Below are 57,450 nucleotides of genomic sequence, written 5' to 3' on the forward strand. Positions count from 1 at the left end.
CATCGACTGGGAGGCGCTTCGTCGTCTGGTGAACTTCCATCTCGAAAATGGCACCGATGCCATTGTCGCTGCTGGCACGACGGGCGAACCCACTACCATGTCTTTTGCCGAGCACTTTGATGTGATCCGCAGCGTGGTAGAAGAGGTCAATGGCCGTATTCCCGTGATTGCGGGCACCGGCGCCAATGCGACGTCGGAAGCGGTTGAATTAGCCCGCTACGCCAGTGAGGTGGGTGCCGACTACTGTTTGTCAGTATGTCCTTATTACAACAAACCCACTCAGGAAGGCCTCTACCAGCACTTTAAAGCGGTCGCCGAGGGCAGCAAGCTGCCGGTGATTCTGTATAACGTACCGGGCCGTACCTGCTCTGATCTCTATAACGAGACCGTCTTACGCTTGGCCGAGGTGGATAATATTATTGGTTTAAAAGACGCGACAGGGAACCTGGAGCGTGCGGAAGATCTAATCACTCGCCTGAAGGGTAGTGGCTTTATGCTCTACTCCGGCGACGATGCGACCGCATGTGATTTCATGCTGATGGGCGGGCATGGGGATATCTCGGTAACCGCAAACGTTGCTCCCCAGGCAATGCATGACTTATGTACAGCCGCCGTGGCGGGTGATTCTGACAAGGCCCATCAGATCAATACTCGGTTGATGCCGTTGCATACCAATCTGGGGATAGAATCGAACCCAATTCCCGTAAAATGGGCATTGCATCGTATGGGCTATGCAGACGCAGGGATTCGTCTACCGCTGACGTGGTTGTCCGAAAAATACCATGCGACGGTGAGCGAGGCGCTGCAGCTGGCGGGCGTTGTCGAGGAGTAATATCCGGCGCTAACCCCTTTGCTACCCAGCTCGCTTTTCGCTGAGCTGGGTACCTGATTTGTTGACTTAAGGTGGCTTGATGAGCTCTGTGCTTGAAAAACGTGCGCTTAAATGGGTTCCGCTGGTGCTCGCAGCGGCTGTCACACTGACTGGCTGCGCGCGGGATGGTTTTTACCATGACCGTAACCTGGACTATACCGAGGCCGCGCCTGCGCCCCCTCTGGTACTGCCGGAAACCCGCAATACCCAACGTTACCGTGACGCGCTGCCGGTTCCTCAAGCCGCCACCCAAGGGACACGGCTTGACGAAGCGGCAGAAATTCGTCCGCCCCAATCACTGGCCATTGGCAGTGGTCTAGAGCCTGAGTACGTTGAACGCCGCGAAGTGGGTGATCAAACCTGGTTAGTGGTGGCCGCCGATACCGGCACGGTATGGCCCCAGTTGGAAGAGTTTGTACGTAGCCGACAGTTAGCGGTGCAGGAAAGCGATGCCTCCCAGGGTGTGATTGTGACTTCCCAGGCGGTAATACGGCTACAAAGTGCATTGCGCGAGGGCAGCAGTGAAGTGCGCTGCGAAAGCGGTGGGCGAACCATGGCTAGCTGCCTGGACGCTTTGGAGAGCCATTTAAATGCCCGCAGCGCATCGGCCAGCCTGTCGTCTTCCTGGACTGCCCAGCGCCTCAATGATGAGCAAACGATGCAAGTTCGCCAGCAAGGTGACGAGTGGGAAGTGGTCATCCCACAGCCCGTCGATCGCGTATGGGCTGAGTTGAATCATTACCTGGAACTGGATTTTGCTCAGGAAGGACAGCGTGACTTACTGGCTTCAGATCCCAATAGCCACGAGTTCCTGGTTGAATATATGACCGAAACCGAGCGCAATCGTAACCCGTTGCAAATCGTGTTCAGCGCGGACGTGCGTAAGATGTCTCAAGAGATCCGTCTTGTCCTGCAGCCTAACGGCGACCAGACGATTTTACGGGCTATCAATGCCAGCGAACGGGCATTCAGCGCCGATGACCAGCGTGAGCTGCTTGAGCGTGTTTCCGGTTACTTACGTTAATTTATTGATCTTTGTTTCCTGACGGAGCCCCCATGGAAAAGCGCCAAGAACTATACGCCGGTAAGGCGAAATCTGTGTATACCACCGACGATCCAGATTTGTTGGTGCTTAATTTTCGGGATGATACTAGCGCCTTCGATGGCAAAAAAATGGAGTCGCTAGCCCGTAAAGGCATGGTCAATAATATTTTTAACGCCTTCATTATGGAGCGATTGCAGGAAGCGGGTATTCCTACTCACTTTGAAAAGCAGCTTTCCAACACCGAGAGTCTGGTCAAAAAGATGCAGATGATTCCGGTGGAGTGTGTGGTGCGTAATATCGCCGCGGGTGGCTTGGTGAAACGCCTCGGGGTGGAAGAGGGCATCGCACTGACGCCGCCTACTTTCGAGCTGTTCTTAAAAAATGACGAGAAGGGCGACCCGATGATTAACGAGTCGCTGGCGGAGACCTTCGGCTGGGCAACGCCTGAGCAGTTAGCCAAGATGAAGGTGCTGACCTTCAAGGTTAATCATATCCTCAAGGCGCTGTTTGCCGAGGGCGATATGCTGTTGGTGGACTACAAGCTCGAGTTCGGTGTCTTCAAAGGGGAGGTCATCCTGGGGGATGAGTTTTCGCCGGATGGTTGTCGCCTGTGGGACGCCAATACCCGCGAAAAGCTGGATAAGGATCGCTTCCGCCAAGGGCTGGGTGGAGTGATTGAGGCGTACGAAGAAGTCGGGCGCCGCCTGGGGATCACTTTTCCGGCTTAAACGCGTTTATTGCGCGGCGTAAGTGTCGATAGCCATCACCTCCAAGGTGGTGGCTTCGCCTTTTTGGTGCTGGCGAAACTTAACGTCCACGTCGCGTAATCGAACGCCGTAAAGACGCTCAGAATCGCTCCCTTTTTGTTTATAGGCGGGCCGTGGGTCTTGGCTTAGCACCTGCTCGATGAGAGCGTACAGCGAGGCGCTATCGTCACGCTGGGCGAGTGTATCCAGAGCCGACGGGTGGAAAGAGACTGCCAGCAGTGGGGGTGCCTGCGGCGCAAAGCCGGCTTGCGCATCCGGCTGAGACTCAGCCCAGGGCAAGTAGGGTTTGATATCGACCACCGGGGTGCCACTCACCAAGTCACCGCCCTGTAGCTGTAATACGACACCTTGCTGCGTGTCGATGCCGACGAGCCTTACCAGTGATAGCCCTAAGCGATTAGGGCGGTGGGTGCTGCGACTGGCAAATACGCCTACTTTTTTATTACCGCCCAAGCGGGGTGGCCTAACGAGAGGCGACCAGCGCTGAGGGCTTTGATGAAAGATGAAGGTTAGCCATAGGTGACTGAAGTCTTCTAAGCCGCGCACCGCAAGTGGATCATTATAGGGGGTGACGAGAACAAGTTTTGCGTTAGCTGCGGGCGCTAGCCCCGGCTGGCGCGGAATGCCGAATTTGTCGGGGTAGTCACTGACCAAGTGACCAATGGGCGAAAGCGTAAAGTGCTCGCTGTTAGGGACATTGTCCATCACACTGCCTTTTACTAGGATGAATCGGCGTCGGGTCGGGCCGTGAAGGGCTGAGCAGAAGCTTAATCAGCAACGTCGTTAGAAATTTAGCCAGAAGCCCAGTATAAAGCAGCTCGAAGGCTTGAACATGACCCAGTAGAGCATGACCGAAAAGGTCTTGCTTGATAGACCGTGATCAATGGTTAGCTGAACAGCGCAGAGGTGACACATGAGTAATAGCGATGAGCAGCAAGCCCCAACGAGTGCGCGGGTGATGTATCGCGCCGCACTGGCGCGTGATGCCGCTGATCAGGCGGAAGTGTTTTATCATGCTGTGATGCAAGGGGCGGCCACCCACTATACGCTGGATGAACGCCGGGCGTGGGCCCAGGCGCTACCCCGAGAAGGCAGCGCCTGGGCAGTGCGCCAAGCACTGTATACCACGTTAATTGCTACCTGCGATGGGCGCTGTGTGGGGTTTCTGGAAGTAGACCTAGACGCTGGGCGAATTGAAACGCTCTACGTCTGGCCCTCCCTTACCGGTCGTGGCATTGGTACCACGCTGCTGGTTCACGCTGAGCGAATGCTGCTTGAACAGGGCAAGGGCAAAGTGGAGATCGAGGCCAGTTCGATGCTTTATGAGCGTCTCATGCGCCGCGGCTGGCAAAACCACGGCGAGCAGTGGGTTGAGCGCAGCGGAGAGCGGCTAAAGCGCTATAAGCTCTCCAAACCGCTAAATGCTGTTGAAACTTGATCCTTACACGCGATAGCTGCGGGTAATACGCATTGAAAGATCGATGGAGGCGATGTCTTTGGTCAGTGCGCCGCTAGAGATGCAATCAACGCCCGTATCGGCAATGGCGCGCAGGGTGGCGGCATTCACATTGCCCGAAGCCTCCAAGGTTGCCCTACCGCCGTTAATTTCCACGGCGACATGTAGATCTTCAATGGCGAAGTTGTCGAGCATGACGATATCGGCACCCGCTGCTAGGGCTTGGTCGAGTTCCTCAAAGGTTTCTACCTCCACTTCCACCGGCAGGTCTCGGGCTAGCTGGCGGGCCTGTGTAATCGCCGCCTGAATACCGCCGCAGGCAGCAATGTGGTTCTCTTTGATCAGAAACGCGTCCCACAGACCAATACGATGGTTGTGCCCACCGCCGCAAGTGACGGCGTATTTTTGCGCCAAACGCATACCGGGCAGCGTTTTGCGGGTATCGAGCAAACGGACGCCCGTGCCTTCGATCAGGTCGACATAAGCGCGGGTGGCGGTGGCAGTGGCTGATAGTGTTTGCAGCACGTTAAGTGCCGCACGCTCGCCGGTTAGCAGCACACGAGCAGGGCCTTCCAAGGTTAAAAAACACTGACCAGCTTCAAGTTTATCGCCGTCAGCGGCTAGCCACGTCACGCTTACCCGACTATCCAGGCGGCGAAATAATTCTTCTACCCAGGCCGCGCCACACAGCACTGCGGCGTCTCTGGTAATAACCTCAGCAGTGGCCCACTGGTGTTCAGGGATCAATTGCGCGGTAATATCACCCGGGCCAACGTCTTCAGCTAGCAGGCGAGCAGCGCTGGCGCGGATTTCTTCTGCAAGAGCGGATTGATAATGCATGGCAGTGAATTCTCTGAACGTCGTCAAGTGTAAGCGGCAGTATAGTGAAATCGTGTCGTAAAAGTGAGCGCTAACGAAAAGGAGAGTTTGCGCATGGAAGAGCAACAACCGAGAAGAGGCTGGTGGAAAAGCGCCCGGCATGTCGTCTCCCCCAATTGCGATGCTCGACCCAGCGATGAGGTCTCGCTGCTGCTTCTGCATGCGATCAGTTTGCCCCCTGGCGTGTTTAACGGTGATGCCATTGAGGCGCTATTTACTAATCAGTTGGCGACAGAGGTACACCCTTTTTTCGCCGAAATAGCCCATCTGAGGGTCTCTGCGCACCTGCTCATTCGCCGCGACGGCGAGTGCGTTCAATTTGTTGACACTGGCCAACGGGCCTGGCATGCCGGGCGCTCCTGCTGGTGGGATAACCAGCAGCGAAAGTGGCGCATGGCGCTCAATGATTTCTCTGTTGGGATCGAGCTTGAAGGGGACGATATCACCCCTTACACGCTTGCCCAGTACAACGCCTTGATAGAAGCCACGATGTGGCTAATGAAGCGCTACCCTCAGCTCGATAGCACGCGCATTACCAGCCATGCCCACGTGGCGCCACTGCGTAAAACAGACCCAGGGCCAGCCTTCGATTGGGCTTATTTTCATCAGCGGCTGAACGCTAGAACAAAAGTTTAAAGGGCTAATTAAGTGATTATCCTGTAAAGAAATAAAACGGTAGTTTAATTACAATTGCTGGCCTCGCTAATGCCCTAGAGTAAGCGCCATAATTTGCTTATGTTGCAGTGCAATAGTTTGTTTTCGATAGGCTTTTCCGCCGTCACAGAATTGGCAGCGTGGCGACTTTGCGGTATCTTCACCTATACAAAAGGCTAACTTTTACGACATTTGTGTAGCTTTACTACATCAGTGTGTACGTAGCTTGTTGAATGTAGAGCTAAAACACCTATCCGGCGTTTATTCACCGGCTGAATGTTGGCGCGTGGTGGGCTTCCACACCGCCGCCCCAGGCCCTTGAGGGTAGCGGGGCTAATTGTCATTTATCGTCATTCGGAGAGACCTCTATGAGTCTGGAGACAAGAGAAGATCTCGATCCGATCGAAACTACGGAATGGATTGATTCCCTAGAATCGGTATTGGATCGTGAGGGCGAGGATCGTGCCCGCTACCTGATGACCCGCTTGGCGGATCGCCTACGCCGGGACGGGATGAAGGTACCCTTCTCGGTGACAACCCCGCACCGTAATACGATCCCGGTTCACCGCGAAGCACCGATGCCTGGCGATTTGTTCATGGAGCGTCGTATTCGCTCTTTGATCCGTTATAACGCGATTGCTCAGGTCATTCGCAATAACCGCGCCAAGCCGGGCCTGGGTGGCCACATTGCCAGCTTCATGTCATCTGCCACGCTGTATGACGTAGGCTTTAACCACTTCTTCCGCGCCCCCCAAGGGGATTTCGCTGGTGACTTGGTGTATATCCAGGGCCATGTGGCGCCGGGTATTTACGCGCGTTCCTATTTGGAAGGACGCCTTTCTGAAGAGCAGATGGACAAGTTCCGCCAGGAAGTCGATGGCGATGGTCTCTCTTCCTACCCGCACCCGTGGTTGATGCCGGACTACTGGCAGTTCCCCACGGTATCGATGGGTCTTGGCCCCATTCAGGCCATTTATCAAGCGCACGTGATGAAGTATCTGCATCACCGTGAGCTGAAAGACATGTATGACCGTAAGATCTGGTGCTTCATGGGCGACGGCGAGTGCGACGAGCCGGAGTCCCTGGGCGCCATTTCACTGGCGGGCCGTGAAAACCTCGACAACCTTATCTTCGTGATCAACTGTAACCTGCAGCGCCTTGATGGCCCTGTGCGCGGTAACTCGCGGGTGATGGACGAGTTCGAAGGCGTCTTCCGTGGCGCTGGTTGGAACGTGATCAAGGTCGTCTGGGGCCGCCATTGGGATCCGCTGTTCGAGAAGGACAAGAAAGGCATCCTTCAAAAACGTATGGACGAAGCGGTCGACGGCGAGTACCAGAACTACAAAGCCAACGGCGGTGCTTACACTCGTGAGCACTTCTTTGGCAAATATCCAGAAACCGAAGCGATGGTTAAAGACCTCTCTGACGAAGATATCTGGAAGCTCAACCGCGGTGGTCACGACCCGTTCAAGGTTTACGCGGCCTATCACGAAGCCGTGAATACCTCTAACGGCAAGCCCACGGTGATTCTGGCGCATACCGTTAAAGGCTACGGTATGGGTAGCGGCGATGGCGAAGCGGCCAACGAAGCGCACCAGGTCAAGAGCATGGAGTACGAAGCGCTCAAAACCTTCCGTGATCGCTTCGGTATTCCCATCACCGATGAGCAGTTGAAAGACGTTCCCTATTACAAGCCGGAAGAGGACTCTCCCGAGCTTAAGTACATGCACCTGCAGCGCGAGCGCCTGGGCGGTTACTTGCCCAGCCGTCAAAGCGACTTTGAGGCACTGGAGATTCCTAGCCTCGAAGATAAAACCTTTGCCTCACAAATGGGTGGCTCGAAAGGGCGCGAAGTCTCCACCACCATGGCGTTTGTGCGTGTTCTGAATGGCTTGGTGAAAGATAAGAAACTTGGTAAGCACGTGGTGCCGATCATCCCTGATGAAGCGCGTACTTTCGGTATGGAAGGTATGTTCCGCCAATTGGGTATCTACACCTCGGAAGGCCAAAAGTACGAGCCGGTCGATAAAGGCCAGATCATGTTCTACCGCGAGGATCAGAAAGGTCAGATTCTCGAAGAGGGCATTACTGAAGCCGGTGCAATGTCCGCTTGGATCGCTGCCGCGACTTCCTACAGCAACAACAACGTCACGCTGCTGCCGTTCTACATCTACTACTCGATGTTCGGCTTTCAGCGCATCGGCGATTTGGCTTGGGCAGCAGGTGACCTGCAGGCGCGCGGCTTTATGGTCGGCGGCACGGCTGGGCGTACCACGCTCAACGGCGAAGGTTTGCAGCACCAGGATGGCCACAGCCTGATCCAGGCCTCCACCATTCCCAACTGCCGTAGCTACGACCCCACCTATGGTCATGAAGTCGCGGTCATTGTGCAGGATGGTTTGAAGCGCATGTTCACCGATAAGGAGAACTGCTTCTACTATCTGACCGTGATGAACGAGAACTACGAGCATCCAGCACTGGAAAACGTACCGGCTGACGATATCGTCAAAGGTATGTACCTACTGCGGGAAACCAAGGGTGATAAAGGCCGCGTCCAACTGCTGGGCTCTGGCACGATCCTTCGCGAAGTCGAAGAGGCCGCCACGCTGCTTGAGAACGATTGGGGCATCGGCGCCGACATCTGGAGCGTGACCAGCTTTAACGAGCTACGTCGCGAGGCACTGTTACTCGATCGTGAAGCGTTCCTAAGCCCGGATGCTGAGGCCAATAAGCCCCACGTCACTAAGTGCTTGGAAGGGCGCGATGGGCCGATTATCGCGTCAACCGATTACATGAAACTGTACGCGGATCAAGTGCGCGCTTGGGTGCCCGGTGACTACACTGTACTGGGTACCGATGGCTTCGGCCGTTCAGATACCCGCGAGAAGCTGCGCTACTTCTTCGAAGTGGATCGCTACTTCGTGACGGTAGCAGCGCTGCGTGCGCTGGCTGATCGCGGCGATATTGATCGCAAGCATGTCGGTGAAGCGCTTAAGAAGTATGGCATTGACGCCAATAAGCCTAACCCGCTGACTAGCTAAACGCTGCCCGGTGGGCGGATGCCCACCGGCTCGATCCGATTTGGAAGGAGCGCGACCTTGAGTAGCGAAATCATCAAAGTTCCCGATATCGGTGGCGATACCGATGTCGAAATCATCGAGATTGCGGTGTCAGTAGGCGACGTCATTGAAGCGGAAGACACCCTGATCACTCTGGAATCCGACAAAGCCAGCATGGATGTCCCTGCGCCGAAAGGCGGCAAGGTCATCAAGGTGCTGGTCAAAGAAGGCGATAGCGTTTCCGAAGGGGACGATATCGTCGAGCTGGAAGTGGAAGGCGGCGGCGACAGCAGTAGCGAAGAGAGCAGCAGCGACGCCGATCCAGAAGCTGCCCCAGCCAAAGAAGACACGCCTCAAGAGTCGGCTAAAGAGCAGCCGCAGGCTGAAAAGCCCGCGGCTAAAAAGTCGTCCGGTGGCAAGCAGACCGTTGATATCAAAGTGCCCGACCTTGGCGGTTCCGATAATGTTGAAATTATCGAAGTTGCCGTAGGCGAAGGCGATGAAGTCGACGCTGAAGATACGCTGATTACCCTGGAATCTGATAAAGCCTCCATGGACGTGCCCAGCCCCCATGGCGGTAAGATCGTCAGTCTTACCGTTAAAGAGGGCGACACGGTTTCTGAAGGGGACGTGATCGGCCAAATGGAGATCGCGGGCGAAGGCAGTGACGACAGCGAAGATGCGCCGGAAGAGAGCGCTTCTTCAGAGCCGCCCTCTAGCCAAGCCAGCAGCGAGTCAGAAGAGTCGACCGAAGAAGATGATGAGGAAGAGGCCGGCAGTGGCGAACCCGAGCGTAAAGAGATTCGCGTACCGGATCTTTCTGGCGCTTCTGACGTACCCATTATCGAGATTGGCGTGGCGGCCGGTGATGAGGTTAACGAAGAAGATCCGTTGATCACGCTAGAGTCCGACAAGGCCTCCATGGATGTGCCAAGCCCTTATAAAGGCAAGCTCATTGAGCTCACCGTTAAAGAGGGTGACACCGTCTCTGAAGGCGACGTGATCGGCTATATGGAAGTCGCGGGTGCCAAGAAAGCGGCACCGAAAAAAGCCGCGCCTGAAAAAGCTGATGCTAAGCAGGACAAGCCTAACCAGGAGAAACCGAGTAAGCCCGCTGAATCTCAGGCGGGTACGCCCAGCCCGGAAGCGCAGATGGCGGCTCATAAGCCGCGTGATGGCAAGCTGGTTCACGCTGGCCCTGCGGTGCGTATGCTGGCTCGTGAGCTGGGTGTCGATTTGGGGCTGGTTAAGCCCAGTGGGCCGAAAGACCGCGTGCTTAAAGAGGACGTACAGTCCTACGTTAAGCAGGCGATTGCCAATCAAGGCAAAGCGCAGCCAGGCGCTACCGCTGCTGCAACCGGTGGTGCGGGTATTCCGCCAATTCCGGAAGTCGACTTCAGCCAGTTTGGTGAAGTGGAAGAGAAGCCGATGGGGCGCCTGCTTAAGATGGGTGCAACCAATTTGCATCGCAGCTGGCTCAATGTCCCTCACGTCACGCAGTTCGACGAAGCGGACATTACCGAGCTGGAAGCCTTCCGTAAGGCGATGAAGGCCGAAGTAGAAGCGCAGGGCGCCAAGCTAACGCCACTGCCCTTTATGGTCAAAGCCTGTGCGTTTGCGCTGCGTAAATTCCCGCAGTTCAACGTCAGCCTGAAAGGCGACGGCGACACGCTGGTATGGAAGAATTACGTCCATATCGGTATCGCGGTCGATACACCCGATGGTCTGATGGTGCCGGTCGTTCGTGATGCCGACAAAAAGTCTTTGATCGAGATTGCCAAGGAAATGGCCGAGCTGGGTAAGAAAGCGCAAACCAAAAAGCTCAAGCGTGATGAAATGACCGGTGGCTGTTTCACTATTTCGAGCCTCGGCTCGATCGGTGGCACGGCGTTCACGCCGATCGTCAACGCGCCGGAAGTGGCTATTCTGGGTGTGTCCAAAGCGCAGATGAAGCCGGTTTGGGATGGCAGCGCCTTCCAGCCGCGCTTAATGATGCCGCTATCGCTCTCGTATGATCACCGCGCGATCAATGGCGCTGATGCCGCTCGCTTTACCGCCTTCCTGGCAGATGTGTTGACCGATATCCGTCGCTTACTGCTGTAATCGGTAGCGATAGAGCCTTGCAAGCGGCGCCCCTCGGGGCGCCGCTTGTGTTTGTTCAATGGCAAGCAGGGCGACCAAAGTGGTAATTTTAAGGCACTTGGCTGTTTTAATTTTAAAAAATTGAAATAAAAGCATGTCTCTCAGGCTTTTGGGGAGTTGTGTCGCCTGAGAGGCGCGGTTATTGTCGGTTAACAGATTTTCCATACTCATTTGTCATACCCATTTTACATACTAAGAATTTCAAGGAGCGGAGCCATGCGTTTAATCCTGTTGGGTGCCCCCGGCGCGGGGAAGGGGACTCAAGCTCAGTTTATTTGCGAGCAGTTTAAGATCCCTCAGATTTCCACCGGGGACATGCTGCGTACGGCCATTAAAGATGGCACCGAGCTAGGCCTCAAAGTAAAAGAAATCATGAACAGCGGTGGTCTGGTGTCAGACGACATCATCATTGATCTGGTTAAAGAGCGTATCAGCCAGCCAGACTGTGAAAACGGCTTTCTGTTCGACGGCTTCCCACGCACGATTCCCCAGGCTGACGCCATGAAAGAGGGCGGTGTCAAATTGGATCATGTGGTGGAAATTGCGGTCCCCGATGAAGAGATCGTCAGCCGCTTGGCGGGGCGTCGTGTTCACCAAGCGTCGGGCCGGGTCTACCACGTTGATCACAACCCGCCTAAAGAGCCGGGTAAAGATGACGTCACGGGTGAAACCCTTATTCAGCGCGAGGATGACCTGGAGTCCACGGTGCGTAATCGTCTGTCGGTCTATCACGATCAAACTGCACCGCTGGTCGATTATTACCAGCAGTGGGCTGCGCAGGACCCGCAAAGCGCTCCTCAATATCACCGCATTGAAGGCGTGGGCAGCGTGACCGACATCACCCGTCAGGTGAAAGAAGCGCTCAGTTAATAAACCCACGCTATGGATTAATAGCATCGGTTTTACACCTTTAGAATGGCCCGCTTAGGCGGGCCATCGTCGTGATGGCGTGACAAAGGTATAATGCCGCCATCTTTCTCTCGAGTGGCCATTTGTTATGCCGTTACACTTGCTTGCCCTTGACGCCTCTTCTAGCGCCTGTTCGGCAGCCCTGCTGCGCGAAGACGAGGCGGGGGTTACGTGCTTGGCGCGTTTTGAGATGACGCCCCGTGCCCATACCCGTCGGTTACTGCCGATGGTGGATGAAGTGCTTGCTGAAGCGCAGGTAACGCCTTCCCAGCTAGATGCTGTCGCGTTTGGTCGTGGCCCGGGTTCGTTTACCGGACTGCGTATCGCGGCGGGAGCCGCCCAAGGGTTAGCGTTTGGCCTCGACCGCCCCCTCCTAGGCGTATCAACGCTCGAAGCGTTGGCGCTTCAGGCCCATCGCCGCTATCACCTACGCCATGTGGTAACTGCCCTGGATGCCCGCATGGGTGAAATCTACGCCGCGACCTGGCACTGCCTGAAAGACACTATAACGCCGATGAGCACCGAGGCCGTGCTGGCCCCTGAGGCTCTGCGACTGCCCAGCGGCGAAACCGATTGGGTAGGCGTGGGCAGTGGCTTTTCGCTGTGGGAGCACTTTAAAGTCGATGTGCAGCTAAGTATGCCCCAACATTTGGTTGATTTAGAGCCCCGTGCAGAAGAGATGGTGTGGTTGGCGGCGCGTGATTTTGCTGCTGGGCTGGGGCAGGCCGCACACTTGGTTCAGCCGGTTTATCTGCGCAACGATGTTGCCTGGAAAAAGCCCGCATGATCTCAGTCCAGAGTTCGGTTGAGATCGACCTTGAAGACATAGCGTTACCTGACGGGTTGCGTTTGGAACGTGGTGATGAGGGGTTGACGCTGGTCGGTGATGAAAAGCGCTACGGCAAATCACTCAGCGTTGATTTTATAGGGGGCAAGTCGGCCCATCGGCGGCGCTTTGGCGGTGGGCGAGGCCAGCTTGTTGCCAAGGCTTGTGGGCTGACCAAAGGTGTGTCACCGAGCATTGTGGATGCCACCGCAGGGCTAGGGCGCGATGCGTTTGTGTTGGCAAGCCTGGGCGCCCAGGTGCTGCTAATTGAGCGGGTGGCGGCGATTGCAGCGCTGTTGGACGATGGTCTGAAGCGTGCTTCAAAGCATAGCGACACGGCGGACATTGCCGCTCGCATGACGCTGCGCCATGGCGATGCCGCCCAATCTCTAGCGGAGCTAGTCGCCAGCGTTAACTTTGCGCCGCAGGTGATCCACCTGGACCCGATGTTCCCACACCGCGAAAAATCCGCGCTGGTGAAAAAAGAGATGCGCCTGTTTCGCGCATTAGCCGGGGATGATGACGATGCGCCGCGCCTGCTGGAAGCAGCGCTGGATGTTGCTACCCATCGTGTGGTCGTCAAGCGGCCCATCAAGGCCCCGCCTATTGCTGGCCCTGCCCCACAGCATACGCTGGAGGGTAAAACCAGCCGCTATGATATGTATGTCCATCGCTCATTAGTGCGCTAATCGGTTCACTTATCGGCGCTAATGCAAGGAGCACCCATGCAAAATGTGTGGCGAGAAGGTAATCAATTTACTCTGCTGCCAGAGGCCTCGCGCTTTCTGCCAGCCATGTTTGAAGCCGTACACGCCGCCCAGCACTATATTTTGGTTGAGCTCTACCTGATGGAGTCAGGCGAGCTAGCCGAACAGGTAAGCGATACCCTGATTAATGCTGCTCAGCGCGGGGTCGATGTCTGTCTGCTGCTTGATGGGTATGGCTCGATGGGGCTCGCCAGTGAGGAACGTCAGCGGTTGAGGCAAGGCGGTGTAAAACTACGCTTTTTTAACCCGCTAGGCTTCCACTCTTTGGCGCTTAATTTAAGCCGTGATCACCGCAAAATAGTCGTGATTGATGGTGAGCTGGCGTTTACCGGTGGTTTTGGCGCGGTGGATGAGTTTTTGAACGCCTGGTATGAAATTGCCCTGCGTATCGATGGTCCCGTGGTCGCTGATTGGGAGCAGCTATTTCGGCGGCTGTGGAGTTCGCGGCTCACCCGTGCCGAGAAAGGTGACGACAGTGCAGGCACATTGCCCGCACGGCGTGAACCACGGCTGCATGCCAATGGCCTGCCGGGGCGGGCGATGTCTGCGCGTGGCTATCGCTATCAAGCGATACGCTATTCATTGCACGACCGCGTTAATCGGGCGGAAACACGGTTATGGCTATGCACGCCCTATTTCGTACCGACGTTTGCGTTGCGGCGGCGTCTGGTGCGGGCCGCTCGGCGCGGCATTGATGTGCGTCTGCTGCTGCCTGGGGCAAAGCATGATCACCCTGGGGTGCGCTTTGCCGGTCAACGCTTCTACCAATCACTGTTGAAAGCGGGGGTGCGCATCTTTGAGTTTCAGCCCACCTTTATCCACGCCAAGTTCGTACTCGTCGATGATTGGGTAAGCATTGGTTCGTGTAACTTTGATCACTGGAATTTGCACTGGAACTTAGAGGCCAATCAAGAGGCGTTAGACCCCCAGTTGGCGGAGAGTGTACGCGAGCTTTTTGAACGTAATTTTGCCGCCAGCCAAGAAGTAGATGCCAAGGCTTGGGCGGCGCGCCCCTGGGGGCAGCGCGCCCGTGAGTGGATCTATGGGTTATTGGATGGGGTCATCATGCGGCTTAAATAAGCGCCGGGGATAGCGCTAGCGCTTTTTGCCCTTGGCAGGCGTCTTCTTGCGCGGTTTAGGTTTAGCGGTTTCTGGCGGTACGCGGTAATGCAGGTAAAGGTCTAAAACGAGCTCAGGCAACTGCACCACCAATGACTCCTGGCGCGCTTGATCCTTTGCCAGCTCGGCCATGTCGGGTTCATCATCGAATAAACCGGAGAGGAGCATAAACGGCAACAGTAGCGTGGCTGCCGCTTCTTCATCGTCCTGAAACCAAGCGCTTTCATCGCTGAAGACGCCTTCCATGAAGCCTGCACACCAGTCGCCAATCGGCGTTTCTTCGGCAGGCTCGCCGCCCAGCGTGAGTTCAAAGGGGAGTTCGGGTAAGCCACCTTGTTCTAGTACTGCCACTGCATTGTCACGCAGAAGAGTCAGCAGGGTGATAATCTCATCGCGCTCGGCATCGTCGGCATAGCGCGGCTCGCCTTGGAAAAGCTCAGCCAGCCACTGGGTGGGTGGCACTTCGCTAGGGGCGACGGCAAGCGCCACCAAAAAACCGTGAGCGGAGATCAGGTCCAGGGCGTCTTCATCGACTTGCTCAGAGTCGAGGAAGTCATCCAATCTGTCCAGTTGCTCATCCTCGAGCAGTGGCTGCGGGGGCGTGTTCGTGTCGGACGTGTCGCTGCGCTCTGCCATGGGTAAAGCCTCGTTAATGCGAATCGGTAGTCATCAGTCACTAGGAATCTATAACGGCTAGTTTATCACTAATGCGTATTAAACCACTGCCCCCCTGGCCAGCTGCTGAGCTGGCGGTCATGACGGAAACCGAGTTACACAGCGCCGCGCGCGTGCGCGTTGAACAAGCGTGGCAGCGCTGCTGTGAAGTATGCCCGACGTTACCAGCGCCAAACGTAATGTTTAACCTGCGCGGTGCTTCGGCCGGGCAGGCGCATTTGGGGCGCGGTGGCTTGCGCTTTAACCCGGTGTTGTTGCGTGAAAACCGCACGGCCTTTTTTGAAGAGATCATCCCTCATGAAATGGCTCACTGGCTGGTGTTTCATTTAGATAATGGGCCACGCTTGAAACCTCATGGACGCGAATGGAAAACGGTGATGCGGGATTTGTTCGGTTTAGCGCCCAATGTGACTCATCAGTTCGATATCCAGCAGGCCCAGCCAGCCCCTCACCGTTATCAGTGTGATTGCCAATTTCATCGATTCACTTCCCGGCGTCATGCTTTAGTGGTAAACGGGCGTCGCTATCGCTGCCGCCACTGCGCTAAGACCTTGGTCTACCGCCCAGAAACTAACCTATGAATCGTTTATAAATAGCTGTTTTTTAAATAAAAATTGTTAATACCAATGTCTAAAGGGAAGCCTGCGCGAGTAGGTTTATGCTAGGGGGACATTAATAGCAGTCGATACGCTCGATAATGGCCAACAAGCCCTATAAAACATCCTATCGACTACAATTCTTAGAGAGTGCATTTTCACGTAAAGAGGCAATTTTATGAGCGATCAACAGAACGTCTATCCGGTGCGCGATGATTTCGCCGCCAATGCCTGGGCCGATAAAACCAAGTATGAGGCCATGTATCAGCAGTCGATGGACGATCCGGAAGGCTTCTGGGCCGAACAGGCCAAACGCCTGGACTGGATTAAAGTGCCCAGCAAAATTAAAAGTACCTCTTTCGCACGTGACAATGTCGATATTCGCTGGTTTGAGGACGGCTTGCTCAACGTCAGCGCCAACTGTTTGGATCGTCATTTAGACAAGCGTGGCGATCAAACGGCGATCATTTGGGAAGGCGATAACCCCGATGAATCCAAGCACATCAGCTATCGCGAACTGTATGCACGTACGAATCAGCTAGCCAACGCGCTGAAAGAGTTGGGTATCGGTAAAGGCGATACCGTCACGCTGTATATGCCGATGATTCCCGAAGCCGCCATGGCGATGCTCGCCTGCGCGCGCATCGGTGCCGTGCACTCGGTCGTGTTTGGTGGCTTCTCACCGGACGCCGTTGCCCAGCGGGTGGTTGGCGCTGACTCCAAACTGGTGATTACCGCGGATGAGTCGGTGCGCGGTGGCAAACATGTGCCCTTGAAGGAGAACGTAGACGCCGCGCTAACCCGAGAAGGTACCGACGTATGCAAGAACGTTCTGGTCGTGAAGCGCACCGGCGGTGACATCGAGTGGAAAGATGGCCGCGATGTCTGGTTTGACGAACTCGTCGATAAGCAGTCCAGCGAGTGTGAGCCGGAAGCCATGGGTGCCGAAGACCCGCTATTTATTCTCTACACCTCGGGTTCTACCGGTGCGCCTAAAGGCTTGAAGCACACCACCGGCGGTTACCTCACCTACGCGGCCATGACCCACCAGTACGTGTTTGACTATCAAGAAGGTGAAATTTACTGGTGTACCGCTGATGTGGGCTGGGTCACCGGGCATAGCTATATCGTTTATGGGCCTTTGGCTAACGGTGCTACGACCCTGATGTTCGAGGGTGTGCCCAGCTACCCCACCCATGGCCGCATGGGCGATATCGTTGATAAGCACAACGTTAACATTCTCTATACTGCGCCCACCGCGGTGCGCGCACTCATGGCCCATGGCGACAACGTGATGGAGTCCAGCAAGCGCGACAGCCTGCGTCTATTGGGTTCTGTGGGCGAACCGATTAACCCGGAAGCCTGGGAGTGGTTCTACCGCGTGATCGGTAACGAAAAGTGCCCCATCGTCGATACCTGGTGGCAAACCGAAACCGGCGGTATCATGATTGCGCCGCTGCCTGGCGCGACACCGCTTAAACCGGGCTCTGCGACCGTGCCTTTCTTTGGTGTGAAGCCAGCGCTGGTGGATAATGAAGGTAATATTCTGGAGGGCGCCACCGACGGCAACCTGGTCATTCTGGATTCGTGGCCAGGTCAGGCGCGCTCTATCTGGGGCGACCACGAGCGCTATATCCAGACCTACTTCTCCACCTACGACGGTATGTACTTTACCGGTGACGGCTGTCGTCGCGATGAGGAGGGTTACTATTGGATTACCGGACGCGTAGATGACGTACTGAACGTTTCCGGCCACCGCATGGGTACTGCCGAGATCGAGTCATCGCTGGTGGCGCACAGCGCCGTTGCCGAGGCCGCCGTCGTTGGCTTCCCGCATAATATTAAAGGGCAGGGCATCTATATTTATGTCACCCTGAACGACGGCATTGAAGAGTCTGACGAGCTTAAGAAAGAGCTGACCCAGTGGGTGCGCAAAGATATTGGCCCGATTGCCTCGCCAGATGTCATTCAATGGGCTCCAGGCCTACCGAAAACCCGCTCGGGTAAAATCATGCGTCGTATCTTGCGCAAGATTGCCGCCAATGAGTGCGATGGCTTAGGTGATACCAGTACGCTAGCCGACCCGTCGGTGGTCGATGAGCTGATTGAGCATCGCGCCAATCAATAACGGCAACACCGCTGCAGGCTGCTTAGCCTACGATGTACAGTGCCGGCCGGGTAGGTCGGCACTGTTGTTTTGGTTGGTACGACCTTTCTATTACAAATTGTGCATGTGATGCTTGGGCATGATGAAGCCCATGGGGTACCATGCTTCACAACCGTAAGAGCCTAGCGTCGCGGCGGCAGACAACCCCGCTGCTCGAGGAACCGGAGGAATATCCATGGCAGTAGCTCATAAGTTTATCGTCGCTGACGACCACCCGCTGTTTCGTGCAGCGCTGACCCAAGCGTTACGCCAGTTGGCCCCCCAGGCGGAAATTGTCGAAGCGGATACCATGGAAGCCACCACCGATGTGGTGAATCGCCACCCAGATGCCGATTTGATTCTCCTGGACTTACACATGCCGGGAGCCCATGGCTTCTCTGGTTTGATCCAACTGCGTGGCCAAATGCCTGACATCCCCGTCGCGGTGGTATCAGGTAGTGATGAGCCCTATGTGGTCCGTCGTGCTATTGACTACGGCGCTTCGGGTTTTATCCCCAAGTCGTCCTCTCTACAACTAATTGCTGAGGCTGTGGGAGAAATCCTGCAGGGAGAAGTGTGGTTGCCCGAGGCGTTGGCCAACGTACTGGAAGAGACCAGCGAAGAAGAGTCGCGCTTTGCTGAAGCGATTGCTTCGCTAACGCCTCAGCAATTTCGCGTGCTGAATATGCTGACCGAAGGCCTGCTGAATAAACAGATCGCTTATGAACTGAGTGTCTCTGAAGCGACGATCAAAGCCCACGTGACGGCGATTTTACGTAAGTTGGGCGTGCACTCGCGTACCCAGGCCGTGATCGCGGCTCAAAAACTGGAAGTCGAGCCGCCGAAGGTGGTCTCCTAACGTCGCTCGCTAAAAGCGCTTAACAAAAATTAATTTTCGCTACTCCTTTTTTTAAGCCAGCGGTGGCGCTTAGCGCGCCGCGCGATTAGCCTGCAAAGTGCGGGTCAATAGCGCCCGCAGGGCTGCTGGCTTGACGGGCTTCAATAGCAGTTGATAGCCCGCTCGCTTTATCTCTTCAGCCACCGCTTCAGTACGATCAGCGGTGATTACAATTCCTGGTACCGCGCCTTCAAAGCGCTCGCTGAGTGCTTCCAGCGCCATTAACCCGGTGACTTCGTTATCCAGGTGATAGTCCGCCAGAATAGCGTCCGGGTCGCCGTCCATATTGCGTAGGATTGATTTGGCCCCACCGATGCTGGTGGCGGTAAACACCTCGCAACCCCAACCGCTCAGCATGGCGGTCATGCCTTCCAGAATCAGTGTCTCGTTATCGATACACACAATTCGCGTGCCGCTCAGCTTATGGCTACCGCGCCGCGCTTGAGGCTCAAGCTCGCTATTGCTCGCTTCACGGGTGGTAACGATTGGCACGCTGACGGAGAAAACGGCACCTTTACCCACCGTAGAGCGTACTTTGATGGGGTGGTCCAGCACGCGGCTCATGCGATCAGCAATCGATAGCCCAAGCCCCAAGCCTTTCTCGCTCTCTTTATGACGAGAGACTTGATCCAAGCGGCGGAACTCTTGAAAAATCTCGGTAAGTTTCGATTCAGGAATGCCGGGGCCGCTGTCCCACACTTCAATAGAGAGCCAGCCGCTATGGCGGCGGCAGCCCAGCAGCACGCGGCCCTCTTGCGTGTAACGAATCGCATTGGATAAGAAATTTTGCACGATACGGCGCAGCATTTGCGGATCTGAATCGACCCATAGCTGGGTCGGCACGACCTCTAAGTCCAGCCCGCGATCATCCGCCATCACCTCAAATTCGGCGCGTAGCGGGCGAACGATATCCGCAAGGGCAAAGTGACTGCGTCGCGGGGTTAAGGCGCCTGCGTCCAATTTGGAAATATCCAGCAGGGTACTAAGCAGCTCCTCCGCAGCCTGGAGTGAGTTATCGATATGGCCAACGATACGCTGGGTATCGGTAGTGGTCACATTCTGCATCAAGGCGGAGGTAAACAGCCGGGCCGCGTTGAGCGGTTGTAACAGGTCATGGCTAGCAGCGGCCAGAAAGCGCGTTTTAGAAGCGTTGGCATCTTCCGCCAACTGCTTGGCCTGGCGTAGAGCAAGCTCCGCCTCGGCGCGCACACGGTTCTCCTGTCGCAGTGCTGCGTTGGCCTCGGAAAGCGCCTGAGTGCGTTCCCGTACCCGCTCTTCCAGGGTTTCATTGGTCTCTTTAAGGGCAATTTCAGCCTGGCGGCGCTCGGTAATATCCTGGTAAAGGGCAAAGAAGCCCAGAATCGCTTGACTGTCCCCAAAGTGGGGCGTGTAAGTCACCAGCATATAGCGCATGGCGTCGTTCACCGGCAGCGACACTTCAAAGCTGACCCGCTCACCGTTCAACGCCCGAGCCACCCACGGGGCGCGTTCCTCGGCTTGTTTTATCTGTAGCACGTCTTCAAAGCGGCGGCCAATCACGGCGTTACGATCAATATTGAACGCCTGCTCGTAGGCGCGGTTGGTAAATAGGTAGCGGCACTCTTTATCGAAGTAGGCAATGAGGGCGGGCACGTTATCGGTATAGATCCGGATATTGTTCTCCGAGCGGATCAGCGCCTCCTCGATGCGCTTCTGCTGGGTAATATCCTGATAGGTATACACAAAGCCGCCGCCGGGCATCGGGTTGCCCTGCACTTCCAGCACGCTGCCATCCTGACGATAGCGCACGTAGCGATGGGGCTGACCTTCGCGAATGTTGTCGAGCAGAAGCTGTACGTGCTCTTCAGGGTCGCCGGGGCCGTATTCGCCGTTGTGGGCGTTGTAGCGGAAGATGCGGTCAATGGGGGCGCCGACGCGAATCAGGTGGTCAGGGAAGCGGAACAGCTCCAGGTAGCGCTGGTTCCATACTACCAGCCGCAGGTTCTGATCGACCACGCTGATGCCTTGATTGATATTCTCGATGGTGGCCTGTAGCAGTGCCCGGTTGAACTCCAGTACCTGGGAGGCTTCATCGACAATCGAAATGACATCGGAAATGCCAATGCCGCGCCCCTGCAGTGCCGAGTTAACCACGATACGCGCTGAGGAGGCACCTAACACCGAGGCCAGAAAGCGTTCGGTGAACTGGATAATATCGATCGACGCACGGGTGCCGTCGTCCAGCGGTTTGCCGGCCCGGCGGGCGTAATCTTCAAAGGCGCGATCGACTTGGCCAGCGCCCAGAAATCGCTCACAGAGCACTTTCAGATCGCCCACGGTGGTCGCGCCCGTCCAGGGGCGGTTGACCGAGGTCTGGCGTGTTTCCACGCTGTCCACAAACAGCGAGGCCTGAATGCGCTCAACGACCCGTTGAGACGTGACCTGGGAAATAAAAATGTAGCAGAACAGGTTAACCCCGAGTGACAGCATCACGCCGTGGGTAAAGCTGTCGCCCAGGTTGAGACCGAACAGCGCCGTGGGTGACAACCAGTTAAGCCCCATTGGGCCGCCGCTAAGCCACTCGGTCGGCATTACCCCGGCATTGATCATTGCTGGCAGCAGTAGGCTATAGGCCCAGATAGCGAAGCCTGCGTTCATGCCCACGATTACCCCAAGCCGATTGCCGCGCTTCCAGTAGAGACCCCCAATCAGGGCAGGCGCGAACTGGGCGGCGGCAGCAAATGAAAGCATGCCGATGGAGGCCAGCGAGGTGAACTCGGCGATGAGCTGGTAGAAGCCGTAGGCCATGGCGAGGACGGCGACAATGGTTAAACGCCGTGCGCGTAACACCAGGCGGCCATAATCCCGGGCCTTGGTGTCAAACCAGCGCAGCCGGAACAGGGCAGGGATAACAATTTCATTGGAGATCATGATCGACACGGCCACCGCGGCAACGATCACCATGCCGGTCGCTGCGGAGAAACCGCCGATAAAGGTAAGCAGCGTCAGCCACTGTTGCCCCGAGGCCATGGATAGTGCCAATACATAGGTGTCCGGCTCGACACCGCTTTCGGAAAACATCAGCAGCCCGGCAGCGGCAAGCGGCACCACGAAAAAGGCAATCGCCAATAGGTAGAGCGGGAAAAGCCAGCGGGCTTTGGTGGCGTCGTCGGGGTGAATATTCTCGACCACCGCCACATGGAACTGGCGGGGGAGACACAGAATCGCCAGCATGGCGAGCAGGGTTTGCGCCCAGAAGCTCTGGCCAAAGTCCTGGTTGGCCAACTGGCGCTGAAGCTCAAGCTGGCTTTCGGCATGCCCCATCAGCTCACCCAGGCCATCGAACATGCCCCAGGTGACAAAGGCGCCCAGCACCACAAAGGCCAAGAGCTTGACCAGCGATTCAAAGGCGACGGCATGGATCAAGCCTTCGTGGTGTTCGGTGGCATCGGTATGCCGAGTACCAAAAAGAATTGCGAAGATGGCCATCACAATGGCAACGTAAAACGCCGTATCGCCAAACAGCGGCGTGTGGGTCACATCCGAGGCGTCGGTGAGCACACTAAAGGTGGTGGAGACCGCTTTCAGCTGTAGCGCGATGTAGGGCAGGGTGCCGACTAGAGCGACTAAACTGGCAAAAGCGGCCAGCGACTGGGTTTTGCCGTAACGGGAGGCGATAAAATCGGCAATGGAGGTAACGTTTTGGTGTTTGGCAACGCGAATCATCTTGGCCAACACCGGCCAGAACAGTAAAAACGTCAATATCGGGCCGACGAAGATACTCGCGAACGACCAGCCCGCAGTGGCTGCCTGGCCCACGGCGCCATAAAACGTCCATGATGTACAATAGATCGCTAGCGCCAGACTATAGATAATCGGGCGCCGCCGAGTGGCGCCATGGGTACGCGCGCGGCGGTCACCGTACCAAGCTATGCCGAATAAAACGGCTATATATAGCAGCGATACCGCTACCAGTAGCCCGCCGTGAAACATGCCTATTCCCCCGCCAAAGTGTGCGATCCGCTAAACTTGCGCTGATAAAAAGGCTTTATTCTAGGCGAAACTGCGGGTCGTGTACGACCGTTTGTACTACGAACGTTAATTGTCTATGCGCACACGTTGTTGAGCAGGGGCGAGGTTTCACGCAGCGTGCGTATCTCTTCAAGCATCGGCTCGCGAGACGCTTCATCCAGCGGCACCAATTCTCGGTTCTCACAGTTGAGTAAGTAGGGCTGGGTGATCAGAATATCGGTGTGGTGACGCTCAAACTGATAAAGAATAAATTCTGCCAAGCGGGCGTCGCCCTGCTCGGTGATACGAATGTTATCGCTGTCCACCACGCTAAATTTGGTGGTCATGGGGATCGCAAAGGTCCATGGGCGCCAGATGGCGGTGCTGGTATCGGTTGAGATCACCGTGGCACTCTCGGGAAGCTGCGCCTGCTTGTGTTCAAACCAGCTGTATTCCACCTGTATTTGATAGCCTAACATGCCCAGCCCGCCACACACCGGAACGATCCACTTGGGTAGCCGTTTGCCGCTCAGCTTGCGCAGTATCAAGCCAATCCCTGCGGCCGCAAGGCCAGCAAAAACAGCGGCGATCAAATGCCATATCATAAAATATCCTTTCTAAAAGCCATCTTTAACGGCTATCTATAAAGCCATCGGGCCTCCGTAAGGAAGCCCGATGGTAAGGTCGTTTCCAAAACGCAATCACATGATAGCGATAATACGTTAGGAGGGATTATGACTTAGTGATCAATGGCCATACCAGCACCTTTGGGATAGCGAACGCTTTCCACCAAATCCTGAATTTCCTGCGGCGGTGCAGCGGTCACTCTAGAAACCCCGAAGGCAACGGCGAAGTTGATCATCGCGCCGACGGCACCGAAGGATAGCGGCGAGATGCCCAAGATCCAGTTGTCAGGCGTATTGGCCAGCGTGTTGGTGCCGGGAATGAAGAACCAGCCCAGGTACGTAAAGATGTACAGCAGGGTGCAAATCAAACCCGTCAGCATACCGGCGATTGCCCCTGAGTTGTTCATCCGCTTGGAGAAGATACCCATCATCAGCGCGGGGAAAAGTGACGCACCGGCGATACCAAAGGCGAGTGCCACCGTTTGCGCCGCGAACCCTGGCGGATTGAGCCCCAGGTAGGTGGCCAATAGAATGGCACCGCCCATGGAGATTCGAGCCGCGAGCATTTCGCCTTTTTCGGAGATTTTCGGGTTGATCATGGTCTTGATCAAATCGTGACTGATCGCCGACGAGATCGCCAGTAGCAAGCCTGCCGCTGTCGAGAGTGCTGCGGCGATACCACCTGCTGCGATCAAGCCAATGACCCAGCCGGGCAAGTTGGCAATTTCCGGGTTGGCGAGTACCAGAATGTCGTTATTAACGGTGAGCTCGTTGCCTTCCCAGCCACGGTCTGCGTAGTCAGTTGCATCGTTGTAGAACTGAATACGACCATCATCGTTAGCATCGGTGAAGTTGATCAGGCCCGTCTCTTCCCAGGTGCGGAACCAGTCAGGACGCTCTTCGTACAGGATCGGGTTTTGTGCTGCTTCTTCGTAGTTTTCAGTTTGGCCCGCCATTTCTGGGTAGACCGTGGTCATCAGGTTCAAGCGCGCCATAGAGCCCACCGCCGGTGCGGTAAGGTAAAGCAGTGCAATGAACACCAGCGCCCAACCGGCAGACCAACGTGCGTCGGCTACTTTCGGTACGGTGAAAAAGCGAATGATAACGTGAGGCAGACCAGCCGTACCGACCATCAGCGATAAGGTGAACAGCACCATGTTGAGTTTGTTGTCCACGTCGGCGGTGTAGTCGCGGAAGCCCAAAGCACTCACAACGTCATCCAGTTTTTCAAGCAGCGGTACACCCGACTCGGTGTGCGTGCTGAACATACCGAACATCGGAATGGGGTTGCCGGTCAGTTGGAAGGCAATAAACACCGCAGGAATGGTGTAAGCGATGATCAGAACGATGTACTGCGCTACCTGCGTGTAGGTAATGCCTTTCATACCGCCAAATACGGCGTAGAGGAAAACGATCAGCGCGGCTAACCAGATACCCCAGGTGTTGCTGACTTCCAGAAAGCGTGAGAAGGCTACGCCCGCACCGGTCATCTGACCGATTACATAGGTGACTGACGCTACAATCAAGCACACGATCGCCACTAAGCGAGCGGTGTTGCTGTAGAAGCGGTCACCAATGAAGTCGGGCACGGTGAACTTACCAAACTTACGCAGGTAAGGGGCTAGTAGCATCGCCAGGATAACGTAGCCACCGGTCCAACCCATCAGGAAGGTGGAGTTAGCGTAGCCACCCGAGGCCAACAGACCTGCCATGGAGATAAACGACGCTGCTGACATCCAGTCCGCTGCGGTCGCCATGCCGTTGGTGATGGGATGAACGCCGCCACCCGCTACGTAGAAGTCTTTCGTCGATCCTGCTCGGGCCCATATCGCAATGCCGATATAAAGGGCAAAGGAGGAGCCTACGAACAGTAGGTTGATTGCAAACTGGCTCATACCGGCTTACTCCCCAAGTCCAAATTTTTGATCGAGCTTATTCATCTTCCAGGCGTAAAAGAAGATCAGCACGATAAACGTTAAAATGGAGCCCTGTTGTGCAAACCAGAAGCCAAGATCAGTGCCGCCTACCGGAATGCCGGCAAGCAGTGGGCGAAATAGGATAGCGCATCCGTAAGAAACAAATGCCCAAACCGCTAGGCATCCGAAAATCAAGCGAACGTTAGCTTTCCAGTATTCAGCAGCATTGGTTTTATCGTCTGCCATTGTGTTGCTCTCCACTTGTGATTTTTAAGGTTGGGAAAGTTCACGAGGAATAGCGTGTGACCCATCAGGGCAATCGCACGTCGAAAGCCACTCAATCGTAAGAGTGGTGAGCCAGCTTTCGTCAGCACGTCACCTTATTATTCGATTTGAAATGTCGAGTTAGTTAGTGACGTGCGATTACCCTGCATGACTCATTGTTAATACTGGGCAATATTCACTAAAAAATAAATCCCAGACTTTGGTATCAATATACAGTTAAGACGCTTTTACGCGTACACAGGTGTTTGAAAATATAGGAATTTAGAGGCTTTTTGAGCGAAATTTTTAGGCGTTTGATGGGCTATAGGACGATAGTCTAGTAAGCAAATAAAAGTGGTTATTGACTACTTTAAATACAGAGTGTGCAGTTTAGTTTTAATCGCAATTAGCAAATGCTGATACTTTGGTAGTGTATCAAAAGTCGCTTCGACCTTAGCGTGATAGCTAAAGGTATAACAACTTTATACTTGCTAGTTTGGAAGCGAATCCTTTATACCCGTACAGCCACCTTCTCATAATAATGGATAACACGTTTGAAGCGTTGGGTTGACTCCTTTGATAAGGATCGATGTCGGGCGGAGTGCTCGCTTAGTTATTTTTTTGTCTTTTTTAGTTCGCCTTTAGTTGAAGGAGGTCATGCACAATGGTTGATGTGGATCTATCCCAACTGCCGTTTACGCTTCTTGACGATGAAGGGCGTGACCATATTCGCCGTGGCATTGATTTAGCCTACTTTGATCGTGACGAAATAATCCTGGAAACCGGGCAAGCGGGTGAGTTCGTTTTTCTGATACATAAAGGCGAAGTGGCTGAAATCGACCCCACGTTGCCTGCGTCCACGTCGCGTATTGGCCATTACACGGCAGGGGATCTGTTCGGGGCGATCAGTATTCTCAATGGTAAAAGTCGCTATCGTTTTAAGGCGGAGCAGGAGAGCCTTTGCTACTTATTGCCCAAAGCGCTGTTTCAACAGTTGTGCCGCCACTACCCTGACTTCAGTAACTTCTTTCGCCAGTCGCTGACGCATAAAGCACGGTTGCTAACAGAAAAGCGCGCAGAAGGCGGCGTTACCATGGCGGGTTTTATGCTGGCTAAGGTGAGCGAATGTATGCGCGAGCCGCTGCTAATGGCGGCCTCAGCCGATATTGCCAGCGCGGTGAAACGGCTCAACGACAGTCATGCCGACAGCCTGCTCGTCGAGACGCAAGGCAAACTCGGTATGGTGACCAAAACCGATTTGCTCAATGGGTTGGTATTAGGCGATAGCGATGTGTCATCACCGCTTGAGGAGATCGCCCATTTCGAGCTAGTCACGGTGTCGCCGGAACAGTATTTGTTTGAAGTGCTGGTGCTGATGACCCGGCATAAAGTGACCCGCGTCGTGGTGCTGGAGCAAACCGCTCTTAAAGGCGTCGTGGAACTCACCGATGTGCTGAGCTATTTCTCCAGCCGTAGCTACGTGGTGAGTTTACAAGTCGAACAGGCGAGTAGCTTAGAAGCGCTGTCGGCGGCCAGCCAGCGTACCCCTGAACTGGTCAAAGCGTTGATGGCCCAGGGCGTCAAATTACGCTTTGCGATGGGTCTGCTCGCCGCGCTGAACGGCCGTATCATGAGCAAAGCCTGGGAGTTCACTATTGAGGAGAAGTACCGCGAGCAGAGCTGCATGATGGTGATGGGCAGCGAGGGTCGCGGTGAGCAAATTCTCAAAACCGATCAAGATAATGGCCTCATTCTCGCCGATAATGCCCAGTGGCCTGCGTTAGCGAGCCACATGCAAACGCTGACGGATACGCTGATTCAGCTTGGCTACCCGCCTTGCCCCGGCAATATCATGGTTTCAAACCCTGAGTGGGTGGGCACGGTGTCACAGTGGAAGAGCAATATTGCCAAATGGGCCAGCGAGCGCGATGGCGATAGCCTGATGAAGCTGGCGATTATGCTCGATGCCCATGCCGTTGCCGGCAATCCCAGCTTACTTGAAAGCGTCCGCGAGGAGCTGTTTGAACGCTGCTCACGTGATGAGCTGTTGCTCTCTTACTTTGCTCGCACGGCGCTACGCTTCTCGACGCCCTTGACGCTGTTTGGCTCGTTGAAAAAGCCACAGCACGGTATCGATATCAAAAAGGGTGGCATCTTTCCCATTGTTCATGGTGTGCGCACCATGGCGCTTGAACGGCGAATTAAAGCCACTTCGACACTGGATCGTTTAGACGCGTTGGCCGTCGATGGGCGTTTGGATCGACGCTTTGCCGACGACCTGGGCGAAGCGTTGGCGCTGTTTTCCGAACTGCGTCTCAAGCAACAGCTTGCCGCCTTGGAGGCAACCAGTACGCTGGAGGAGGCAAATCGCTCCAATCGAGTCGTGGTGCAAAACCTCTCTTCGTTAGAGCGGGACTTATTACGTGAAGCTTTGCATATCGTCAAAGACTTTAAGCAACGGCTTTCCCATCGTTATCATCTGGAGTATTCGTGAGCGGAATGCGGCTGTTAGATCGACACGTGGCACTCTTCAGCGGTTCCTTGCGTACCCTACTGCGCCGCGAAAGCGACCGCCGACGCTGTGCCGACTCCCCCTATGCCTGGCTCTTTCAGCCTTATATGGGCGAAGAGCTGGTGGCGCTTGCCTGCACGGCCACGCCTACCGCGACGTCACCGGTGATCAGTCTGGCAGCAGTGGTGCTTAGCCAGCAGCAGGTGCGAACCAGCCGGGCTTTTGTCATGACCCTGGGTACGCCGGGGCAAGTAAACACTGCGTCGCTGCGCCGTCATCACCTGCTGTGTCAGGCGGGGGAAGTCACTTCTCCAAGCAGTGATAACTTAAGTGCGTTGGTGGAGTTTATCGGCAATCGCCCTATTGTCGGCTGGCAGTTGGACCAGCGGATTGGGGCGTTAAATATAGAGCTGAGTAAACGTTTGGATTTTGCGCTGCCAAATGCCCAGGTAGACGTAGCAAAACTGCACCAGCGCCAATTGCGGCGCTTGCACCCTGAGGTGGAGGCGCCGAGTACCTTTGCCCAGGCGCTGGCGTGTTGGCAGGTGCCGTCGATGGGGATGCACGGTGTGTTAGGCGAAGCGACGGCGAGCGCGTTGCTGTATATGCGCCTGCAGCGTGTGATGGCACAAGCGGCTTAGAACGGCGTGACGAGTAGTTGGGTCTGGGCGGTGAGTGTTGTTAGAATAGCAGCCACTTTTTTCTTTGATGCCTTCCACCCTCGGCAGTGCTTATACCATGCAATCTCTTGATCACTTTGACCCTGCTCACCTTGACACGGTTGGAGCCAGCCCCGCTAACGTTGCGCACGACCAGTCTGAACTGGCCGATGCGAAGCAGAAACGTGAATTCAACAAGCTGCAAAAGCGCCTGCGCCGAGAGGTGGGCAACGCCATTATTGATTACCAGATGATCAATGAAGGCGACCGCGTCATGGTGTGCCTCTCAGGGGGAAAGGACAGCTATACGATGCTGGAGATTTTACGCAATCTGCAGCGCAATGCGCCGGTCAACTTCTCACTGGTGGCGGTCAATCTGGATCAAAAACAGCCCGGTTTTCCTGAGCATGTATTGCCTGCGTATCTGGATAAGCAGGGCGTGGAGTACCACATCGTCGAGCGCGATACTTACTCGGTGGTGAAAGAGAAAACCCCAGAAGGCAAAACCACCTGCGCGCTCTGTTCACGCCTGCGCCGTGGCTCACTCTATGGTTTTGCCGAAGAGATTGGTGCCAACAAAATCGCCTTGGGCCACCACCGTGAAGACATCCTCGAGACGCTGTTTCTGAATATGTTTTTTGGTGGCAACCTAAAAGCGATGCCGCCTAAGCTGCTCTCTGATGATGGCAAGAATATCGTTATCCGGCCGCTGGCTTACTGCAAAGAAGCCGATATTGCCGAGTTCTCCCGGTTAATGGAGTTCCCGATTATTCCCTGCAACCTGTGCGGCTCTCAGCCCAATATGCAGCGCCAGGTCGTCAAAGAGATGCTCGCCGAATGGGATAAAAAATTCCCCGGCCGCCTGGAAAGCATGTTCAAAGCCGTTACCAATATTGCGCCTTCGCAGCTGGCAGATCGCACCCTGTTCGATTTTGAAGGGTTAGAAGCGAAGCAGGCCGAGCTACTGGCTGGCCGCATCCAGGCGTTCAACGTCAGCTAACCGTTTGCTGCTCCTCTTCGGCGAGGGTGATCAAGCGCTGCATATCAAGAATATTGACCTCTCGCCCGGAGACCGCCACCACGTGCTGCTGTTGAAAGCGGCTTAAAATCCGGCTGACGGTTTCCACTGCCAAGCCCAGGTAGTTGCCGATATCCGCTCTCGGCATCGAAAGGCGAAAGCTGTAGGGCGAATAGCCCCGGCGGCGAAAACGATCCGAGAGCGTGATTAAGAAGCTCGCTAGCCGCTGGTCGGCGGTCTTACGCGACAGCAGGCGCATCATACGCCGGTCGTCGCGCAACTCTTTGCTCATACTGCGATAGAGCTGCCCACGCAACTCGGGCAGTTCTTCAGAGAGTGAATCCAGGCGATCAAAAGGAATCTCGCAAACGGTGGTGGTTTCCAGGGCAATCACGCTGCCTGGATAGTGCTTTTCATCGATCCCGTCCAGCCCTACCAGCTCGCTGGGAAGGTAGAAATTTGTCAACTGTTCGCTGCCGTTTCCCTCTGCCGTCACCTGCTTCAAGCTACCCGAGCGCACCGCATAAACGCTGGTAAAGGTATCGCCTTGACGAAACAGCGGCTCGCCTTTTTTGAGCGGCGAACGGCGGCGAATAATGGCATCGAACTGCCCCATATCGTCTATCTCAAGAGCAAGCGGCAAGCATAGAGAGCTCAAACTGCAGGTTTGGCAGCGAGCTTCATGGAGTAGCGAGCGTCGGCGGCCTATGGGTTCCAACATGCATGGCTCCTTAGGTAGCTCCTTGAGTAGCGTCTTACCTTTAAGGTAATCACCACGCTGAGCTGAGGTAGGCCTTCCCTATTATCAAAACTTCAGTATGGAAGCTTCACGGGGTCGGCGACAGGGTGTTTATATAACCTTTGAGTAACGTTGACCCGTATGCTGCGGCAGGTGCGCATCAAACGCCATGGCGAGGTGGCGTATCAGCAGGCGTCCTATCGGTGTCGCGCTGAGCCGATCGCCGCTGCGTGTCAGCAAGCCATCGAGCTCGGCGTCCTGTAAGCGCTCCAGCGCTGGCGCAAAGTAGCGTGGGGCGTCGATATTCCAGCGCTGGCTAACGTCGGTTAGGTCAATCTGCATCGCACACATTAGCCGCTCAATCACGTCCCGGCGAATCAGATCATCGTGACTCAAGCGCAGCCCGCGCACCGTCGCCAACTGGCCTTGGTCTAGCGCCGTTTCGTAGCGGGCGAGGTCACTCGGGTTCTGCGCATAGACGTCATCGATGCGCGAGATCGCCGATACGCCAAGCCCCAGTAAGTCGCACTGAGCGTGGCTAGAGTAGCCCTGAAAGTTACGCTGCAGCGAGCCTTCACTCTGAGCCATCGCCAAGCTGTCATCCGGGCGGGCAAAGTGATCCATACCGATATGCACGTAACCTGCCGCCGTGAGCATCTCAATGGTCGTGCGTAAAATAGCCAGTTTCTCATCGCCACTCGGCAGGTCATCGACATTAATCCGGCGCTGGGGAGCAAAACGCTCGGGCAGATGGGCATAGTTAAAGATTGAAAGCCGGGCAGGGTTCAACTCGATCACTTGGCGTAGGGTGCGCGCAAAGCTCTTTTCGGTTTGAAACGGCAGGCCGTAAATCAAATCCAGGTTCAACGAGCGAAAGCCCAGGCGGTGCGCTTCGTCCATCAACGTTTCAGTGAGTACCCGTGGTTGAATGCGGTTAATGGCTTTCTGCACTAGCGGGCTAAGATCTTGTACGCCCAGGCTAATACGATTAAACCCCAGCGACTGTAGATGGCGTAGGGTAAATACGTCCGCTTCGCGTGGGTCTATTTCAATGGCGTAATCGCGCCCAGGAGAGGACGAAAGGCCAAAGCGCGCATCCAGGCGGTCTATCAGATCACCCATTTGATTCAAACTTAGAAACGTCGGTGTTCCGCCGCCCCAATGCAGCTGCTCCACCGGCCGTGACGTATCCAGGTGGCGAGCAGTCAGCACCATTTCACGATCCAGACGAGTCAAATAGGGCTCGGCCAGTGCCGTGTTCTTAGTGGCTATTTTATTACACGCACAGTAAAAGCAAATTTTATGGCAGAAGGGGATATGCACATACAGCGAGAGGGGGCGCTGGCCTTCATTGCTGCGTTCTAACGCCTGGGTTAAGTCGCCCGGGGTAAATTGGTCGTGAAACGACAACGCGGTGGGGTAGGAGGTATAGCGCGGCCCGCTGGTATCGTAGCGGCGCAGCAAGGCTTCATCCCACGCCGCCTGCCCGGTGGCTGGCTTGGTCGTGGTTGAGGTCGTTGTAGAAGAAGCCGCTAGGGCATGAACGGGCATGAAGTGGCTCCGGCGTTAAAAGGGGCGTTTTAAAGGCTGTTTTTTCAAAGCCAGAGCCAGCCTAACGCGCGGCGCCGATATAAATATTGAGCCAAGTCATGTTAATGCAAGTTGTGTGCGGTGACTGTCCACAGTTGCCACAACGCGAACGCAATGATCGTTATGGCCGCGACGCTGCGCGTGGCCGGGTGACGAATCAAGTGACTTAGCTGGCGCGCGGCAAGCCCGGTGGCCAAAAGTGCAGGCAGCGTGCCCAGCCCAAAGGCGCCCATTAGCAGTGCCCCCTGCAATGGGTCGGCGATTGCCAGGCTCCAGGCCAGCATGGAGTAGACCAGCCCGCAGGGTAGCCAGCCCCAAATGGCGCCCAGCGCAAAGGCTTGGGGAAGATGCACCACCGGCATTAAACGCCGCCCCACCGGCTCGATAAACCGCCATAGGCGGCGGCCCACCGCTTCTACCTTGAGTAACCCTTTCCACCAGTTGGCGATATACAGCGCCATTAATATCAGCATTAGGGCGGCAAAGATTTGCAGCAGCATTCGCGCCGTGCCTGAAAGGGAAGCCAGCGTGCCTAACAGCGCCACCAGGGCGCCTGCACTCATATAGCTAATGATACGGCCGGCGTTGTAGCTGAGCAGCAGGCCACCCATACGTGCGGGGTGACGCATGCTGGGCGGTATCGCAAAAGTGAGTGCGCTCATAATGCCCCCGCACATGCCGATGCAGTGGGCGCCTCCCATCAAACCAAACACAAACGCCGCCAGCAGTGGCGGTAGGTCGAGGCCCGTTGGGTTCATGACCGAGGCTCTTGGTCGTCGGTTGAGTGTTCGGCGGGGGGGGGCGGCTTTTGCTTAGTGCGCTGACGTTGCTGGTGCTGTTCAGGGGTTAGGTCGTTCTCGTCTTCATCGAACAGGATACGGTGCGCCGGGCCTTCCAGATCGTCGAACTGGTCGTTTTTGACCGCCCAGAAAAATGCCCAGACGGCAAGGCCCAGCAGAATCAGCGAAAGCGGAATGAGCAGATACAGAATCGTCATGCGGTTACCGGCGTTGAAGCGCTGGGCGAAGCAGCGGGCGGGTTCGTACGCCAGCGTGACAGCCGCAGCGCATTGCCCACCACCACGAGCGAGCTGAGCGACATACCAATGGCCGCCAGCCAGGGCGGTACCAGTCCCATGGCCGCTAGCGGCAGCGCGGAAAAGTTATAGCACACTGACCAGATCATATTCTGCCGCATGATACGCCTCGTCGCGCGGGAAATCTCGATGGCATCATAAATCCGCATTAGCCGTGGGCTTAGCAGTACCGCGTCGGCGCGGGTGCGCGCCAGGTCCGTTGCGCCATTCATGGCAATGGCCACATCGGCACCGGCTAATACCGGCACGTCATTGATGCCGTCACCAATCATCACCACCTTTTCGCCAGCAGCTTGAAGCGCTTTCATTCGGGCCAGTTTACCTTCAGGGCTGGTGCCCGCATGCCAGGTAGTAATATTGAGTTGGTTGGCGAGGCTCTCTACGGCATCGACAGTGTCCCCAGAGAGCAATTCGACGTTTAAACCCGTGGCCTGCAGCGCCGCCACCGTGGCGGCGGCGTCATCGCGAATACCGTCATGCAGGCCAAACCAGGCGCGGGGCTCGCCATTTTCGCTTAGCAGCAGCCACTGCCCTTTGGCGGGGGCTGAGGTGGAGCTTTCAGCGGCGCTATCCATTGCAAAGTGGGGCTTGCCCAAACGCCACCGGTTGCCGTTCAATGTGCCTTCCAGGCCCTGGCCGGTATGGCTGCGAATGTCGTGGGCATGGAGGGTGGCATCACGAAACGGTCGAAAGGCGCGGGCGATGGGGTGTTCCGAGTGTGCTTCGAGCGCTGCCGCAACTGCCTGGGCACGCTCGGCGGTTAATTCGCCCAGCGGCTGGGTTTGGGTCAGGTGCATTTCGCCGCGGGTCAGCGTGCCGGTTTTATCAAAAATCACTCGGGTGACGCTAGAGAGTGTCTCCATGGCATCGGCACGGGTGATCAACACACCGCGCTTACGCAGTTGGCCGTGGCCTGCCGTCAGGGCGGCGGGGGTGGCCAGCGCGAGCGCACAGGGGCACGTCACGACCAGTACCGAAAGCAGTACCCACAACATTCGCGAAGGATCGATAAACCACCAGGCAATCGTGACGCAGGCGGTCACCAGCAGCAGGCGCAGCACGAACAGATGCGCCATGCGTGCAGCCATCTGGGCAAGCCTAGGGCGACTGGCAAAAGCCCGATCGGTAAGATCGACAATGCCCGCCACACGGGCATCGCGCCCGGCGTGGGTGACCCTGATTACCAGTGGGTTTTCCATGTTCTGGCTGCCGCCGACAATGCGGTCGCCCACCCGGCGGGTGACCGGCAGATATTCGCCGGTCAGCATCGATTCATCGAGGCTGGATTCGCCCTCTTCAATCATGCCGTCGGCGGGCACGCCGTGGCCGGGCTTGATCAGTACGCGATCACCGGGTGTAAGTTCGCTGGCGGGTAGGATACGCTCGCTGCCGTCTTGCTCCAGTCGCGTGGCCGAAATAGGTAGTACGCCGCTAAGCGCATTGCCGCTGTGCCCGCTGCGGCGCCTGGCGCGACCTTCCACGTAGCGGCCAAACAGCAAAAAGAAGGTGAACATGGCGACCGAGTCGAAATAGACCTCGCCGACATCAAACAGTACCGCGTAGCTGCTGGCAAGATACGCCCCGCCAATCGCCAGCGACACCGGCACATCCATCCCTAGCACGCCCGTGCGCAGATCGCGCAGCGCATTGCGGAAGAACGGTTGGGCGGAGAAAAACACCACCGGCGTTGCCAGCGCAAATGAGAGCCAGTGGAATAGGGCGTAGAAGTCGTCGCTGATTTCACCGGGGCCCGAAACGTAGATCGGGATCGAGAACATCATCACTTGCATCATCCCTACCGCGGCGATAATCAGGCGTCGCACGTTCATGCGCTCTTCGTGCTGCAGGCGCGCCTGAGCTTGATCCGGTTCGTAGGGCTGAGCGTCGTAACCAATCGCCGCCAGTTCGGCCAGCAGTTGTGATAGTTTCAGCTGCTGGGGATTCCAGCTCACCCGCAGGCGATGATGGGTTAAGTTCACCGCGCTGGAAGTAATTCCCTCAAGCGCGTTCAGGCGGTGTTCGATCAGCCAGGCACAGGCGGCGCAGGTAATGCCCTCAATAGCAAGGGTCGCTTTTACATTTCCCTCATCGCCATCGGGGTGAACGAACTGGGCCTGCAGGCCAGGGTCGTCGAACACCGACCACGTATCCGCTTTGGCGGCCTGACGTTCATCGGGGCGTTCAGGAAGTTCGGTGCGATAACGGTAGTAGCTCTCTAAGCCGCCATCGACAATGGCATGGGCGACCGCCTCGCAGCCGGGGCAGCAAAGCGGGCGGATTTGATCATCAAGGGTAATCGACCAGGGGGCCGCGGCGGGCACCGGATTACCGCAGTGGTAGCACTCAGTGGCAGGCACGGCATTGCTCATTCGCTTTCTTTGCGCCCTCCCGGCAGTAGCGCGACGCTGTTTTCATTAGGGAAAGTGGCTTCCCCGGTTAGCCGCCAGTCGGCATCTTCCAATGCGGGCTGTATTTGCAGGTACCAGCGGTAGCGCAGGTTATCAGGCCCTTGGGTGATATAACGGCCATCACGCACATGCTCCAACACAAACGATTGGTCCCGGTTATCTTCCGTGGGGAAAATAAGGTCTAAAAAGAGCGCTTCCGGGCGGGCCTCGCCGCTTAAATCAACCACGATATCGCTGGTCAGCGGGTCGATTCGTAAGTCGGCGCTCAGGTTTAACTCACGCGCGTGCTCCTGTTTGGCAAGCACCATGTTAATGGCTTTGCCGTGCTCGTAGTAATCTTCCTGTACCACCATGCCGTCGAAACTTTTGATCGACATAACGGCAAAGCCGGTGCTGACGATAATCGACGAGAGCAGAATGCCGATTAAAAACCATGGCCAAAACTGCTTGTACCAGGGTGTCACCTTCTTGCTAGCGGGTAGGGATGACATCGTGTTTATCTCCTAATATCGCCCAGGAAGCGGGCTTCCCGCTCAAGGCGAATACGGTCGTCTTGCTGAGCCTGCAATGTAAAGACAATGTCGTGACTGGGTTGCTGCAAATCGTCAGGACTAACGGTTGCCGTCACCACTTCCAGGCGTGACTCACCTGCCGGCACGCTAATCAGGGGGTTATCCAGGGCCAGGCTAGGTAACCCCGAGGCGCTTAGCTGGTAGGTGTGATCCTGGTCATCAAGATTACGTATGGTCAGGGTAAACACATTACTAATCAGGCCGTCGCGGGTCGTTTGATAGAGCTGCGTGCGCTCGCGTTCCGCGTCGAAGTTAAGCGGCATGCGGTCATTAATGGCCCAGGCAAAGGTGCCTATCATGAGCACTAGCGCCGCGAAGTAACCTAGCAGGCGGGGGCGCATGATATGGCTCTTTTTCCCCTCGAGTGCGTTTTCGGTCGTGTAGCGTACCAGCCCTCTCGGGTAACCCATCTTGTCCATGACGCTATCGCAGGCATCGATACAGGCCGCGCAGGAGATGCACTCTACCTGTAGACCGTCACGGATATCGATGCCGGTGGGGCAGACCTGCACACACAGGTCGCAGTCGATACAGTCGCCGTAGCCTGCTTCACGAGCCTCTGGATGGCTTAGGCTTTTGGGGCGATGGCCGCGGGGTTCGCCACGGGACTCATCATAAGAGACGATCAGCGTATCACGGTCAAACATCACCGACTGAAAACGTGCATAGGGGCACATATAGATACACACCTGTTCGCGTAGCCAGCCAGCATTTAAATAGGTAAAGACCAGGAAAAAGCCAACCCAAAAATAGGACCAGCCATGGGCCTGGAGGGTGGGTAATTCCGCGACGAGATCGCGTATCGGGGTGAAATACCCTACAAAAGTGATACCGGTGGCAAGTGAAATCAGTAGCCAAGCGGTGTGCTTAGCGCCTTTACGCCAGGCTTTGTCTTTGGTCATCGGCTGGTTGTCGAGCTTCATGCGTCGATTGCGCGAGCCTTCAAGGCGGTGTTCAAACCAAATAAACAGGAAGGTCCAAACGCTTTGCGGACAGGTGTAACCGCACCATACCCGGCCAGCAAAGACGGTAATGAAGAACAGCCCAAAGGCGCAAATGATCAACAGCCACGACAGCAGAATGAACTCCTGGGGGTAAAACGTAGCGGTAAAAATATGAAATTCGCGATTAGGCAGGTCGAACAAAATTAACGGCCTGTCACCGATGTTGATCCACGGCAATAGGAAAAAAAGCAGCATTAATGCCCAGTTAGTGCTGCGCCGGAGCTTCTGGAAAAAACCTTTAATTTCCCGTACATAAATGTGGCGCCGCTTAGCGTACATTTCCTGGCTCACCGTTTCACGCGGGGGCGTGTGGTAACCCACCGGGTTCGGCGTGACGTCTTGGGTCGGTATCTTTTCCATGGCGGTATTCCCGGCTCAGAAGGCAGGAGAGAGTGCACCCCAGTCTCGTAAGGCGGTGCATGGCCAATATTGTATCGGGTTGTGCATAAAGAAAGGGTGCGGTTTGGGGCCGCACCCTTTCTTGGCTAGCGTTGCTGGTCGACGATCAGTCTGCTAAGCGCAGGCTATAGACGTAGGCAGCCACCAGGTGAACGCGCTCTTCGCCAATATACGCGGCTTGCGCAGGCATATGGCCGTTACGACCATTGCGTAACGTTTGACGAACGGAATCGCCCACCTCCTGGCCAGGCGCTAGGTAGAGCCAAGTATTGTCAGTTAGGTTGGGGGCACCTAAGGCCTGATTACCAGTGCCGCTTGGGCCGTGGCAGGCAGCACAAACCGCCATGAAGGTGCTTTCACCGCTCGCTGCGCGCTCAGCATCATGTTCCTCGTCAGACAGCGACAGGACATATTGCGTCAAATTCTCAATATTGTTCTGTCCCAGCTGTTGCCAGGAAGGCATGTTGCCATTACGGCCATTGGTCAGCGTCTGGACGATGTTGTCCGGCTCGCCGCCATATAACCAGTCGTCATCGGTCAAGTTGGGGAAGCCGTAACCGCCTTGCGCATTGGAGCCGTGACATACCGCGCAGTTATTCTGAAAAATACGCTCCGCGACCTGCATCGCTTCAGAATCTTCGGCGAGTTCGGGAATAGGCACTTCCTGGTATTGAGCAAAGATCGGCGTGAAACGCTCTTCAGCCTGAGCGACCTCTTCTTCCCATTGGCCTTCTTGCGTCCAGCCCAGCACGCCTGCGTAGTTGCCAAGGCCGGGGTAGAGCACTAGGTAGCCCAGTGCAAACACCACGGTCAGTACAAATAGCTGGAACCACCATTTGGGCAGCGGATTGTCATACTCTTCAATGCCGTCGGCGGCGTGGCCGGTCGTTTCGACATTACCCTCAGCGTCAGGTGTTTTATCGGTGCGGCGGTTGGCAAGCAGTATCCAAACGCTCAGCGCAATCGTGCCGAGCGTGATGATAATGATCCAGGCGCTCCAGAAGCCGGATAGGGAGTCACCCCACAAATTGTTCATCACTTCTTATCTCCCCTGTCTTGGCGGGAATGCGCGTCACTGTCGCTTTCACGCGAAGCGTGCTCATCACTGGTCGGTTGCTCATCGTCGTCGGCAAAGGGCAAATTAGCCGCTTCGTCGAAATCTGGCTTGCGTCGCTTGGAGTACGCCCACAGGGCGATACCGATAAAAGCGAAAATCAAGATCAGCGTCATGAGGCCGCGAAAAGTTCCCGTATCCATAGCTTAGCGAGTACCCTCGAGCACGGTGCCAAGCTGCTGTAGATATGCGACCAGGGCGGTGATTTCCTGGGTGCCGCGCACATCTTCAGTCGCATTGGCAATGTCTTCGTCGGTATACGGCACGCCCAATTGACGCAGCGTGCGCATTTTGTTCGGCGTGGATTCACCATCGAGCGTATTCTCAAACAGCCACGGGTAGGCTGGCATGATCGACTCAGGTACTACATCCCGGGGGTTGTAGAGGTGAGCACGGTGCCAGTCGTCGCTATAGCGGCCGCCAACACGGGCCAGGTCTGGCCCGGTACGCTTGGAGCCCCACAGGAAGTTGTGCTCATAAACCTGTTCACCGGCCACGTTGTAGTGACCATAGCGCTCGGTTTCAGCGCGGAACGGGCGCACCATTTGTGAGTGACAGCCCACACAACCTTCACGGCGATAAATGCCTCGCCCTTCTAACTCAAGTGCGGAGAGCGGCTCCAGCCCTTCAACCGGCTCGGTGGTCTGCTTCTGGAAAAACAGCGGAACGACCTCGGCCAAGCCAGCGAAACTGATCACGACAAGGATCAATACGGCAAGCAGGCCAACGTTCTTTTCGACAATCTCGTGTTTCATTGGTCTCAACTTCCCCGGTTTAGGCAACTTGTGGCGCTGAATGGCTGATAGCCTCACGACGCTTAACGGTCATGTAAACGTTAAATGCCATGATCAGCATGCCGGTGACCCAGAAGAGGCCGCCGATTAAGCGCACAAAGTAGCCCGGTGCGCTGGCTTCAACGGCTTCAACGAAGGTGTACATCAAGGTGCCGTCAGGGTTGATGGCCCGCCACATGAGGCCTTGCAGGATACCGTTAACCCACATGGAGGCGATGTACAGCACGGTGCCGATCGTGGCGAGCCAGAAGTGCACCGCAATCAGATTGACAGAGTGCATTTCAGTACGCCCGAAAACCCGTGGGATCAAGTGGTACATCGAGCCGATGGTGATCATTGCCACCCAGCCGAGGGCGCCGGAGTGAACGTGACCAATGGTCCAGTCCGTGTAGTGCGACAGCGCGTTGACCGTTTTAATGGCCATCATCGGGCCTTCAAACGTCGACATGCCGTAGAACGACAGGGCGACGACCAAAAAGCGCAGCGTCGGATCCGTGCGCAGCTTATGCCAGGCGCCTGATAGGGTCATCATGCCGTTGATCATACCGCCCCAGGAAGGGGCCAGTAGAATGATCGACATCACCATGCCCAGCGACTGAGCCCAGTTAGGCAGTGCCGTGTAGTGCAAGTGGTGCGGGCCTGCCCACATGTAGATCATGATCAGCGCCCAGAAATGGACGATGGAAAGACGGTAAGAGTAGATCGGGCGTTCCGCCTGCTTGGGTACGAAGTAATACATCATTCCCAGGAAGCCAGCAGTGAGGAAAAAGCCTACCGCGTTATGGCCGTACCACCACTGCACCATGGCATCCACCGCACCGGCGTAGATTGAGGTGGCGTACATTGGCGACACAGGAATCGCCGCATTATTCACAATGTGCAGCACAGCAACGGTCAAGATAAACGCCGCGAAGAACCAGTTCGCCACATAGATATGCGACGTTGTACGTTTTTTGATCGTCATTAAGAACACAGCAGCATAACTAACCCAAACGATCGCGATCAAAATATCGATTGGCCACTCTAGCTCAGCGTACTCTTTGGTCGAAGTGAAACCCATGGGGAGCGACACGATCGCTGAGAGAATCACAGCTTGCCAGCCCCAGAACGTAAAGGCCGCCAGCCTGTCCGAGAATAGCCGTGTCTGGCACGTTCGCTGAACAACGTAGTAGGACGTTGCAAAAAGCGCCGATCCGCCGAAGGCGAAGATCACCAGGTTTGTATGTAACGGACGAAGACGCCCAAAGCTCGTCCAAGGTATGCCGAGGTTCAGTTGCGGCCAAACCAGCTGCGAGGCAAGGATGACACCAAAGGTCATTCCCACAATGCCCCAAACAACGGTCATAATCGCGAACTGCCGAACCACCTTGTAGTTGTAGGTCGGGTGTTCTAATGCTGTGCTCATTTCATGTTCCCATCGAACGCGGTTAGGGGGTAACCCGTGGCATTTTGCACGGATGCGGCCACCCGCTTGATGATGCAGGTCAAGATCCGACCAGGATTCTAGCGCAGCCGGGGCTTAAGCTGAACATCCCAATAGGTTAATCACTGAATTATTAGGAGTGGTACGTGTCTCACTGCCCTTTGTCTGACTACATTTCTCTACCGCCAGAGGCATTAAGCGAGGTGGTGAATAGCGACTCAAGCGGCTGTTATCTGGTGCAGGGCATGGGTCCGTTGGCGGTTTATGGAGAAGCCCGCCTGGGCCGCTTGCTGTTTGCCCATGGGGCAGGCGCTGGTCATCAATCACCCTTCATGCGTCAATTTGTCACCTCTTTGGCGGATCGCGGGGTTCAGGTGCTGTGCATCGATTTCCCCTATATGCAGCAGATGCAGGAAACCGGCAAGCGGCGACCGCCGCCCCCCATCGCCCAGTCAGTCAAGCAACTGGCGGGGTGGTACGCGTTACTTGCGCCGCTATTTTCAATGCCCTTATGGGTGGGCGGTAAATCAATGGGTGGTCGTGTGGCGACGCTGCTAGCCAGCCAGCAAACATGCCCCGGTGTGGTGGTGGCCGGTTACCCCTTTCATCCTACTAAAGCGCCTGACAAGCTTCGTTTGGATCACTGGCCAGCGACCGTTTGTCCGATGCTGATTTTACAAGGTGGGCGAGATCCCTTTGGTACTCGGGAAGAGGTCGAAAGCTACACGTTGCCCGCGAATGCACAGTTGGCTTGGCTAAAAGACGGCGATCACGATTTCAAGCCCAGGCGCTCTTCTGGGCTAACCCAAACGGTTTTGATTGACGAAGCCACCCAGGTTGCGGCATCCTTCGTCCGCGCTCAAACGCCAGACGTAGAGTGAAGTGCTTTGCCACTTGGATTAAGAAACATGCTGTTTTAAACGCTGATGTTAGTAGCAGGTTTTAAACACAGTTTTTAAACCAAGTAGGTTGACTTCCCTCAAGTATTCGGTAGAATGCAGCGCCACGTGACCAGCGGGTGGTTAGCTCAGTTGGGAGAGCACCAGCCTTACAAGCTGGGGGTCACTGGTTCGAACCCAGTACCACCCACCATATTTAGTTATGCTGAAAATGGTTTGGAAACGTGAAGTGAGAAAGTAAGAAATGAAAAGTATGATTAAGTTTTGATGTGCATAACGGACCGGTAGTTCAGTCGGTTAGAATGCCGGCCTGTCACGCCGGAGGTCGCGAGTTCGAGTCTCGTCCGGTCCGCCAACATCAAATCACTATCTGCTTGATAGGTAGTTAGCTTTAAAGTGTTATCGCAATTCGGACCGGTAGTTCAGTCGGTTAGAATGCCGGCCTGTCACGCCGGAGGTCGCGAGTTCGAGTCTCGTCCGGTCCGCCACGATAACAGCTAGCTAGATTAGTAGAGTCGGTAATGACTTGCTAATTGATTGGGTGGTTAGCTCAGTTGGGAGAGCACCAGCCTTACAAGCTGGGGGTCACTGGTTCGAACCCAGTACCACCCACCATCGCTTAACAGCTTGAAGCGCCTCTGAACCGCTGAAATTGTTATGCATACGATGGTTGTAATAGATGCGCCTTAACGTGGACCGGTAGTTCAGTCGGTTAGAATGCCGGCCTGTCACGCCGGAGGTCGCGAGTTCGAGTCTCGTCCGGTCCGCCATTAAGCGCTAGTTAGAAGAAATACTCTTGGCATTAGCCAAACGAATTCCAAAAAAGCCCGGATCAATGATCCGGGCTTTTTCGTGGCTAAGCGCTTTTTGTGGATAGCCGATAGCGCAGTGATTAACCCGTAATCGCGCTAACGCCAGCCTTAGCGACTTGCACATCCTGATCGGGTTTTACGCCTGAAATGCCGACAGCGCCTACCACATGACCATCCACGGTGATCGGCACACCGCCTGACAGCAGGCCCTGCAGCGGCGCAGAAATGAACGCTGTGCGGCCACCATTGATCATTTCTTCAAACACTTGGGTCTCTTTACGGCCGAGCGCTGCGCTGCGGGCCTTTTGCGTGGCGACATCGGCACTAAACGGGGCAGCGCCATCCAGGCGACGCAAAGCCAGCAGGTGGCCGCCGTCGTCGGTGACCGCGATGGTGACTGGCCAGCTATTGGTGTCGGCTTCTTTCTGCGCCGCATCGAGTACGCTAATTACATCGGCTTGGGCGAGAATGGCTTTTGTTTGCATGGTGTAATCCTTTTAGCAAGGGAGTGAGGGCCGCGCTATTAACCTGCAGCGCGGCCAGGGGGTTAAGTATTAATCATTAAGCGCTAGGAAGTGCCGCATCGACGATTTCCACCCAATGGCGCACCGGCGTTCGATTGGCACCGGCCAAGTGGGTCTGACAGCCGATATTGGCGGTCACAATCATTTCCGGGTTGCCTGCTTCAAGCGCATTGAGCTTATTATCGCGCAACTGCGTGGCAAGCTCGGGTTGGGTAATCGAGTAAGTACCCGCCGAACCGCAGCAGAGGTGTGCATCCTGCACTGGCGTTAACGAAAAGCCGAGCTTGGTCAGTACGCCTTCCACTGCGCCGTTAAGCTTCTGGGCATGTTGTAGCGTACAAGGGCAGTGAAATGCTAGCCGCTTTGATTCGTTAACGTTCAGTGTTTCTAACGGTTCATCGCGCAAGATTTCGACAATATCTTTGGCCAGGGTGCTGACCTTTTGCGCTTTGACGGCGTAGTCGGGGTCATCCTTGAGCATGTAGCCATACTCTTTTACAAAGGCGCCGCAACCGCTGGCGGTTTGAACGATGGCTTCCGCGCCTTGTTCAATGTAAGGCCACCAAGCGTCAATATTGGCGCGCATCCGCGCTCGGCCATCGTCCTGAGCGTTGAGGTGAAAATCAACCGCGCCACAGCAGCCAGCTTCGGCGACCGGCGTCACGCCAATGCCAAGTCTATCCAGAATCCGCGCCGTGGCGGCATTGGTATTGGGTGACAGGCCCGGCTGAACGCAGCCTTCCAAAAGCAGTACCTGCCGAGTATGGCGGTGCGTATCAGGACGCGTGCCCGCATCCACCGGGGCCGCCGGCATTTTATTGCGCAGCTTGCCGGGCACTAGCGGTTTAAAGGTTTGCCCCAGCTTTAGCAGCGCCTGAAAGCGTTTGGGTTCGACCATCATCTTACGCAGGGCATAGCGCTGCGCCCGCTCGCCCGCCGGGCGGGGCACACGACGCTCGATTTCGGCACGGCCAATATTGAGTAGCTTGTGGTACTCCACGCCGGAAGGGCAGGTGGTTTCACAGTTAAGGCAGGTAAGGCAGCGGTCAAGGTGCAGGCGAGTCTCTTCGGTGACCTGGTCGTCATCGTCGCGGCTCTCTAGCAACTCCTTCATCAAATAGATGCGCCCGCGCGGGCCATCGCGCTCGTCGCCCAACAATTGGTAGGTGGGGCAGGTGGCGTTACAGAAGCCGCAGTGAACGCAGGTGCGCAAAATGCTCTCTGCTTCCTGAATGTGCGGCTTCTGACGGTCGGCATCGGTAAAGTGCGTCTGCATGTCAGCTCTCCTGATTAAAACGCCGCATAAAGACGACCGGGATTGAATATGCCATGGGCATCCAGCTCCGCCTTTAAGTTACGATGATATTTTTCCACCACCGCGTTCAGCGGTGTGAAAGGCTCAGCGGCGCCGCCTTGGGCATGCGGCGTATAGCAGGTGGCATGGCCACCCACCGCTTTGCAGGCAGCGCGCAGCGTATCAGCATCCAGCGCTGTTTTTACCCAGCGCTGGCACCCCGCCCAGTCGTAGAATATATCGCTCTCGGCAATATCCAGGTTCAGCGGGGCGGTATTGGGTGGCAGCGATAGCCGCCACAATGCTTGGCCCTCTTGGCACTGAAAAAATGCTTGGCGATGGTCGCGTAGGGAGGTCCAGAAGCTTGGGTCAAGCGATTCACCGCCTAAGCGTTCCTGAGTTGCCTGTACCGAGCTTTTACCCCCCTCTAAGCGCAGAAAGAGCTCGCCGTTATGCCACGCTGCCGCCGTGATCGGTAGCGGCTGACGGCCCAGCTCGGCCAGCTTGTTGAGCGCGTCGTTAAGGTTGAGCGATAAACGCAGGCTATGAGTGGCAGTGGGGATCGGTAGCACCTTAAACGAAATATCGGTCAGTACCCCAAGCGTTCCCTGAGCGCCAGCCATCATGCGCGAAAGATCGTAGCCAGCGACATTTTTCATCACTTCGCCACCAAAACGCAGTAGCTTGCCCTCTTGAGTGATTATCCGCGTGCCGAGCACAAAATCGCGCGCCGCACCCGCCCAGGGGCGGCGTGGGCCAGAAAGGCCGGTCGCAACCGCGCCACCAATGGTGCTTTGCTCGCCAAACACGGGCGGTTCAAACCCCAGCATCTGATGGTTCTCCGCCAGCGCCGCTTGAAGCGCACTCAGCCGCGTACCTGCGCGCACGGTAACAATCAGCTCCACCGGGTCGTAGCTGACAATGCCGCTGTGTTCGGCCATCTGAAGCGTTTGGCCTTCCACCGGTCGGCCATAAAAAGCGCGAGTATCGCCGCCTACAATACGTAGCGGCGTGCGTGCGTCATACGCACTGCGCACCTGCTCACACAGCGTGTCAGCGATATCGCGGTCGGCGGCATGCATCGCTAATTCGGTCATGGTCTATTCCAATATTTATTTTGCCTAGTGGTTGTCTTGACTAGGTCACTATTAAAAACGGGGCAGATCCGGGTGCGGCAGTTCGTTATTGTGAACATGCATGGCGCCAAACTCTGCGCAGCGCGCCAGGGTAGGAATGTTCTTACCAGGATTGAGCAGGCGCTTGGGATCGAATGCCGCTTTCAGGGCATGGAAAACGCTGATTTCATCCGGCTGGAACTGGCTGCACATCTGATTGATTTTTTCACGCCCGACACCGTGCTCGCCGGTGATCGAACCGCCTGCCGCCACACAGAGCTCAAGAATCTTGCCGCCCACGTCTTCTGCTAGCGCCAACTGGCCCTCTTTATTGGCATCAAAAAGGATCAGCGGGTGCATGTTGCCGTCGCCAGCGTGGAACACATTGGCAACCGCCAGGCCGCTCTCCTCGGAAAGCGCAGCAATGCCTTTCAGTACGCGCGGGAGTTCGCGGCGTGGAATCGTGCCGTCCATGCAGTAATAGTCCGGCGACATGCGGCCGACCGCCGGGAAGGCGTTCTTACGCCCTGCCCAGAACTTTGCGCGTTCGGCTTCGTCACGGGCCTGCTGAATATTGGTGGCTCCCGCTTTTTCCAGCACACGGCGCACGGTATCGCAATCATCGTCCACATCGGCCTCAACGCCATCCAGCTCGCAGAGCAGAATGGCTTCGGCGTTGAGGGGGTAGCCCGCTTTGACAAAATCCTCGGCGGCTTTGATCGCGAGTTTGTCCATCATTTCCAAGCCACCAGGAATGATCCCCGCCGCGATGATATCGCCCACCGCACGGCCGGCTTTTTCAACATCGTCGAAGCTGGCCATCAGTACCTTGGCGGTTTCCGGCTTGGGTAACAGCTTAACGGTAATTTCGGTGACCACGCCGAGCATGCCCTCGGAGCCATTCATCAGGGCTAATAGGTCAAAGCCGGGTGCATCGAGAGATTCGGCGCCCAGTGTCATGGCTTCGCCCTCGATAGTGAGCACGTCCACCCGCATCACGTTATGCACCGTTAGACCATATTTTAAGCAGTGCACACCACCGGCATTTTCAGCCACGTTACCGCCGATCGAGCAGGCAATTTGTGAGGAGGGGTCCGGGGCATAATAAAGCCCGTAAGGCGCGGCGGCCTCGGAAATCGCCAGATTACGAACGCCGGGCTGCACGCGGGCCATACGCGCATCAGGATCCACACTCAGGATTTGGTTAAAGCGTGACATCACCAGTAGCACGCCTTGCTCCAACGGCAATGCGCCGCCGGAAAGGCCGGTACCTGCTCCCCGGGTGACCACGGGCACGCCCAACGCATGGCAACGTTCCAGCAGGCCTTTTACCTGTTCCAGGGAGTCAGGCAACGCCACCAGCATCGGCAGTACGCGATAGGCCGCCAGACCATCGCATTCGAAAGGGCGTAAGTCTTCTTCACGGTGCAGCAGCGTCATGTCGGGAACCGCTTGCTGCAGGTCGCTCAAGACCTCACTTTTATCTCGCTGGACCAATTCGCCGTCCAAACGCTCATCAAAGAGGATATTCATCACGACATCCCATGTTTATTATCGCTAAAGGCGAACGCTGAAAAGTTGTCTATAGGCCGCCCACCTAACATGGCCTCAATTTGGGCTTTTTTTATCGGTCTGTCTAGGCTGTGGTGCATTGGTCTGACCAGTAATTGGTCGATAGGGGTGCCTTGTTTGTTTAGTACTGGGTCGAGTCCTGGCAAGCTGGTCATATCGACTATCAGGAGAGTCAGCATGGCAGCAGAGAATCAAGCCTTGTCACCCGGGCAGCGTAGGCCGGATCAGGTGGCCACTCGGCTTGAACGTCTTATTCTGGATGGCGTTTTTCGCCCCGGCCAGCTGCTCCCTTCGGAACGGCGGCTGTGTGATCGGCTAGGCGTTTCCCGCGCATCGTTACGCGAGGGGTTAAGAATTCTGCGCAGCAAAGGGATTATTGACACCCGCCAGGGCCATGGGTCGACGGTGGCGACACTACTCCCCGTCAATCAGCAAAGCCCCCTTATGCACTTGTTTAGAGATCATCCGCGCACGCTGTTCGATCTGTTAGAGGTGCGCGCCCTGTTAGAAGGGGAGTCGGCGCATTTAGCAGCAAGCCGGGGCACCTCCGCTGACCGTGTGCTGATTACTCGCCGTTATCGTGAAATGGCCGACTATGCGGAAACCGCAGAACCGATCGATGTCGAGCGTCTGGCTAGATTTGATCACGCCTTTCATTTGGCGGTTTCCCAGGCCTCGCATAACCCAGTGTTGGTACACACGCTGCAAAGCCTGACCGATTTATTGCTGAGTTCGGTATTCGCTTCGGTCAAACACCTTTACCACTTGCCAGTGCCGCGGGCGATGATTAATCAACAGCATGCCCAACTGCATGATGCCGTTGTCAGCGGCGACGCAGAGCAAGCAAAACAGGTGGCGCTAGAGCATCTCTCCAGCATTAGCCAACTGCTGCGTGATCTGGAAGTGGAGCATGATCGGCTGGAGCGTTCCTCCATGCGTCTTGAAGAGTGGCAATAGTGACGTTAGCTATTGGCCACACTTTTATCGTCTGCGGTATCAATCACGCCTGCCAAGGTAGCCACTTCAATCTTATTGCACAGGTGGTCACGTAAAATTTGGCCGAGTAGTTGGCTATCGCGCTTTTCGAGGGCGGCCATCATATTTTCATGGTCTTTTACCGCCTGACTCCAGTAGCGCTCGGTCATCTGCTTCGAGTAGCGAACCCGCTTAACGCGCTGGCTCAAGTTGCTATACATTTCCTGCAATACATCGTTATTGGACGCCGCCAGAATACTTTCGTGAATTTGCCGATTGACTTGGAAATAGGGCATTAAATCCCGGTTACGGTAGTGTTCCAGCATCGTGTCGTGTAGCTGACGAATGGCCGCTATTTCCGCGTCGCTGATATATTGGCAGGCAAGCTCTCCCGATAACCCCTCCAGTGCGGCCATCAGGTCATAGGTATCTTTCACATTTTTCAGGGTGAGCCGCACTACTCGTGCGCCGCGATTGGGCAGCAGCTCAATCAACCCTTCAGTGGCGAGTACTTTCAGCGCTTCGCGCAGCGGCGTACGCGATACGCCGAAACGATCACACAGCTGCTTTTCAGAAATACGTTCACCGGGTGCAAGCTCGCCGTGCTCAATCAGGTCGCCAATCCTATCGGCCACTTCGCGATATAAATTGCGTTGCAAGATCTTTGTCATTCGTAAGTTCCTTGTCAGCGGCTCGCTTGGTTGCTTGCCAAGCTATCCAGACCACCTGGTTTAATGTGAGCACGATGCCATCTTCGTATAGTGGCTATTGTTGATATGATCTGCAAAAGTAATTATGAATTCAATATTCCTTTGGTGGCGCTTTAGTCCACCATCGTTATCTACGACGACGTTTGCTGACCAAGACCCCGCACTTACCAAGACAACGCACTGACAACAAAAAGGGTAACCCTTATGGCCGGACAAGTATTTCACTGCAGCGTACAGCTCACTCGAGAAGAGGGCAGGAAGATCATCGATGGTGCCATGGCGCAGGCGCGCGAAGCAAAATTGCCGCCATTAACCATCATCGTGCTAGACGGCGGTGGCCATGTGGTCGCCGCAGAGCGTGAAGATGGCTGCGCGCCATTGCGGTTTCCGGTTGCGCAAGGAAAAGCCTATGCTTCGTTGGGCATCGGTGTTGCCAGCGGGGTAAGTGGCGCCCGTAATGCCGAGCGCACGGCGTTTGTTGCCAGTGTGGCGGCGGCTTCCCAGGGACATTTTGTAGCGGTGGCAGGTGGCGTGCCCATCCTCAATAAACAGCACTGTGTCATTGGGGCGGTGGGGATAAGCGGCGCGTCATCAGACGAGGATCAGCAGGCCGCGATTGTCGGTATTGAGCGGGCAGGGCTTGAGTGGGGGCTTGAACCAGGCGAGTAAGGTAGCCGGAACTTCATCAACCCCAGGCGGGCAGGTGGCTAATAAAGTCACTGCCCGTTTTTTTTATCCTGATGGCTTTTTTTGTTCCTTAATAAACAAGCTGTTGCGGCGCTTATTTTGTGACGAGACGAAAGTTTAATACCTAATTTTGAATTTTGAATTCAAATTGATGTGGAGGATGATCGAGAGTCTGCGCCTTTCAATAATAAGCAGGCCGGCTCATGTGACGCCTTTTGCAGGTGCCACCGGATGCCCGAGCAACGGTGGTGACATTGCTAAAAACAACAAATGTTTCACCTGGAGTTCACTATGAAATTGCTCAAAACAGCACTCGTTACGGCCGTTGTGTCGTTTGGCTTGCAGGCCGCCACCGCCAACGCTCAGACGGAAGTTCGTCTTGGCCATGTGGGTGGTCCTGGATCACTGTTTGAAATTTCTGCGAATCGCTTTGCCGAACTTGCCAACGAACGTTTGGAAGGCGTGGCGGAAGTAAGCGTTTTTGGCAATAGCCAACTAGGTGGTGACGAATCAATGATGCGTCGCCTGCGGTTAGGGTCTTTAGACCTCTCGCTGCCTTCGACAGTGATGAGTTCTGAATCCGCTGAGTTTGCGTTGTTTGAAATGCCCTACTTGATCCAAAACCGCGAACATATGAAACGCGTGCGTGAAGAGATCGTCCGTGGTCCGCTATACGACGCCGCGGAAGCGCGCGGTTTCAAGATCATCGGCGTGTGGGAAAACGGTTTCCGCCAAATCACCAACAACGTACGTCCGATCGTTACGCCTGAGGATCTTGATGGCATAAAACTGCGCGTCCCTGGCGGTACATGGCGTATCGATATGTTCCGTAGCTACGGCGCGGCACCTTCGCCAATGTCCCTGTCTGAAGTGTTTGTTGCCCTGCAAACAGGCGCAATGGACGGCCAGGAAAACCCCTTCATTCAAACCTACTCTTCACGTTTTCATGAAGTACAAGACTACCTTTCCATCTCCAACCACGTTTACACCCCGGCTTACCTGACCGCCGGTGCCAGCTGGAGTCGCCTACCTGAAGAAGTGCAGCAGGTGCTTGAAGAAGTCGCCGTCGAAATGGAGGACTTCGTGCTAGAGGAAGGCCAGCGACTGGATGATGAAACCCTGGTGAAAATGCGCGATGAAGGCATGGAAGTGAATGAAGTCGACTTCGATGCCTTTGTTGAGGCCTCTGAGACCATTTACAGCAAGTTTGCTGACGAAGTGGATGGTGGCCAGGAAATGATTGACGCCGTCGCTGCTCTGCGCGAGTAAGCCAAGCGCCATTCTCATAGAGGTGCGTCGCCATAGAGCGGTGCGCCTCGTCTTTCGGAGGTCTTAATGAGTACTTTTACAAAGTTCAAGAACGCCTATTTTGCGTTTCTTGAAGGCATCGTGGTCTTTCTGGTCATTGCGCTTGCCGCTGTCGTCACGCTCGGCTTTGTGACCCGCTACTTGGGCTCACCGTTAAGCTGGTACGACGAGCTGGCCGCCGCGTTGCTCGCCTGGGTGACCTACTACGGCACGGCTTTAGCCGCAGCCAAGGGCGCGCACATTACCTGTCCAAGCGTATTAAACATGTGTCCTCCCGCCATTCGGGTGCCGATCGCGCTGTTAGCTGAAGCCATCACGATTGGTTTCTTCATTTTCTTGGGCCTTGCCAGCTACCAAGTCATGTTGATTCTCGAAAACGTCGGTATGGTCAGCCTTCCCGAAGTTTCGATGCAGTTGGTGCATTCTGCGATTCCCGTTGCCTCCGTACTGTTCATTATCGCTGAACTGTTGCGGCTGCCTGACGTGCTCAAAAGCGCGCGCGGTAGAGGCTTTATTGACCATGAGCTTGAAGAAGCCGGTATCGACGCGGAAGAAGTCGCCACCGTCAGCACGCATCAGCGAGGATAAGTAACTACCATGGTCATACTGTATATATTTTTAGCACTAATAGTCCTTATTCTGATTAACGTGCCGGTGGCGGTTGCTTTGGCGCTGGTAGGAACGATTGCCACCTTTATGACATACGGCAACATGGCGATGCCTACGGTGGGCATGACCATGTTTGAAGGCGCGACCAATTTTCCGCTCATTGCCATACCGCTGTTTATTTTAGCGGGTGCGATTATGAACGCCTCGAGCATATCGCGGCGCTTGATTGACCTGGCCATGGCCATGGTGGGGTTTATCAAAGGTGGCCTAGCCATGGTCACTATTGGGGCATCGGTATTTTTTGCTGAAATATCGGGGTCGGCAGTAGCCGGTGTCTCGGCAATCGGCAGTATTTTGATCCCCGCCATGCGCAAAAAAGGCTACTCAAAAGAGTTTGCGGCCTCTATCTCCTCCTCTGCGGCAAGCCTTGCGATCATTCTCCCGCCGTCGATCCCGATGATTCTTTATGCGGTGATGTCGGGCGAGTCGGTCGTACAGATGTTTGTGGCGGGTATTTTGCCAGGCTTGTTGGGCGCGATGGGCTTAGCCGCGATGTGCTACTACTTGGCACGCAAGAATAACTTCCCCTCTGAAGGCAGCTTCCGGGTTTCGCAGCTATGGACGGCCTTTAAGGAAGCCATTTGGGCGCTGTTGATTCCCGTCATTATTCTGGGCGGTATCTTTGGTGGCTTTGTCACCGCGACTGAAGGCGCGGCGCTGGCGGTGTGTGTCGCCATCTTTATCAGTGCAGTGGTGTATCGCGAGTTCACCATCAAGAACTTCATTGATTCTTGTAAAAGTGCTGGCGTACAAACCGCGGTGGTGATGCTGCTGGTGGCGGCATCCGCAGTGGTAGGTGGCTACCTTACTGAGACCCGTGTGCCTCAAGAAATCGCCATGCAAATCAGCGAGCTAACCAACAATAAATATCTTATTTTGGCACTGCTCAATGTCATTTTCTTGATTTTGGGGATTTTCCTGCACTCAGCAGCGGCGATCATTCTGGTGGTGCCCATCGTGTTGCCGCTGGTAATAGAGGTAGGTATTGACCCTCTACACTTCGGTTTGATCGTGACGCTGAACCTCGCAATCGGTCAGCAAACACCGCCGGTGGCCAGTGTCCTAATTGCGTCTTGTTCAATCGCCAAGTCAGATGTATGGGCCACGTCTAAAACCAATCTGTGGTTTATCGCCGTCCTGTTCGCTGTGTTAATGATTAATACCTACATCCCCGCGTTTGCGCTGGCATTAGTCAACTTTGTTTATGGCTAAGTACCCGCTATCCAGGAGAAGCTTATGAACAACACAGACAAACGACAGCAAATCGACAGCGTCACTTATGACGTACGCAATGGCGTGGCTTGGATTGGTTTTAACCGTCCCCAGAGTCGTAACGCCATGACCTGGGAAATGTACGACGCGGTGGAAAAGCAGTGCGATCAGTTGGCAGAAGACGACGCCGTATATGCCGTGGTGTTACACGGCGTCGGCGGCGAAGCCTTTGTTGCCGGTACCGATATCAGCCAGTTTGCAGGGTTCACACAACCTAATGATGCGATCGACTACGAGCGGCGCATCGATCGCGTGGTGGGTAAGCTGGAAGCCTTTCCCAAGCCAACGCTGGCGCTCATCGAAGGCGCCTGCGTGGGCGGCGGCGCGGCGCTGGCCCTGGTATGTGATTTTCGCTACGCCACGCCATCATTGAAGTTTGGGGTGCCGATTGCCAAAACCTTAGGCAATACGCTCTCGATCAATAACGTGTCGCGCATGATCGACATGGTCGGGGTGGCGCGGACCAAAGAAGCGCTGATGATGGCGCGCCTATTTAGCGCTGACGAAGCCCACGCTTCTGGTTTGATAAACCAGCTGTTTGATGCGGAGTCGATTTACAGCGAAGTGGCGGCGTTAGCGGAAGCCTTTGCCAAGCGGGCGCCTTTAACGCTTCAAGCCAGCAAGGCGCTGATTGGCCGGGCGCTAGAACAGCGAAGACTCCCAGCCGATGCCAGCGATGACTGGGTGACCACCTGCTATATGAGCCGGGATTTTGCGGCAGCGGTGGATAAATTCGTCAATAAAACTCCGTTCGAGTGGTCTGGCCACTAACGGTTAGGCAGAGCGTAACACTACTAACTAGGAGGAGAGCGCATGCTTCCCCTACAAGATATAAAAGTGCTAGATGTGTCGCAGATCATGGCCGGCCCCTACTGCACCATGGTGCTGGCCGACATGGGTGCCGACGTCATTAAAGTCGAGAAGCTCAATGGCGGAGACGACAGTCGCCAAATGGGGCCTTACGTGAACGGCGAGTCGACCTGTTTTTCACAGATTAACCGCAATAAAAAAAGCATATCGCTCAATCTCAAGGATGAACGGGCGAAGCAGATATTCTATCGGCTGGCGGCGGATGCCGATGTGATCGTTGAGAACTATCGCCCTGGCGTCACCAAGTCACTGTCGATTGACTACGACACCATCAAGGCAATCAATCCCGGCATCGTCTACTGCTCTATTTCCGGCTACGGGCAAACCGGCCCCTATAGTCACAAAGGGGGCTTTGATCTGGTCGCGCAAGGCATGACCGGCTTGATGTCGATGACTGGTGAGGAGGGCAGGCGCCCGCTTAAAACCGGTATTGCGGTTTACGACATAGGCGGTGGGCTGACAGCGGTCTACTCGATTTTGGCGGCGTGTATTCACAAGATGAAAACCGGCGCGGGGCAACATATCGATATTGCCATCACCGAATGCGGCCTGCCCTGGTTTACCTGGGAAGCGGCAGCGTACTTCTCTGAAGGTACCGTGCCGGGGCCAACGGGCTGGCGGCATCGTGTTTCTGCGCCTTATCAAGCCGTTAAAGCCAGCGATGGCTATTTGATGCTCGGCTGTGCCAATCAGCGCACCTGGGAACGCTTCTGTCAGGATGTACTTAAGCGCGAAGAGCTCATGCAGGATCCTCGCTTCATTACCAATCAGGATCGTGGACAGCATGTTGAAGAGCTGGAAGCACTGCTCGAAGAGCTCATGGCGGATCAAACGGTGGATGAGTGGCTAGTGCTCTGTGACAGCGCGGGGGTACCTGCCGGGCCGATCAACGATTTTGCCCAAGCCATGCAGGATGAGCACTACCTGGCGCGGGGCATGGTGCAAGAAATGGAGCACCCGGTCATGGGCAAAATGAAAACCATCGGTTTCCCAAGTAAGTTCTCTGAGACCCCGTCGCAAATTCGCAGCCCGGCGCCGCTATTTGCTCAGCACACCAATGAAGTATTGGATAGTTTAGGGTTTTCGGAAGAAGAGCTTGACGCTTTACGGGCAGAGGGATGCATTAAGTAGCGTCTTTTTAATAAACCAAATTGCATTCATTATCCATTTTGCTTGGAACCGTACTCCGAACATTTAGCGACACAGCGCTATTCGTCGTACAACAAGAATAGGAAACCACCATGTTGAAGCTTAATTTCCACCCATCCGGCCGTCATTTCTTACAAATTCCTGGGCCTTCACCGGTGCCAGACCGTATTTTACGGGCGATGAGCCTGCCCACGATCGACCATCGCGGGCCTGAGTTTGGCGCGCTCGGCCTTGAACTGCTGAGCAAAATTCAAAAAATCTTTAAAACCGAGAACCCGGTGATTATCTACCCCGCGTCGGGCACCGGTGCCTGGGAAGCCGCCTTGGCCAATACCATGTCACCGGGCGACAAGGTGCTAATGTTCGAGACCGGCCACTTCGCTACGCTGTGGCACAAGATGGCCCTACGGTTAGATATTCAGCCTGAGTTTCTGGGCTTGCCGGGCTACGAAGGCTGGCGCCATGGCGTTCAGGCCAACATGATCGAAGCACGCCTGAAAGAGGATACCAATCACGAGCTGAAGGCTGTCTGTGTAGTACACAACGAAACCTCGACCGGTGTCACCAGCGATATCGCCGCGGTGCGTAAAGCCATCGATGCCGCCGGCCACCCCGCGCTGCTGATTGTTGATACCATTTCCGGCTTGGCCAGCGCTGACTATCGCCACGATGAGTGGGGCGTCGATGTCACCGTTTCTGGCTCGCAGAAAGGCCTGATGCTGCCGCCAGGCATCAGCTTTAACGCGCTCTCTCCCAAAGCCATCGAAGTCAGCAAACAGGCGAAACTGCCGAAAAGCTTCTGGGCTTGGGATGAAATTTTAGAAGCCAACAAGAACGGCTACTGGCCCTACACGCCCAGCACGAACCTGCTTTATGGCCTCAATGAAGCGCTGGATATGCTGCTGGATGAAGGCATGGATCATGTGTTGGCCCGCCATCAGCGCTGGGCAGCCGGTGTGCGCGCGGCGGTAGAGGCGTGGGGGTTGGAGATTCAATGCCAAGACCCCTCGGTTTACTCGCCGGTACTCACCGGTGTGGTGATGCCGGAAGGCGTGGACGCGGATGCGGTGCGCAAAATCATCTATGAGCGTTTCGACCTTTCCCTGGGCATGGGGCTGGGCAAGGCCAAGGGCAAGATGTTCCGCATCGGCCATTTGGGCGACTGCAACGATCTGACGCTGATCGCCACCCTGGGCGGCTGTGAAGCAGGCATGAAGCTTTCCGGCGTTAATCTCAAAGGCAGCGGCGTGACGGCTGCTTTGGACTACTTTGCCGCCAACCCGCTTAACGCAGGCGAGCGCTAAACGACGGGGGAGAGCCACATGACGTCTCTGAAGAACCAACACCCGTCCCGTGATGCCAAGATTAAACCGCTCGGCGAATTAGCCGAGCGGTTATCCCGAGAGATGGCCGGTGAGGTGCTGTTTGATCGGGCCACTCGGGGGCGTTATTCAACCGATGCTTCTATTTATCAAGTGACCCCGGTAGGCGTGGTCATCCCGCGCCATCAGGAAGATCTGAGAATTGCCCTGGATATTGCCCGTGATGCCAACGTGCCGGTTTTGGCCCGCGGCGCGGGTACCAGCCAGTGTGGCCAAACCGTCGGCGAAGCGCTGGTGATCGACACCACCCGTTGGCTCAATCAAGTGGTTGAGTTCGATGCCGAGGCGCGCACCGTGGTGGTCGAGCCCGGCATTGTGCTCGATCATCTCAACGCCTGGCTCAAACCTCACGGGCTCTGGTACCCGGTGGATGTATCCACCAGCGCCCAGTGCACCATCGGCGGGATGGCGGGCAACAACTCTTGTGGGTCGCGGTCGATCTACTACGGCAACATGGTGCACAACGTGCTGGGTGTGGATGCGCTACTGGCTGACGGCAGCGCGGCAAGCTTTGGTTTCGTTGACCGCTTCGCGGAAGGCTCGCAGGAGCAGCGCCTTGCTCAGCAGGTGAGGGCGATTGCGGAGCGTGTAGGCCCGGAAATTCGCGACCACTTTCCCAAAGTGCTGCGCCGGGTGGGTGGCTATAATCTGGATCTGTTCGATTGCCAGAACCCGATGCCCTACGACCTGGACGGTCGCGCCAACCTGGCCCATCTGCTAGTGGGCTCGGAAGGCACGCTCGGGGTAAGCCAGCGTATTAAGCTAAGGCTTTCCCCGCTGCCCGAGCAGAAGGTGCTGGGCGTGGTTAACTTTCCGACCTTTTATCAGGCCATGGATTTCACCCAGCATATCGTCAAGCTCGGCCCCACGGCGGTGGAGCTGGTTGACCGCACTATGATCGAGCTATCGCTTGAGAACCCGGCGTTCCGACCGGTCATTGAGAAAGCGCTGATCGGCAAGCCTGAAGCCATTTTGCTGGTGGAGTTTGCCGGGCACGATCACGCCAAACAGCTTGAAGCGCTGCGCGGGCTTAATGAGCTCATGGGCGATTTAGGCCTGCCGGGCAGCGTGGTGGATATGCCCGCAGCTGCCGAGCAGAAAGCGCTGTGGAACGTGCGTAAAGCCGGGCTCAATATCATGATGAGTATGAAGGGCGACGGTAAGCCGGTCTCCTTTATTGAAGATTGCGCGGTGCCGCTAGAACACCTAGCCGAGTACACTGATAAGCTCACCGAGGTATTCAACCGCTACGGCACTGAAGGTACCTGGTACGCCCACG

Annotated in this window: 51 protein-coding genes and 5 tRNA genes (2 of these 56 only partly in view); 32 read left to right on the top strand and 24 right to left on the bottom strand. The window is 55.8% G+C overall.

Annotated elements, in window-relative coordinates:
• From dapA to purC, 3 genes are all read left to right on the top strand, one after another.
• A protein-coding gene (dapA, locus tag ACUN8H_RS06030; RefSeq protein ID WP_445531249.1) for a 4-hydroxy-tetrahydrodipicolinate synthase crosses the window boundary here: on the top strand, positions 1–832 show its 3' portion. Its footprint begins 53 nt before the window's first position; the window shows 832 of its 885 coding nt (coding positions 54–885); its start codon lies off the left edge, out of view; the stop codon is at positions 830–832.
• Between the two features lie 79 nt (positions 833–911).
• Positions 912–1,895 (top strand): outer membrane protein assembly factor BamC, encoded by a 984-nt coding sequence (gene bamC / locus ACUN8H_RS06035; protein ID WP_445531250.1) that lies wholly within the window; start codon positions 912–914, stop codon positions 1,893–1,895.
• 32 nt (positions 1,896–1,927) lie between these two features.
• On the top strand, positions 1,928–2,644 hold the full coding sequence (purC, locus tag ACUN8H_RS06040) for a phosphoribosylaminoimidazolesuccinocarboxamide synthase (protein ID WP_445531251.1): 717 nt from the start codon (positions 1,928–1,930) through the stop codon (positions 2,642–2,644).
• A gap of 6 nt (positions 2,645–2,650) precedes the next feature.
• On the opposite strand, the gene tsaA is transcribed toward purC, so the two are convergent.
• On the bottom strand, positions 2,651–3,388 hold the full coding sequence (tsaA, locus tag ACUN8H_RS06045) for a tRNA (N6-threonylcarbamoyladenosine(37)-N6)-methyltransferase TrmO (RefSeq protein ID WP_445531252.1): 738 nt from the start codon (positions 3,386–3,388) through the stop codon (positions 2,651–2,653).
• A gap of 208 nt (positions 3,389–3,596) precedes the next feature.
• On the opposite strand from tsaA, the gene ACUN8H_RS06050 reads away from it, so the two are divergent.
• Positions 3,597–4,121, top strand: a complete 525-nt coding sequence (locus tag ACUN8H_RS06050; RefSeq protein ID WP_445531253.1) for a GNAT family N-acetyltransferase — start codon at positions 3,597–3,599, stop codon at positions 4,119–4,121.
• A 3-nt stretch (positions 4,122–4,124) separates the two neighbouring features.
• On the opposite strand, the gene nadC is transcribed toward ACUN8H_RS06050, so the two are convergent.
• Positions 4,125–4,979, bottom strand: a complete 855-nt coding sequence (gene nadC, locus ACUN8H_RS06055) for a carboxylating nicotinate-nucleotide diphosphorylase (protein ID WP_445531254.1) — start codon at positions 4,977–4,979, stop codon at positions 4,125–4,127.
• Positions 4,980–5,072: 93 nt separating this feature from the next.
• Here nadC and ampD point away from each other — a divergent pair, with 93 nt between their 5' ends.
• From ampD to aceF, 3 genes are all read left to right on the top strand, one after another.
• The gene (gene ampD, locus ACUN8H_RS06060) at positions 5,073–5,654 is read left to right on the top strand and encodes a 1,6-anhydro-N-acetylmuramyl-L-alanine amidase AmpD (protein WP_445531255.1); all 582 of its coding nucleotides are present in this window, start codon (positions 5,073–5,075) and stop codon (positions 5,652–5,654) included.
• Between the two features lie 386 nt (positions 5,655–6,040).
• On the top strand, positions 6,041–8,713 hold the full coding sequence (aceE, locus tag ACUN8H_RS06065; RefSeq protein WP_445531256.1) for a pyruvate dehydrogenase (acetyl-transferring), homodimeric type: 2,673 nt from the start codon (positions 6,041–6,043) through the stop codon (positions 8,711–8,713).
• Positions 8,714–8,770: 57 nt separating this feature from the next.
• A complete protein-coding gene (gene aceF, locus ACUN8H_RS06070) occupies positions 8,771–10,834 on the top strand; it encodes a dihydrolipoyllysine-residue acetyltransferase (protein WP_445531257.1) in 2,064 nt (687 codons plus the stop codon).
• On the opposite strand, the gene ACUN8H_RS06075 is transcribed toward aceF, so the two are convergent.
• Complete coding sequence (locus tag ACUN8H_RS06075) at positions 10,823–11,038, bottom strand: hypothetical protein (RefSeq protein WP_445531258.1); 216 nt, start codon at positions 11,036–11,038, stop codon at positions 10,823–10,825. The two genes, aceF and ACUN8H_RS06075, sit on opposite strands and share 12 nt — an antisense overlap.
• 51 nt (positions 11,039–11,089) lie before the next feature.
• Here ACUN8H_RS06075 and adk point away from each other — a divergent pair, with 51 nt between their 5' ends.
• From adk to ACUN8H_RS06095, 4 genes are all read left to right on the top strand, one after another.
• Complete coding sequence (adk, locus tag ACUN8H_RS06080) at positions 11,090–11,743, top strand: adenylate kinase (RefSeq protein WP_445531259.1); 654 nt, start codon at positions 11,090–11,092, stop codon at positions 11,741–11,743.
• Positions 11,744–11,870: 127 nt separating this feature from the next.
• A complete protein-coding gene (gene tsaB / locus ACUN8H_RS06085) occupies positions 11,871–12,569 on the top strand; it encodes a tRNA (adenosine(37)-N6)-threonylcarbamoyltransferase complex dimerization subunit type 1 TsaB (protein ID WP_445531260.1) in 699 nt (232 codons plus the stop codon).
• Complete coding sequence (locus ACUN8H_RS06090; protein ID WP_445531261.1) at positions 12,566–13,297, top strand: class I SAM-dependent methyltransferase; 732 nt, start codon at positions 12,566–12,568, stop codon at positions 13,295–13,297. Before tsaB ends, ACUN8H_RS06090 begins: the two co-directional genes overlap by 4 nt.
• Positions 13,298–13,333: 36 nt before the next feature.
• A complete protein-coding gene (locus ACUN8H_RS06095) occupies positions 13,334–14,455 on the top strand; it encodes a phospholipase D-like domain-containing protein (RefSeq protein WP_445531262.1) in 1,122 nt (373 codons plus the stop codon).
• 15 nt (positions 14,456–14,470) lie between these two features.
• On the opposite strand, the gene ACUN8H_RS06100 is transcribed toward ACUN8H_RS06095, so the two are convergent.
• On the bottom strand, positions 14,471–15,130 hold the full coding sequence (locus ACUN8H_RS06100) for a YecA/YgfB family protein (RefSeq protein WP_445531263.1): 660 nt from the start codon (positions 15,128–15,130) through the stop codon (positions 14,471–14,473).
• Between the two features lie 71 nt (positions 15,131–15,201).
• Between ACUN8H_RS06100 and ACUN8H_RS06105 the strand changes: the two genes are divergently transcribed.
• From ACUN8H_RS06105 to ACUN8H_RS06115, 3 genes are all read left to right on the top strand, one after another.
• On the top strand, positions 15,202–15,750 hold the full coding sequence (locus ACUN8H_RS06105; RefSeq protein WP_445531264.1) for a SprT family zinc-dependent metalloprotease: 549 nt from the start codon (positions 15,202–15,204) through the stop codon (positions 15,748–15,750).
• A 193-nt stretch (positions 15,751–15,943) separates the two neighbouring features.
• The gene (gene acs / locus ACUN8H_RS06110) at positions 15,944–17,893 is read left to right on the top strand and encodes an acetate--CoA ligase (protein ID WP_445531265.1); all 1,950 of its coding nucleotides are present in this window, start codon (positions 15,944–15,946) and stop codon (positions 17,891–17,893) included.
• Between the two features lie 214 nt (positions 17,894–18,107).
• Positions 18,108–18,770: a response regulator gene (locus tag ACUN8H_RS06115; protein ID WP_007113812.1), complete on the top strand. Its 663-nt coding sequence runs from the start codon at positions 18,108–18,110 to the stop codon at positions 18,768–18,770.
• A 69-nt stretch (positions 18,771–18,839) separates the two neighbouring features.
• Here ACUN8H_RS06115 and ACUN8H_RS06120 read toward each other — a convergent pair whose 3' ends face one another.
• From ACUN8H_RS06120 to ACUN8H_RS06135, 4 genes are all read right to left on the bottom strand, one after another.
• Positions 18,840–22,781: a hybrid sensor histidine kinase/response regulator gene (locus ACUN8H_RS06120; RefSeq protein ID WP_445531266.1), complete on the bottom strand. Its 3,942-nt coding sequence runs from the start codon at positions 22,779–22,781 to the stop codon at positions 18,840–18,842.
• Between the two features lie 113 nt (positions 22,782–22,894).
• The gene (locus tag ACUN8H_RS06125; RefSeq protein WP_445531267.1) at positions 22,895–23,404 is read right to left on the bottom strand and encodes a hypothetical protein; all 510 of its coding nucleotides are present in this window, start codon (positions 23,402–23,404) and stop codon (positions 22,895–22,897) included.
• Positions 23,405–23,538: 134 nt separating this feature from the next.
• Positions 23,539–25,320, bottom strand: a complete 1,782-nt coding sequence (locus tag ACUN8H_RS06130) for a sodium:solute symporter family protein (RefSeq protein WP_445531268.1) — start codon at positions 25,318–25,320, stop codon at positions 23,539–23,541.
• Positions 25,321–25,326: 6 nt separating this feature from the next.
• Positions 25,327–25,587 carry a DUF4212 domain-containing protein gene (locus ACUN8H_RS06135; RefSeq protein WP_007113808.1) on the bottom strand — a complete coding sequence of 87 codons (261 nt, stop codon included), beginning with the start codon at positions 25,585–25,587 and terminating at the stop codon, positions 25,327–25,329.
• Positions 25,588–26,269: 682 nt separating this feature from the next.
• Between ACUN8H_RS06135 and ACUN8H_RS06140 the strand changes: the two genes are divergently transcribed.
• The 3 genes from ACUN8H_RS06140 (at position 26,270) to ttcA (ending at position 29,776) form a co-directional block, all read left to right on the top strand.
• On the top strand, positions 26,270–28,099 hold the full coding sequence (locus ACUN8H_RS06140) for a DUF294 nucleotidyltransferase-like domain-containing protein (protein WP_445531269.1): 1,830 nt from the start codon (positions 26,270–26,272) through the stop codon (positions 28,097–28,099).
• A gap of 5 nt (positions 28,100–28,104) precedes the next feature.
• Positions 28,105–28,758, top strand: a complete 654-nt coding sequence (locus tag ACUN8H_RS06145) for a DNA polymerase III subunit epsilon (RefSeq protein ID WP_445531720.1) — start codon at positions 28,105–28,107, stop codon at positions 28,756–28,758.
• Positions 28,759–28,855: 97 nt separating this feature from the next.
• Positions 28,856–29,776: a tRNA 2-thiocytidine(32) synthetase TtcA gene (gene ttcA, locus ACUN8H_RS06150; RefSeq protein ID WP_445531270.1), complete on the top strand. Its 921-nt coding sequence runs from the start codon at positions 28,856–28,858 to the stop codon at positions 29,774–29,776.
• Here ttcA and fnr read toward each other — a convergent pair.
• From fnr to ccoN, 11 genes are all read right to left on the bottom strand, one after another.
• A complete protein-coding gene (fnr, locus tag ACUN8H_RS06155; RefSeq protein WP_445531271.1) occupies positions 29,769–30,515 on the bottom strand; it encodes a fumarate/nitrate reduction transcriptional regulator Fnr in 747 nt (248 codons plus the stop codon). The two genes, ttcA and fnr, sit on opposite strands and share 8 nt — an antisense overlap.
• 129 nt (positions 30,516–30,644) lie before the next feature.
• A complete protein-coding gene (gene hemN, locus ACUN8H_RS06160; RefSeq protein WP_445531272.1) occupies positions 30,645–32,084 on the bottom strand; it encodes an oxygen-independent coproporphyrinogen III oxidase in 1,440 nt (479 codons plus the stop codon).
• A 101-nt stretch (positions 32,085–32,185) separates the two neighbouring features.
• A complete protein-coding gene (locus tag ACUN8H_RS06165; RefSeq protein WP_445531273.1) occupies positions 32,186–32,881 on the bottom strand; it encodes a sulfite exporter TauE/SafE family protein in 696 nt (231 codons plus the stop codon).
• Positions 32,878–33,120 carry a cbb3-type cytochrome oxidase assembly protein CcoS gene (gene ccoS / locus ACUN8H_RS06170; protein WP_445531274.1) on the bottom strand — a complete coding sequence of 81 codons (243 nt, stop codon included), beginning with the start codon at positions 33,118–33,120 and terminating at the stop codon, positions 32,878–32,880. Before ccoS ends, ACUN8H_RS06165 begins: the two co-directional genes overlap by 4 nt.
• Entirely contained in the window at positions 33,117–35,588 is a 2,472-nt protein-coding gene (locus ACUN8H_RS06175) for a heavy metal translocating P-type ATPase (protein ID WP_445531275.1), read from the bottom strand. The genes ccoS and ACUN8H_RS06175 overlap by 4 nt, the downstream gene beginning before the upstream one ends.
• Positions 35,585–36,118 (bottom strand): FixH family protein, encoded by a 534-nt coding sequence (locus tag ACUN8H_RS06180; RefSeq protein WP_445531276.1) that lies wholly within the window; start codon positions 36,116–36,118, stop codon positions 35,585–35,587. Before ACUN8H_RS06180 ends, ACUN8H_RS06175 begins: the two co-directional genes overlap by 4 nt.
• 5 nt (positions 36,119–36,123) lie before the next feature.
• The gene (ccoG, locus tag ACUN8H_RS06185; protein WP_445531277.1) at positions 36,124–37,563 is read right to left on the bottom strand and encodes a cytochrome c oxidase accessory protein CcoG; all 1,440 of its coding nucleotides are present in this window, start codon (positions 37,561–37,563) and stop codon (positions 36,124–36,126) included.
• A 145-nt stretch (positions 37,564–37,708) separates the two neighbouring features.
• On the bottom strand, positions 37,709–38,638 hold the full coding sequence (gene ccoP, locus ACUN8H_RS06190; RefSeq protein WP_445531278.1) for a cytochrome-c oxidase, cbb3-type subunit III: 930 nt from the start codon (positions 38,636–38,638) through the stop codon (positions 37,709–37,711).
• Entirely contained in the window at positions 38,638–38,859 is a 222-nt protein-coding gene (locus ACUN8H_RS06195; RefSeq protein ID WP_290696806.1) for a cbb3-type cytochrome c oxidase subunit 3, read from the bottom strand. The genes ccoP and ACUN8H_RS06195 overlap by 1 nt, the downstream gene beginning before the upstream one ends.
• A gap of 3 nt (positions 38,860–38,862) precedes the next feature.
• Positions 38,863–39,471, bottom strand: coding sequence for a cytochrome-c oxidase, cbb3-type subunit II (gene ccoO, locus ACUN8H_RS06200; protein ID WP_445531279.1), 609 nt, complete (start codon positions 39,469–39,471; stop codon positions 38,863–38,865).
• Between the two features lie 19 nt (positions 39,472–39,490).
• A complete protein-coding gene (ccoN, locus tag ACUN8H_RS06205) occupies positions 39,491–40,915 on the bottom strand; it encodes a cytochrome-c oxidase, cbb3-type subunit I (protein ID WP_445531280.1) in 1,425 nt (474 codons plus the stop codon).
• A gap of 164 nt (positions 40,916–41,079) precedes the next feature.
• On the opposite strand from ccoN, the gene ACUN8H_RS06210 reads away from it, so the two are divergent.
• The 6 genes from ACUN8H_RS06210 (at position 41,080) to ACUN8H_RS06235 (ending at position 42,602) form a co-directional block, all read left to right on the top strand.
• A complete protein-coding gene (locus ACUN8H_RS06210) occupies positions 41,080–41,814 on the top strand; it encodes an alpha/beta fold hydrolase (protein WP_445531281.1) in 735 nt (244 codons plus the stop codon).
• A gap of 135 nt (positions 41,815–41,949) precedes the next feature.
• A tRNA-Val gene (locus tag ACUN8H_RS06215) sits at positions 41,950–42,025 on the top strand.
• 85 nt (positions 42,026–42,110) lie between these two features.
• Positions 42,111–42,187, top strand: a tRNA-Asp gene (locus tag ACUN8H_RS06220).
• Between the two features lie 56 nt (positions 42,188–42,243).
• Positions 42,244–42,320 (top strand) — tRNA-Asp (locus tag ACUN8H_RS06225).
• 51 nt (positions 42,321–42,371) lie between these two features.
• Positions 42,372–42,447, top strand: a tRNA-Val gene (locus tag ACUN8H_RS06230).
• Positions 42,448–42,525: 78 nt separating this feature from the next.
• Positions 42,526–42,602: transfer RNA gene (locus ACUN8H_RS06235), tRNA-Asp, on the top strand.
• Between the two features lie 122 nt (positions 42,603–42,724).
• On the opposite strand, the gene ACUN8H_RS06240 is transcribed toward ACUN8H_RS06235, so the two are convergent.
• From ACUN8H_RS06240 to glcD, 4 genes are all read right to left on the bottom strand, one after another.
• Entirely contained in the window at positions 42,725–43,129 is a 405-nt protein-coding gene (locus ACUN8H_RS06240; RefSeq protein ID WP_445531282.1) for a heme-binding protein, read from the bottom strand.
• 76 nt (positions 43,130–43,205) lie between these two features.
• Complete coding sequence (gene glcF, locus ACUN8H_RS06245) at positions 43,206–44,444, bottom strand: glycolate oxidase subunit GlcF (protein ID WP_445531283.1); 1,239 nt, start codon at positions 44,442–44,444, stop codon at positions 43,206–43,208.
• A 14-nt stretch (positions 44,445–44,458) separates the two neighbouring features.
• Positions 44,459–45,559 carry a glycolate oxidase subunit GlcE gene (gene glcE / locus ACUN8H_RS06250; protein ID WP_445531284.1) on the bottom strand — a complete coding sequence of 367 codons (1,101 nt, stop codon included), beginning with the start codon at positions 45,557–45,559 and terminating at the stop codon, positions 44,459–44,461.
• A gap of 51 nt (positions 45,560–45,610) precedes the next feature.
• A complete protein-coding gene (glcD, locus tag ACUN8H_RS06255) occupies positions 45,611–47,110 on the bottom strand; it encodes a glycolate oxidase subunit GlcD (RefSeq protein WP_445531285.1) in 1,500 nt (499 codons plus the stop codon).
• Positions 47,111–47,326: 216 nt separating this feature from the next.
• Here glcD and glcC point away from each other — a divergent pair, with 216 nt between their 5' ends.
• Positions 47,327–48,106, top strand: a complete 780-nt coding sequence (glcC, locus tag ACUN8H_RS06260; RefSeq protein WP_445531286.1) for a transcriptional regulator GlcC — start codon at positions 47,327–47,329, stop codon at positions 48,104–48,106.
• Between the two features lie 5 nt (positions 48,107–48,111).
• Here glcC and ACUN8H_RS06265 read toward each other — a convergent pair whose 3' ends face one another.
• The gene (locus tag ACUN8H_RS06265) at positions 48,112–48,795 is read right to left on the bottom strand and encodes a GntR family transcriptional regulator (RefSeq protein WP_445531287.1); all 684 of its coding nucleotides are present in this window, start codon (positions 48,793–48,795) and stop codon (positions 48,112–48,114) included.
• Positions 48,796–49,038: 243 nt separating this feature from the next.
• Between ACUN8H_RS06265 and ACUN8H_RS06270 the strand changes: the two genes are divergently transcribed.
• The 8 genes from ACUN8H_RS06270 to ACUN8H_RS06305 all read left to right on the top strand — a co-directional run.
• Positions 49,039–49,503, top strand: coding sequence for a GlcG/HbpS family heme-binding protein (locus ACUN8H_RS06270; protein WP_445531288.1), 465 nt, complete (start codon positions 49,039–49,041; stop codon positions 49,501–49,503).
• A gap of 309 nt (positions 49,504–49,812) precedes the next feature.
• A complete protein-coding gene (locus ACUN8H_RS06275) occupies positions 49,813–50,790 on the top strand; it encodes a TRAP transporter substrate-binding protein (protein WP_445531289.1) in 978 nt (325 codons plus the stop codon).
• Positions 50,791–50,856: 66 nt separating this feature from the next.
• A complete protein-coding gene (locus ACUN8H_RS06280) occupies positions 50,857–51,417 on the top strand; it encodes a TRAP transporter small permease (RefSeq protein ID WP_445531290.1) in 561 nt (186 codons plus the stop codon).
• A 9-nt stretch (positions 51,418–51,426) separates the two neighbouring features.
• Positions 51,427–52,710, top strand: a complete 1,284-nt coding sequence (locus ACUN8H_RS06285; protein WP_445531291.1) for a TRAP transporter large permease — start codon at positions 51,427–51,429, stop codon at positions 52,708–52,710.
• 24 nt (positions 52,711–52,734) lie between these two features.
• On the top strand, positions 52,735–53,541 hold the full coding sequence (locus tag ACUN8H_RS06290) for an enoyl-CoA hydratase (RefSeq protein WP_445531292.1): 807 nt from the start codon (positions 52,735–52,737) through the stop codon (positions 53,539–53,541).
• A gap of 42 nt (positions 53,542–53,583) precedes the next feature.
• Positions 53,584–54,771: a CaiB/BaiF CoA transferase family protein gene (locus ACUN8H_RS06295; RefSeq protein WP_445531293.1), complete on the top strand. Its 1,188-nt coding sequence runs from the start codon at positions 53,584–53,586 to the stop codon at positions 54,769–54,771.
• Between the two features lie 110 nt (positions 54,772–54,881).
• On the top strand, positions 54,882–56,093 hold the full coding sequence (locus ACUN8H_RS06300; RefSeq protein WP_445531294.1) for a pyridoxal-phosphate-dependent aminotransferase family protein: 1,212 nt from the start codon (positions 54,882–54,884) through the stop codon (positions 56,091–56,093).
• A gap of 18 nt (positions 56,094–56,111) precedes the next feature.
• Positions 56,112–57,450 carry the start of an FAD-binding and (Fe-S)-binding domain-containing protein gene (locus ACUN8H_RS06305; protein ID WP_445531295.1) on the top strand. It continues 1,664 nt past the right edge of the window, so the window shows 1,339 of its 3,003 coding nt (coding positions 1–1,339); its start codon is at positions 56,112–56,114; its stop codon lies beyond the right edge, outside the window.

This window comes from Vreelandella sp. V005 (genome assembly GCF_052645115.1).

Coding starts and splice junctions, on each gene's coding strand:
- bamC (WP_445531250.1), top strand. CDS start 912: ATGAGCTCTGTGCTTGAAAAACGTGCGCTTAAATGGGTTCCGCTGGTG.
- purC (WP_445531251.1), top strand. CDS start 1,928: ATGGAAAAGCGCCAAGAACTATACGCCGGTAAGGCGAAATCTGTGTAT.
- tsaA (WP_445531252.1), bottom strand. CDS start 3,388: ATGGACAATGTCCCTAACAGCGAGCACTTTACGCTTTCGCCCATTGGT.
- ACUN8H_RS06050 (WP_445531253.1), top strand. CDS start 3,597: ATGAGTAATAGCGATGAGCAGCAAGCCCCAACGAGTGCGCGGGTGATG.
- nadC (WP_445531254.1), bottom strand. CDS start 4,979: ATGCATTATCAATCCGCTCTTGCAGAAGAAATCCGCGCCAGCGCTGCT.
- ampD (WP_445531255.1), top strand. CDS start 5,073: ATGGAAGAGCAACAACCGAGAAGAGGCTGGTGGAAAAGCGCCCGGCAT.
- aceE (WP_445531256.1), top strand. CDS start 6,041: ATGAGTCTGGAGACAAGAGAAGATCTCGATCCGATCGAAACTACGGAA.
- ACUN8H_RS06075 (WP_445531258.1), bottom strand. CDS start 11,038: ATGGAAAATCTGTTAACCGACAATAACCGCGCCTCTCAGGCGACACAA.
- adk (WP_445531259.1), top strand. CDS start 11,090: ATGCGTTTAATCCTGTTGGGTGCCCCCGGCGCGGGGAAGGGGACTCAA.
- tsaB (WP_445531260.1), top strand. CDS start 11,871: ATGCCGTTACACTTGCTTGCCCTTGACGCCTCTTCTAGCGCCTGTTCG.
- ACUN8H_RS06090 (WP_445531261.1), top strand. CDS start 12,566: ATGATCTCAGTCCAGAGTTCGGTTGAGATCGACCTTGAAGACATAGCG.
- ACUN8H_RS06095 (WP_445531262.1), top strand. CDS start 13,334: ATGCAAAATGTGTGGCGAGAAGGTAATCAATTTACTCTGCTGCCAGAG.
- ACUN8H_RS06100 (WP_445531263.1), bottom strand. CDS start 15,130: ATGGCAGAGCGCAGCGACACGTCCGACACGAACACGCCCCCGCAGCCA.
- ACUN8H_RS06105 (WP_445531264.1), top strand. CDS start 15,202: ATGCGTATTAAACCACTGCCCCCCTGGCCAGCTGCTGAGCTGGCGGTC.
- acs (WP_445531265.1), top strand. CDS start 15,944: ATGAGCGATCAACAGAACGTCTATCCGGTGCGCGATGATTTCGCCGCC.
- ACUN8H_RS06115 (WP_007113812.1), top strand. CDS start 18,108: ATGGCAGTAGCTCATAAGTTTATCGTCGCTGACGACCACCCGCTGTTT.
- ACUN8H_RS06120 (WP_445531266.1), bottom strand. CDS start 22,781: ATGTTTCACGGCGGGCTACTGGTAGCGGTATCGCTGCTATATATAGCC.
- ACUN8H_RS06125 (WP_445531267.1), bottom strand. CDS start 23,404: ATGATATGGCATTTGATCGCCGCTGTTTTTGCTGGCCTTGCGGCCGCA.
- ACUN8H_RS06130 (WP_445531268.1), bottom strand. CDS start 25,320: ATGAGCCAGTTTGCAATCAACCTACTGTTCGTAGGCTCCTCCTTTGCC.
- ACUN8H_RS06135 (WP_007113808.1), bottom strand. CDS start 25,587: ATGGCAGACGATAAAACCAATGCTGCTGAATACTGGAAAGCTAACGTT.
- ACUN8H_RS06140 (WP_445531269.1), top strand. CDS start 26,270: ATGGTTGATGTGGATCTATCCCAACTGCCGTTTACGCTTCTTGACGAT.
- ACUN8H_RS06145 (WP_445531720.1), top strand. CDS start 28,105: ATGCGGCTGTTAGATCGACACGTGGCACTCTTCAGCGGTTCCTTGCGT.
- ttcA (WP_445531270.1), top strand. CDS start 28,856: ATGCAATCTCTTGATCACTTTGACCCTGCTCACCTTGACACGGTTGGA.
- fnr (WP_445531271.1), bottom strand. CDS start 30,515: ATGTTGGAACCCATAGGCCGCCGACGCTCGCTACTCCATGAAGCTCGC.
- hemN (WP_445531272.1), bottom strand. CDS start 32,084: ATGCCCGTTCATGCCCTAGCGGCTTCTTCTACAACGACCTCAACCACG.
- ACUN8H_RS06165 (WP_445531273.1), bottom strand. CDS start 32,881: ATGAACCCAACGGGCCTCGACCTACCGCCACTGCTGGCGGCGTTTGTG.
- ccoS (WP_445531274.1), bottom strand. CDS start 33,120: ATGACGATTCTGTATCTGCTCATTCCGCTTTCGCTGATTCTGCTGGGC.
- ACUN8H_RS06175 (WP_445531275.1), bottom strand. CDS start 35,588: ATGAGCAATGCCGTGCCTGCCACTGAGTGCTACCACTGCGGTAATCCG.
- ACUN8H_RS06180 (WP_445531276.1), bottom strand. CDS start 36,118: ATGTCATCCCTACCCGCTAGCAAGAAGGTGACACCCTGGTACAAGCAG.
- ccoG (WP_445531277.1), bottom strand. CDS start 37,563: ATGGAAAAGATACCGACCCAAGACGTCACGCCGAACCCGGTGGGTTAC.
- ccoP (WP_445531278.1), bottom strand. CDS start 38,638: ATGAACAATTTGTGGGGTGACTCCCTATCCGGCTTCTGGAGCGCCTGG.
- ACUN8H_RS06195 (WP_290696806.1), bottom strand. CDS start 38,859: ATGGATACGGGAACTTTTCGCGGCCTCATGACGCTGATCTTGATTTTC.
- ccoO (WP_445531279.1), bottom strand. CDS start 39,471: ATGAAACACGAGATTGTCGAAAAGAACGTTGGCCTGCTTGCCGTATTG.
- ccoN (WP_445531280.1), bottom strand. CDS start 40,915: ATGAGCACAGCATTAGAACACCCGACCTACAACTACAAGGTGGTTCGG.
- ACUN8H_RS06240 (WP_445531282.1), bottom strand. CDS start 43,129: ATGCAAACAAAAGCCATTCTCGCCCAAGCCGATGTAATTAGCGTACTC.
- glcF (WP_445531283.1), bottom strand. CDS start 44,444: ATGCAGACGCACTTTACCGATGCCGACCGTCAGAAGCCGCACATTCAG.
- glcE (WP_445531284.1), bottom strand. CDS start 45,559: ATGACCGAATTAGCGATGCATGCCGCCGACCGCGATATCGCTGACACG.
- glcD (WP_445531285.1), bottom strand. CDS start 47,110: ATGAATATCCTCTTTGATGAGCGTTTGGACGGCGAATTGGTCCAGCGA.
- glcC (WP_445531286.1), top strand. CDS start 47,327: ATGGCAGCAGAGAATCAAGCCTTGTCACCCGGGCAGCGTAGGCCGGAT.
- ACUN8H_RS06265 (WP_445531287.1), bottom strand. CDS start 48,795: ATGACAAAGATCTTGCAACGCAATTTATATCGCGAAGTGGCCGATAGG.
- ACUN8H_RS06270 (WP_445531288.1), top strand. CDS start 49,039: ATGGCCGGACAAGTATTTCACTGCAGCGTACAGCTCACTCGAGAAGAG.
- ACUN8H_RS06275 (WP_445531289.1), top strand. CDS start 49,813: ATGAAATTGCTCAAAACAGCACTCGTTACGGCCGTTGTGTCGTTTGGC.
- ACUN8H_RS06280 (WP_445531290.1), top strand. CDS start 50,857: ATGAGTACTTTTACAAAGTTCAAGAACGCCTATTTTGCGTTTCTTGAA.
- ACUN8H_RS06285 (WP_445531291.1), top strand. CDS start 51,427: ATGGTCATACTGTATATATTTTTAGCACTAATAGTCCTTATTCTGATT.
- ACUN8H_RS06290 (WP_445531292.1), top strand. CDS start 52,735: ATGAACAACACAGACAAACGACAGCAAATCGACAGCGTCACTTATGAC.
- ACUN8H_RS06295 (WP_445531293.1), top strand. CDS start 53,584: ATGCTTCCCCTACAAGATATAAAAGTGCTAGATGTGTCGCAGATCATG.
- ACUN8H_RS06300 (WP_445531294.1), top strand. CDS start 54,882: ATGTTGAAGCTTAATTTCCACCCATCCGGCCGTCATTTCTTACAAATT.